The 55,002-nt window shown below is 71.5% G+C and carries 54 protein-coding genes and 4 tRNA genes (1 of these 58 only partly in view); 25 read left to right on the plus strand and 33 right to left on the minus strand.

The features are described from left to right. Positions 1-91: 91 nt before the first annotated feature. Both ACFYL4_RS22175 and nhaA read right to left on the minus strand, forming a co-directional pair. The gene (locus ACFYL4_RS22175) at positions 92-1,630 is read right to left on the minus strand and encodes a DEAD/DEAH box helicase (protein WP_387520559.1); all 1,539 of its coding nucleotides are present in this window, start codon (positions 1,628-1,630) and stop codon (positions 92-94) included. A 406-nt stretch (positions 1,631-2,036) separates the two neighbouring features. Further along, the gene (gene nhaA, locus ACFYL4_RS22180; protein WP_357763784.1) at positions 2,037-3,299 is read right to left on the minus strand and encodes a Na+/H+ antiporter NhaA; all 1,263 of its coding nucleotides are present in this window, start codon (positions 3,297-3,299) and stop codon (positions 2,037-2,039) included. Positions 3,300-3,671: 372 nt separating this feature from the next. Here nhaA and ACFYL4_RS22185 point away from each other — a divergent pair, with 372 nt between their 5' ends. Beyond that, entirely contained in the window at positions 3,672-4,547 is an 876-nt protein-coding gene (locus ACFYL4_RS22185) for an alpha/beta fold hydrolase (RefSeq protein ID WP_387520562.1), read from the plus strand. A gap of 25 nt (positions 4,548-4,572) precedes the next feature. On the opposite strand, the gene ACFYL4_RS22190 is transcribed toward ACFYL4_RS22185, so the two are convergent. Then, positions 4,573-4,995 carry a hypothetical protein gene (locus tag ACFYL4_RS22190; RefSeq protein ID WP_387520565.1) on the minus strand — a complete coding sequence of 141 codons (423 nt, stop codon included), beginning with the start codon at positions 4,993-4,995 and terminating at the stop codon, positions 4,573-4,575. Between the two features lie 39 nt (positions 4,996-5,034). After that, positions 5,035-6,177, minus strand: coding sequence for an alpha/beta hydrolase (locus ACFYL4_RS22195; RefSeq protein WP_387520567.1), 1,143 nt, complete (start codon positions 6,175-6,177; stop codon positions 5,035-5,037). Positions 6,178-6,501: 324 nt separating this feature from the next. Between ACFYL4_RS22195 and ACFYL4_RS22200 the strand changes: the two genes are divergently transcribed. Both ACFYL4_RS22200 and ACFYL4_RS22205 read left to right on the plus strand, forming a co-directional pair. Then, positions 6,502-9,060, plus strand: a complete 2,559-nt coding sequence (locus ACFYL4_RS22200) for a PEP/pyruvate-binding domain-containing protein (protein ID WP_387520570.1) — start codon at positions 6,502-6,504, stop codon at positions 9,058-9,060. Between the two features lie 131 nt (positions 9,061-9,191). Continuing rightward, the gene (locus ACFYL4_RS22205) at positions 9,192-11,000 is read left to right on the plus strand and encodes an alkyl/aryl-sulfatase (protein WP_387520572.1); all 1,809 of its coding nucleotides are present in this window, start codon (positions 9,192-9,194) and stop codon (positions 10,998-11,000) included. Between the two features lie 136 nt (positions 11,001-11,136). Here ACFYL4_RS22205 and ACFYL4_RS22210 read toward each other — a convergent pair whose 3' ends face one another. The 7 genes from ACFYL4_RS22210 to ACFYL4_RS22240 form a co-directional block, all read right to left on the minus strand. Next, positions 11,137-11,433, minus strand: coding sequence for a DUF4287 domain-containing protein (locus ACFYL4_RS22210; protein WP_387520574.1), 297 nt, complete (start codon positions 11,431-11,433; stop codon positions 11,137-11,139). A 167-nt stretch (positions 11,434-11,600) separates the two neighbouring features. Beyond that, positions 11,601-12,509 carry an aminoglycoside phosphotransferase family protein gene (locus ACFYL4_RS22215; protein ID WP_357763767.1) on the minus strand — a complete coding sequence of 303 codons (909 nt, stop codon included), beginning with the start codon at positions 12,507-12,509 and terminating at the stop codon, positions 11,601-11,603. 21 nt (positions 12,510-12,530) lie between these two features. Then, positions 12,531-13,286, minus strand: coding sequence for an ABC transporter ATP-binding protein (locus ACFYL4_RS22220; protein WP_387520576.1), 756 nt, complete (start codon positions 13,284-13,286; stop codon positions 12,531-12,533). Next, complete coding sequence (locus tag ACFYL4_RS22225) at positions 13,283-14,344, minus strand: iron chelate uptake ABC transporter family permease subunit (RefSeq protein WP_387520578.1); 1,062 nt, start codon at positions 14,342-14,344, stop codon at positions 13,283-13,285. Before ACFYL4_RS22225 ends, ACFYL4_RS22220 begins: the two co-directional genes overlap by 4 nt. 61 nt (positions 14,345-14,405) lie before the next feature. Further along, complete coding sequence (locus ACFYL4_RS22230; protein WP_387520580.1) at positions 14,406-15,392, minus strand: ABC transporter permease; 987 nt, start codon at positions 15,390-15,392, stop codon at positions 14,406-14,408. 91 nt (positions 15,393-15,483) lie between these two features. Further along, complete coding sequence (locus ACFYL4_RS22235) at positions 15,484-16,479, minus strand: siderophore ABC transporter substrate-binding protein (RefSeq protein WP_387520581.1); 996 nt, start codon at positions 16,477-16,479, stop codon at positions 15,484-15,486. A gap of 177 nt (positions 16,480-16,656) precedes the next feature. Further along, positions 16,657-16,908 carry a DUF2795 domain-containing protein gene (locus ACFYL4_RS22240; RefSeq protein ID WP_357763756.1) on the minus strand — a complete coding sequence of 84 codons (252 nt, stop codon included), beginning with the start codon at positions 16,906-16,908 and terminating at the stop codon, positions 16,657-16,659. 238 nt (positions 16,909-17,146) lie between these two features. Between ACFYL4_RS22240 and ACFYL4_RS22245 the strand changes: the two genes are divergently transcribed. Next, positions 17,147-18,718, plus strand: coding sequence for an MFS transporter (locus tag ACFYL4_RS22245; protein ID WP_387520787.1), 1,572 nt, complete (start codon positions 17,147-17,149; stop codon positions 18,716-18,718). A 27-nt stretch (positions 18,719-18,745) separates the two neighbouring features. On the opposite strand, the gene ACFYL4_RS22250 is transcribed toward ACFYL4_RS22245, so the two are convergent. Further along, a complete protein-coding gene (locus tag ACFYL4_RS22250; RefSeq protein ID WP_357763751.1) occupies positions 18,746-19,261 on the minus strand; it encodes a DinB family protein in 516 nt (171 codons plus the stop codon). Between the two features lie 176 nt (positions 19,262-19,437). On the opposite strand from ACFYL4_RS22250, the gene ACFYL4_RS22255 reads away from it, so the two are divergent. Continuing rightward, positions 19,438-20,862, plus strand: a complete 1,425-nt coding sequence (locus ACFYL4_RS22255; RefSeq protein WP_387520584.1) for a hypothetical protein — start codon at positions 19,438-19,440, stop codon at positions 20,860-20,862. Here ACFYL4_RS22255 and ACFYL4_RS22260 read toward each other — a convergent pair. Next, complete coding sequence (locus ACFYL4_RS22260; protein ID WP_387520586.1) at positions 20,855-21,031, minus strand: hypothetical protein; 177 nt, start codon at positions 21,029-21,031, stop codon at positions 20,855-20,857. The two genes, ACFYL4_RS22255 and ACFYL4_RS22260, sit on opposite strands and share 8 nt — an antisense overlap. Positions 21,032-21,151: 120 nt before the next feature. Here ACFYL4_RS22260 and ACFYL4_RS22265 point away from each other — a divergent pair, with 120 nt between their 5' ends. Further along, positions 21,152-21,451 carry an ArsR/SmtB family transcription factor gene (locus ACFYL4_RS22265; RefSeq protein WP_387520589.1) on the plus strand — a complete coding sequence of 100 codons (300 nt, stop codon included), beginning with the start codon at positions 21,152-21,154 and terminating at the stop codon, positions 21,449-21,451. After that, positions 21,448-21,993 carry an SRPBCC domain-containing protein gene (locus ACFYL4_RS22270; RefSeq protein WP_387520592.1) on the plus strand — a complete coding sequence of 182 codons (546 nt, stop codon included), beginning with the start codon at positions 21,448-21,450 and terminating at the stop codon, positions 21,991-21,993. The genes ACFYL4_RS22265 and ACFYL4_RS22270 overlap by 4 nt, the downstream gene beginning before the upstream one ends. A gap of 1,610 nt (positions 21,994-23,603) precedes the next feature. On the opposite strand, the gene ACFYL4_RS22275 is transcribed toward ACFYL4_RS22270, so the two are convergent. Both ACFYL4_RS22275 and ACFYL4_RS22280 read right to left on the minus strand, forming a co-directional pair. Next, positions 23,604-23,789, minus strand: a complete 186-nt coding sequence (locus ACFYL4_RS22275; RefSeq protein ID WP_387520595.1) for a DUF397 domain-containing protein — start codon at positions 23,787-23,789, stop codon at positions 23,604-23,606. A gap of 10 nt (positions 23,790-23,799) precedes the next feature. Further along, entirely contained in the window at positions 23,800-24,726 is a 927-nt protein-coding gene (locus ACFYL4_RS22280) for a helix-turn-helix domain-containing protein (protein WP_387520597.1), read from the minus strand. A gap of 393 nt (positions 24,727-25,119) precedes the next feature. On the opposite strand from ACFYL4_RS22280, the gene ACFYL4_RS22285 reads away from it, so the two are divergent. From ACFYL4_RS22285 to ACFYL4_RS22310, 6 genes are all read left to right on the plus strand, one after another. Further along, the gene (locus tag ACFYL4_RS22285) at positions 25,120-25,737 is read left to right on the plus strand and encodes an ATP-binding protein (protein WP_387520600.1); all 618 of its coding nucleotides are present in this window, start codon (positions 25,120-25,122) and stop codon (positions 25,735-25,737) included. Further along, positions 25,737-26,057, plus strand: a complete 321-nt coding sequence (locus ACFYL4_RS22290; protein WP_387520601.1) for a hypothetical protein — start codon at positions 25,737-25,739, stop codon at positions 26,055-26,057. Before ACFYL4_RS22285 ends, ACFYL4_RS22290 begins: the two co-directional genes overlap by 1 nt. 102 nt (positions 26,058-26,159) lie before the next feature. After that, positions 26,160-26,702 (plus strand): ATP-binding protein, encoded by a 543-nt coding sequence (locus tag ACFYL4_RS22295; RefSeq protein WP_387520604.1) that lies wholly within the window; start codon positions 26,160-26,162, stop codon positions 26,700-26,702. Between the two features lie 140 nt (positions 26,703-26,842). Next, positions 26,843-27,196, plus strand: a complete 354-nt coding sequence (locus tag ACFYL4_RS22300) for a hypothetical protein (RefSeq protein WP_387520606.1) — start codon at positions 26,843-26,845, stop codon at positions 27,194-27,196. Between the two features lie 185 nt (positions 27,197-27,381). Next, positions 27,382-27,726, plus strand: coding sequence for a PadR family transcriptional regulator (locus ACFYL4_RS22305; RefSeq protein ID WP_357760384.1), 345 nt, complete (start codon positions 27,382-27,384; stop codon positions 27,724-27,726). Then, positions 27,719-28,699, plus strand: a complete 981-nt coding sequence (locus ACFYL4_RS22310; protein ID WP_387520610.1) for a permease prefix domain 1-containing protein — start codon at positions 27,719-27,721, stop codon at positions 28,697-28,699. Before ACFYL4_RS22305 ends, ACFYL4_RS22310 begins: the two co-directional genes overlap by 8 nt. Before the next feature lie 119 nt (positions 28,700-28,818). Here ACFYL4_RS22310 and ACFYL4_RS22315 read toward each other — a convergent pair whose 3' ends face one another. The 5 genes from ACFYL4_RS22315 to ACFYL4_RS22335 all read right to left on the minus strand — a co-directional run bounded on the left by ACFYL4_RS22315 (position 28,819) and on the right by ACFYL4_RS22335 (position 34,680). After that, positions 28,819-30,180 (minus strand): GntP family permease, encoded by a 1,362-nt coding sequence (locus ACFYL4_RS22315; RefSeq protein WP_387520612.1) that lies wholly within the window; start codon positions 30,178-30,180, stop codon positions 28,819-28,821. Positions 30,181-30,213: 33 nt separating this feature from the next. Beyond that, complete coding sequence (locus ACFYL4_RS22320) at positions 30,214-31,425, minus strand: glycerate kinase (RefSeq protein WP_387520615.1); 1,212 nt, start codon at positions 31,423-31,425, stop codon at positions 30,214-30,216. A 52-nt stretch (positions 31,426-31,477) separates the two neighbouring features. Further along, positions 31,478-32,581, minus strand: coding sequence for a sugar diacid recognition domain-containing protein (locus ACFYL4_RS22325; RefSeq protein WP_357760371.1), 1,104 nt, complete (start codon positions 32,579-32,581; stop codon positions 31,478-31,480). A gap of 295 nt (positions 32,582-32,876) precedes the next feature. Beyond that, positions 32,877-33,350 carry a hypothetical protein gene (locus tag ACFYL4_RS22330; RefSeq protein WP_387520617.1) on the minus strand — a complete coding sequence of 158 codons (474 nt, stop codon included), beginning with the start codon at positions 33,348-33,350 and terminating at the stop codon, positions 32,877-32,879. After that, on the minus strand, positions 33,340-34,680 hold the full coding sequence (locus tag ACFYL4_RS22335; RefSeq protein ID WP_387520620.1) for an MFS transporter: 1,341 nt from the start codon (positions 34,678-34,680) through the stop codon (positions 33,340-33,342). Before ACFYL4_RS22335 ends, ACFYL4_RS22330 begins: the two co-directional genes overlap by 11 nt. A gap of 84 nt (positions 34,681-34,764) precedes the next feature. On the opposite strand from ACFYL4_RS22335, the gene ACFYL4_RS22340 reads away from it, so the two are divergent. Beyond that, positions 34,765-35,769 carry a helix-turn-helix domain-containing protein gene (locus ACFYL4_RS22340; RefSeq protein WP_357760367.1) on the plus strand — a complete coding sequence of 335 codons (1,005 nt, stop codon included), beginning with the start codon at positions 34,765-34,767 and terminating at the stop codon, positions 35,767-35,769. Between the two features lie 182 nt (positions 35,770-35,951). Next, entirely contained in the window at positions 35,952-37,154 is a 1,203-nt protein-coding gene (locus ACFYL4_RS22345) for an ATP-binding protein (RefSeq protein ID WP_357760364.1), read from the plus strand. Between the two features lie 40 nt (positions 37,155-37,194). On the opposite strand, the gene ACFYL4_RS22350 is transcribed toward ACFYL4_RS22345, so the two are convergent. The 8 genes from ACFYL4_RS22350 to ACFYL4_RS22385 form a co-directional block, all read right to left on the minus strand. Next, the gene (locus ACFYL4_RS22350; protein ID WP_357760361.1) at positions 37,195-37,941 is read right to left on the minus strand and encodes a GIDE domain-containing protein; all 747 of its coding nucleotides are present in this window, start codon (positions 37,939-37,941) and stop codon (positions 37,195-37,197) included. A gap of 54 nt (positions 37,942-37,995) precedes the next feature. After that, positions 37,996-38,346, minus strand: a complete 351-nt coding sequence (gene mnhG, locus ACFYL4_RS22355; protein ID WP_357760358.1) for a monovalent cation/H(+) antiporter subunit G — start codon at positions 38,344-38,346, stop codon at positions 37,996-37,998. Continuing rightward, a complete protein-coding gene (locus tag ACFYL4_RS22360; protein ID WP_387520624.1) occupies positions 38,343-38,600 on the minus strand; it encodes a monovalent cation/H+ antiporter complex subunit F in 258 nt (85 codons plus the stop codon). The genes mnhG and ACFYL4_RS22360 overlap by 4 nt, the downstream gene beginning before the upstream one ends. After that, positions 38,600-38,974 (minus strand): Na+/H+ antiporter subunit E, encoded by a 375-nt coding sequence (locus ACFYL4_RS22365; RefSeq protein WP_357760352.1) that lies wholly within the window; start codon positions 38,972-38,974, stop codon positions 38,600-38,602. The genes ACFYL4_RS22360 and ACFYL4_RS22365 overlap by 1 nt, the downstream gene beginning before the upstream one ends. Next, positions 38,971-40,524, minus strand: a complete 1,554-nt coding sequence (locus ACFYL4_RS22370) for a monovalent cation/H+ antiporter subunit D family protein (RefSeq protein WP_357760349.1) — start codon at positions 40,522-40,524, stop codon at positions 38,971-38,973. Before ACFYL4_RS22370 ends, ACFYL4_RS22365 begins: the two co-directional genes overlap by 4 nt. Further along, a complete protein-coding gene (locus tag ACFYL4_RS22375) occupies positions 40,521-40,829 on the minus strand; it encodes a cation:proton antiporter subunit C (RefSeq protein WP_357760346.1) in 309 nt (102 codons plus the stop codon). The genes ACFYL4_RS22370 and ACFYL4_RS22375 overlap by 4 nt, the downstream gene beginning before the upstream one ends. Further along, complete coding sequence (locus ACFYL4_RS22380; RefSeq protein WP_387520628.1) at positions 40,826-43,669, minus strand: DUF4040 family protein; 2,844 nt, start codon at positions 43,667-43,669, stop codon at positions 40,826-40,828. The genes ACFYL4_RS22375 and ACFYL4_RS22380 overlap by 4 nt, the downstream gene beginning before the upstream one ends. 281 nt (positions 43,670-43,950) lie before the next feature. After that, positions 43,951-44,184: a hypothetical protein gene (locus ACFYL4_RS22385; protein WP_387520631.1), complete on the minus strand. Its 234-nt coding sequence runs from the start codon at positions 44,182-44,184 to the stop codon at positions 43,951-43,953. 210 nt (positions 44,185-44,394) lie between these two features. Between ACFYL4_RS22385 and ACFYL4_RS22390 the strand changes: the two genes are divergently transcribed. Continuing rightward, complete coding sequence (locus ACFYL4_RS22390; RefSeq protein ID WP_357760337.1) at positions 44,395-44,787, plus strand: VOC family protein; 393 nt, start codon at positions 44,395-44,397, stop codon at positions 44,785-44,787. A 350-nt stretch (positions 44,788-45,137) separates the two neighbouring features. Beyond that, positions 45,138-45,210 (plus strand) — tRNA-Lys (locus ACFYL4_RS22395). 174 nt (positions 45,211-45,384) lie between these two features. On the opposite strand, the gene ACFYL4_RS22400 is transcribed toward ACFYL4_RS22395, so the two are convergent. Next, complete coding sequence (locus ACFYL4_RS22400; protein ID WP_357760334.1) at positions 45,385-45,822, minus strand: hypothetical protein; 438 nt, start codon at positions 45,820-45,822, stop codon at positions 45,385-45,387. Positions 45,823-46,713: 891 nt separating this feature from the next. Here ACFYL4_RS22400 and ACFYL4_RS22405 point away from each other — a divergent pair. Both ACFYL4_RS22405 and ACFYL4_RS22410 read left to right on the plus strand, forming a co-directional pair. After that, complete coding sequence (locus tag ACFYL4_RS22405; RefSeq protein WP_357760331.1) at positions 46,714-47,322, plus strand: helix-turn-helix domain-containing protein; 609 nt, start codon at positions 46,714-46,716, stop codon at positions 47,320-47,322. Positions 47,323-47,468: 146 nt separating this feature from the next. Continuing rightward, positions 47,469-47,729, plus strand: a complete 261-nt coding sequence (locus tag ACFYL4_RS22410; protein ID WP_357760328.1) for a PspC domain-containing protein — start codon at positions 47,469-47,471, stop codon at positions 47,727-47,729. Positions 47,730-47,856: 127 nt separating this feature from the next. On the opposite strand, the gene ACFYL4_RS22415 is transcribed toward ACFYL4_RS22410, so the two are convergent. Both ACFYL4_RS22415 and ACFYL4_RS22420 read right to left on the minus strand, forming a co-directional pair. Then, entirely contained in the window at positions 47,857-49,173 is a 1,317-nt protein-coding gene (locus ACFYL4_RS22415; protein ID WP_387520635.1) for an MFS transporter, read from the minus strand. A gap of 479 nt (positions 49,174-49,652) precedes the next feature. Next, positions 49,653-50,003, minus strand: a complete 351-nt coding sequence (locus ACFYL4_RS22420) for a metallopeptidase family protein (protein WP_357760325.1) — start codon at positions 50,001-50,003, stop codon at positions 49,653-49,655. 96 nt (positions 50,004-50,099) lie between these two features. On the opposite strand from ACFYL4_RS22420, the gene ACFYL4_RS22425 reads away from it, so the two are divergent. The 4 genes from ACFYL4_RS22425 to ACFYL4_RS22440 all read left to right on the plus strand — a co-directional run bounded on the left by ACFYL4_RS22425 (position 50,100) and on the right by ACFYL4_RS22440 (position 52,068). Next, positions 50,100-51,632 (plus strand): metallophosphoesterase, encoded by a 1,533-nt coding sequence (locus tag ACFYL4_RS22425; RefSeq protein ID WP_357760424.1) that lies wholly within the window; start codon positions 50,100-50,102, stop codon positions 51,630-51,632. 97 nt (positions 51,633-51,729) lie between these two features. Further along, a tRNA-Glu gene (locus ACFYL4_RS22430) sits at positions 51,730-51,802 on the plus strand. Between the two features lie 89 nt (positions 51,803-51,891). Then, positions 51,892-51,966: transfer RNA gene (locus ACFYL4_RS22435), tRNA-Asp, on the plus strand. Between the two features lie 28 nt (positions 51,967-51,994). Continuing rightward, positions 51,995-52,068: transfer RNA gene (locus ACFYL4_RS22440), tRNA-Phe, on the plus strand. 88 nt (positions 52,069-52,156) lie between these two features. Here the strand turns inward: ACFYL4_RS22440 and ACFYL4_RS22445 are convergent. Beyond that, positions 52,157-53,083: a PP2C family protein-serine/threonine phosphatase gene (locus tag ACFYL4_RS22445; RefSeq protein WP_387520638.1), complete on the minus strand. Its 927-nt coding sequence runs from the start codon at positions 53,081-53,083 to the stop codon at positions 52,157-52,159. Positions 53,084-53,275: 192 nt separating this feature from the next. Here ACFYL4_RS22445 and ACFYL4_RS22450 point away from each other — a divergent pair, with 192 nt between their 5' ends. Continuing rightward, the gene (locus tag ACFYL4_RS22450) at positions 53,276-53,848 is read left to right on the plus strand and encodes a hypothetical protein (protein ID WP_387520641.1); all 573 of its coding nucleotides are present in this window, start codon (positions 53,276-53,278) and stop codon (positions 53,846-53,848) included. A gap of 70 nt (positions 53,849-53,918) precedes the next feature. After that, on the plus strand, positions 53,919-54,719 hold the full coding sequence (locus ACFYL4_RS22455) for an alpha/beta fold hydrolase (RefSeq protein ID WP_357760243.1): 801 nt from the start codon (positions 53,919-53,921) through the stop codon (positions 54,717-54,719). 35 nt (positions 54,720-54,754) lie between these two features. Here ACFYL4_RS22455 and ACFYL4_RS22460 read toward each other — a convergent pair whose 3' ends face one another. Continuing rightward, positions 54,755-55,002, minus strand: partial view of a hypothetical protein gene (locus ACFYL4_RS22460; RefSeq protein WP_387520644.1) — the final stretch only. 478 nt of this gene lie beyond the right edge of the window; the window shows 248 of its 726 coding nt (coding positions 479-726); its start codon lies off the right edge, out of view; the stop codon is at positions 54,755-54,757.

A 55,002-nucleotide genomic window follows, 5' to 3' on the forward strand; every position in this document is an offset into this window, starting at 1 on the left:
CAGCCTGGCACCGTGAGAACACCGCGCCGCCAGGCGTCCCTTGAGGGTGGTGGAGGGCGACGGGCGGGCGGAATGATCCACAAAACAGGCCCTAGTCCTGCGCGGCGCGACGGGGGCGGCGCGGGCGGGACGAACCGCCCGAACGCGGGCCGCCGTAGCCGCCGCGCTGGCCGCCCTGGCCACCACGCGGGCCGCGCGGGCCGCGCTGGCGGTTCTCCCGGCGCGGCTCGGCGGGCAGGGTCACCGGCACGCCGGACGGGGTGCGGGCGCCGGTCACGCGGGCCAGCTCCGGGTCCTCGGAGTGCTCGACCTGCGCGATCTGCGGTTCGATCCGGGCCCGGTACATCAGACGGCTCATGTCACGCCGCTGGTTGGGCGTCACGAGCGTGACCACGTTGCCGGACTCGCCCGCGCGGGCCGTGCGGCCGCCCCGGTGCAGGTAGTCCTTGTGGTCGGTGGGCGGGTCGATGTTCACGACCAGGTCCAGCCCGTCCACGTGGATGCCGCGCGCGGCGACGTTCGTGGCGATCAGCGCGGTCACCGTGCCCTCCTTGAACTGCTTGAGGGTGCGGGTGCGCTGCGGCTGGGAGCGGCCGCCGTGCAGCGGGGCCGCCCGGACGCCGCTGGCCAGCAGGTGCTGGGCCATGCGGTCCACCGCGTGCTTGGTGTCCAGGAACATGATGACCTGGCCGTCACGGGCGGCGATCGCGGTGGCCGTGGCCTGCTTGTCCGCGTGCGACACGTGCAGGAGGTGGTGCTCCATGGTGGAGACCGCCCCTTCGGACGGGTCGACCGAGTGCACGACCGGGTCCTTGAGGAAGCGGCGCACCAGCTGGTCCACGTTCCGGTCCAGGGTGGCCGAGAACAGCAGGCGCTGTCCGTCGGCGGGGACCTGCTCCAGGATCGCGGTGACCTGCGGCATGAAGCCCATGTCGGTCATCTGGTCGGCCTCGTCGAGCACCACGGCCTCGACCTGGTCCAGGACGCAGTCACCGCGCTCCATGAGGTCGCGCAGGCGGCCGGGGGTGGCCACGACCAGTTCCACGCCCTGGCGCAGGGAGCGCGCCTGGCGGTGGATGGGCATGCCGCCCACCACGGTCGCCATGCGCACCCGAACCGAGCGGGCGTAGGGCGTGAGGGAGTCGGTGACCTGCTGGGCGAGTTCGCGGGTCGGCGCCAGCACCACGGCCAGCGGGTGCCGCTCCTCGGCGCTGCGGCCGTTGAGCCGGGCCAGCAGGGCCAGGCCGAAGGCGAGGGTCTTGCCGGAGCCGGTCTGGCTGCGGCCCAGGACGTCCCGACCGGCCAGCGAGTTGGGCAGGGTGGCCGCCTGGATCGTGGAGGGCGTGGTCAGACCCTGGCGGGTCAGCGTCTCCTTGAGGGCGTCGGGCATGTCCAGCGCCTGGAAGTCGTCGACCGGGTCGAGGCCCGGCACGACGGTCTTGGGGAGGGCGAACTCGCCGCCCGAGAAGCGCGAGCCGCCGCCGGGACGGCCCTGGTGGCCGCCGCCGCGTCGGGGGCCGTCGAAGGAGCGGCGCGGGCGGGGGCGACCGTAGGAGCCGGAGCCGCCACGGGAACCCTGGCCGGAGGTGGTGGAGCGGTCACGACGTGCGTTGGCACGGGGATGGTTCACAGATGACCTTTCGCCGACGACTGAGGCCGGGTCGGAAGTCCACGACAGCGCTTTGGTGAGTGACACCGAACGTGTGTGGGGGAAACTACTTCGATATCCACGGCTCACCCGAAGGAACGGGGGTCGTGGCGGGCGAACCGGTGCCTGTCGGAGAACGACTGCCAGAAGACCGGCTCTGGGAACGTCACCGTGGTGGTTACCCGGAGTACCCGGGCAGCACGACCGCAACCTCACGAACCTAGCACACGGCCTCCCGGCTGGCCGAGACCGCGCCCCTGTGGCACTGGGCACCGTACGGAGAGGGAGCTCGAACCGCGAGGGGCGTCGTATGACGAGGGGCCCCGGCGTCCGCTCGCGCGGATGGGGCCCCTCCGGGTCACGCTTCGGGGGGTGCCCCCCTGGCGGGTCAGTCCTGTTTCGCGGGCGCCTGGGCCGCGAGGGCGCGGTAGTGGCGCGAACGCAGGCCGAGGACGACGGTGGCCGTCAGGGCCGCGATCAGCGAGGCGATCAGCACGCCCGCCTTCGCGTGGGCGAGGTGCTCGGGGGACCCGGCGAAGCTGAGCTCGGTGATCAGCAGCGACACCGTGAAGCCGATCCCGGCCAGCTGCGACATCCCGAAGATGTCGATCCACTTCAGGTCCGGGTTGAGTTCGGCGCGGGTGAGCTTGGTGGTCAGCCACGAACCGCCGGTGATACCGACCATCTTGCCGACGAACAGGCCCGCGATGATGCCGAGCCCGGCGGGGTCGGTGAAGACCGCGTCCACGCCGTCGAAGACCACACCGGCGGAGAAGAACGCGAAGATCGGCAGGGCCAGTCCGGCCGACCACGGGCGCAGGACGTGCTCGGTGCCGTGGCTGGGGCTTTCGACCTCGCCCTCGTGCTTGGTGGTGCGCATCATCAGGCCCATGGCCACACCGGCGATGGTGGCGTGCACGCCGCTCTCGTGGGTGAGTACCCAGATGAGGGCGGCCAGCGGCACGTAGACGACCCAGTTGGGGACGACGGACGCGTTGAGCTTGGCGGCCAGGCCCTTGCCGCGCTGGAGGTAGCCGAAGAACGCGACGCCCAGGGCGGCGCCGAACAGCGGCAGGAAGCTGATGCTCGCGGTGTAGAAGACCGCGATGACGATGACCGCGCCGAGGTCGTCCACGATCGCGAGGGTCAGCAGGAAGGTGCGCAGGGCCGGGGGCAGGCCGCGCCCGACCACCGCGAGGATCGCCACGGCGAACGCGATGTCGGTAGCCATGGGGATACCCCAGCCCTGGAGGGTCTCCGGGGAGTTCAGGTTGACGATCGCGTAGATGCCGGCGGGGACAACCATGCCGCAGACGGCGGCGACGATCGGGAGCATGGCCCGGCGGGGGTCGCGCAGCTCGCCGTGGACGAACTCCTGTTTGAGCTCGTTGCCGACCACGAAGAAGAAGACCGCGAGCAGGGCGTCGGCGGCCCAGGTCTCCAGCGACAGGTTGAGGTGCAGGGCCTCGGGGCCGAAGGTGACGCCTCGGAGCCGTTCGTAGACCTCGCCGAGAGGAGAGTTGATCCAGACCAGCGCGGTGACGGCCGCGAGGATCAGCAGGAAACCGGCGACCGTGTCGCTGCGGAGGAGGTTGGCCAGGCGGCTCACCGGGTTGTACGAGGGTGAGGGCCGGACGGGGTCGATGCTCATCGGGGTGTGCTCCGGGCAGATGGGTTGCTTGTGGGACTCGCCGACCAGTCTTCCCGGCACACCTGTGGCGCGTGTGGCGCCGCGCCCATGTTCGCCTATGGTGGACCGTCTGTCCAGTTTCGGTCAGGTTCTCCAGAATTCGGAGACCGCCAGCGGCCCCTGGGCGCTGGGGTCACTCTATCCCCTGAACAGCGCTAACGTCGCTGGGGTGCGGGTTGGGGGCCCGGCCCACGCACCCGTCGCGTGCGGGCGTGCCGGGGTGTTCGGCCGGTCCGGTTGGCCGAACCGGTACACGGGCGTAGAGTGCGGGTCTGGTGTGCCGGGAAGACTGGTCGGCGAGGCGGCGATCCCTATCCGAAACCAGGTGTGACCATGCCGGAGACCACGCTCCACGGAGCTCGCGTCTACCGTTCCGAGTCAGCGGAGCGGACCGTTCGCGACTGGTGCCGGGAGCGGCTCGACGAGTACCCGGACCTGGTCTTCCTGCCGGAGATCCCCACGTCGATCGGCCCCACCCGCGCCTTCCGGATGCCCGGCGGCCCCGGCACTCCGGTGGTGGTGCTCAGCGGCACCAACTTCAACAGCGCTCTCATGGCCTCGCCGGTCTCGGACATGACGGAGGAGCGGGACGTCTACCTCGTGGACCTGCCCGGGCAGCCCGGTCTCAGCTGCGGGCTGCGGCCCCGGGGGCACCGCGCGCAGGCGTACGGCCGGTGGTTCGACGAGGTGCTCCCCGAGCTGGTGGACCGCCCGGTGGTGGTCCTCGGGCACTCCCTGGGCGCGGCGGTCGCCCTGGCGGCCAGACCCCGCGACCAGGTCAGAGGGATGGTGCTGGTCAACCCGGCCGGTCTGACCAGCGCCGCCACGCCGCCGGAGCTCATGCGCGTGACACTGCCGTGGATGATCGGCCCGCGCGACGACAAGAGCACCCGGCTGCTCAACTTCATGAGCGGACCGGACCTGCGCTACCCGTCCCACCCGTTCGCGTCGTGGATGACGATGGTCGGCAGGTACTGCCGGACGAGTCTCGCACCCGGTCCGCTGCCCACCGAGTCGCTGCTGGCCTGGCAGGGGCACGGCGTCATGGTGGTCACCGGGTCGGACGACGTGTTCTTCTCCCCGGCGCGCCTGCACGGCCCGGCCCGCCGGTTCCTCGACACCGAACCGCGCGTACTGGAGGGCGCGGGGCACCTGGCGCCGTACGAGTTCCCCGAGCGGGTGCGCGCCCTGGTGCGCGAGATCGCCTGACCTCTCGGGGCGGGGTGCGCGGGCCTCAGCCGGGCCTGAGCGGGGTGAAGAGGGTGTCCGGGGCCGGGTCCCGGTACAGGGGCGAGTCCACCATCACCGCCAGACTCCGGTGGTCGGCACGAACTGTCACGAAGTACGAGAACCCGTCGGGGGTGCGGACCGTGACTTCGCCGCCCCCGTCGAACGCGCGTATGGAGCTCTCCCACCCGCGCGCCCGCCAGTCGGAGTGCAGCTTCCTGAGCGAGTCGTTCACCCGGTTCGGACCCACCGCGCAGACATAGCGTGCCGTGGCGGTGTACACCTCCCCGGCTTCCGTGCCGGGGGGCGGGGAGTCGGACACGGCGGCGTCGGCTCCCCGGAAGACGAGGGGGGCGGGGAGAAGGTCAGTGAGCGAGGAAGCCCGCTCCATCGTCAGTTCCACGGCCTCCGGTTTGGCCTTGGTGTCCACGGTTTCCTCTTTCCTGTGCTTCCTGAGCGGTCTGGTCGTTCACAAGGACGGTTCCGCCCGATTCGATGGGAGGGGGAGGAGCGGCGCTCCCTCACCAGGTGTTCCCTTCCCCCGGATGGCCCTTTGGATCGCTGTCACCGCCTTTCCCACATTCGTCTCCTTCGAGAGCCGTGGCTTCGGTGCGCGGTCGGGCTTTCCGGGAGTCAGTTCGCGCCCGGGGGGTTCCAGCCTGGAGTGGAGGCCGCAGATCACGTTCACCTTGCCGGAACGGGACACCGCGTCGTCCCAGTACCCGTCGTGTCCGTGGCTTCCGGTCTCCAGGACTCGCGCGCCGAACTCCTCGGCCATCGGATTGGCTCCGTGGACCAGGGACGGGACTCCGACGACCCTGTCCCTGTTCGATGCCTGGACGTAGACCTCCGCGGGGTCGACGTTGAGCTCGCTCGCGTGCTTGACACCTCCCAGGCCGGTGCTGCCCTCGAAGACGATGGCGTCCGCCGGAAAACGGCCCTGTGTGGTGGCGGCGGCCCTGGCGACCACGATGGAGCCGTAGCTGTAGCCGATGACGGTCGTTCGTCCGGGGTCTCCCTTGCGGCGGGCTGCGCGCAGGCCGAAGAGGAAGTTCCTCAGCACCGGGTACCCCGCGTTGGCGAAGGACTTGTTGGCCGCCTGGGTGAGGAACTTGTCCGGCATCTTGCATCCGAGCCAGAAGACGCCCGCCGTGTTCCCGTCGTTCGTCAGCAGGTCCGCCTCCTCCCGCAGACGGCGGACCCTGCTGATCCCCCGGGCGATGTGGGGTCCGCTCGAGATGTTGGACCGCGTTCCCGGTACGAAGACCGCGGTCTGCCGGGCCGTGTCCGGGTCGCCCACCGAGACGACGGCCAGTCCCCTGGTGTCCCCCACCCGGGGCGGGGGCTGGTAGTTCAACAGCAGGGGCCGGTCGTTCGCGGGGGTGTTGACCTGGGAGTGCAGCACCATCGCGCTCGTGTCTTCCGGGTTGTCCCGGAGGTAGGCGTCGAGGATGGTGCGGTTGGCTCGGTCGCGCACCCGCGACGGAAGTCCGTCGCGGGTGCCGACCTCGGCCGGGTCCTGCCTGAGGTGGCGTTCGCGCTGTTCGTGCGTGAGGCGCTTCCACCACGCCGCGTTCTCGGCTGGCGCGTTCGACGACGGTGGTGCGACCATCGACGTCCTCTCAAGGTTCTGTTGCGGGCTGGGGGTCACGACATCCTGGCAGAGAAGGCTGACCTCGGATAGCCCTCCAGTTCCGTGAGGCCACCTTCGATGGGGCGTCGGAAGATCGACGGCTTGTGATGGGTGGACGTGCCCTGGGAGCGCAGCCCCGGGCCGTGGCAGGGGAAACCGGGTCCCGCGCGTTCCCCGAGCGGGCCCGCCGCCTCGTAGCGTGGGTGGGTGGCGCGGCCCTGACCGGGGAAGACTCTCCTGTGGCGGGCCCGCCCGGCACCGGTTCGGACCCGCGACCAGACGGCCTCACGGGAGGGCGCGGCCATGGACGTACGGAGCGTCGTGGGACTGGACGGGGTCCGCCGTGGCATGGGGGATCTCGTGGGGGGCAAGGCGGCCAACCTCGGGGAGATGGTCGCGGCTGGGGAGCGCGTGCCCCCCGGCTTCTGCGTCACCACCGCCGCGCACGCGTCCGGGACGGTGCCCGCCGAGCCGATCACCCGGGCCTACGAGGCTCTGGGCGCTGGCAGGGTCGCGGTGCGTTCCAGCGCGACCGCGGAGGACCTCCCCGAGGCCAGCTTCGCAGGACAGCAGGACACCTACCTCGACGTCGAGGGCGCGGACGCCGTCGTGGACGCCGTCCGCCGCTGCTGGGCCTCGCTCGACAACGAACGCGCCGTCGCCTACCGGCGGGCCAACGGCCTCGACCGGGCCGATGTGCGCATGGCGGTGGTGGTGCAGCGCATGGTGGACGCGGACACCGCCGGGGTCATGTTCACCGCCGACCCGCTCACCGGCTCCCGGTCGCGCACCGTGGTCGACGCGGTGCGCGGCCCGGGCGGCGCGGTCGTGGACGGGTCGGTCGAACCCGACCACTACGCGGTCGACGACGGTCGGCTCGTGGACGGAGCCGGGGGCTGTCTCGCACCGGGGCAGGTCGTCGAGCTGGCCGCCGCCGGACGGCGCCTCCAGGGGCTCTTCGGCTCCCCGCAGGACGTCGAGTGGGTCCACGACCGCGACGGCGTCCTGTGGCTGCTCCAGTCCCGGCCGGTCACCACCCTCTTCCCGCTCCCGCCGCAGGACCTGCCCGACCTGCCCCGCTTCTACATGGAGGTCGGGCACATGCAGGGCATGTTGCGCCCCTTCACCCCGCTCGGGCTGGCCATGCTCCAGAGGATGTGGACCCGCTGGTGGGGGTCGGTCGGGTTCGCCACCGGCGACGCCGACCCCGACCCCCTCATGGTGGGTGTGGGAGGCCGGTTGTTCGTCGACCTGTCCGCGTTCCTGCGCAGCTCCCCGCTCCGGGGGAGGCTGCCCCAGGCCATGGACGTGTACGGGCCCCGGGCGCGCGCGGCGGTGGAGCACCTGCTCGACGATCCGCGGTTCGCCCCCCGCCCCGGGCTGCCGTTCCCCGCGTCGACCGGGCTCCGCGTGGCCGCCGCGCTCCTGCCCTCGGCCGTGTTCGGGGTCGGCCACGCGCTGGCCCGCCCCCGGGCCGCGCGCGCCCGAGCACAGGCCGCCGTGGCCCGTCTGCGCGCCCTGCGCGGCCCGGGCGCCGGAGCCGGGTCGGCGTCACGGCTGGACTGGGTCACGGGGCGGGCCCTCGACGCGATGCTCGGCCGGGACCTGACCCGGGTGATCGGCCCGGTCTTCGCCGGGATCGTCACCGGCACGGCCCCGGCGGCACTGCTGCGCGGGGTCGCCACCAGGGAGGAGACCGACACCGTCCTGGGCGGCCTGCCCCACAACGTCACCACCGAGATGGACCTGGCCCTGTGGCGGATCGCCGAGCGCGCCCGCGCCCACGGGGACCTGTTCACCCGCACACCTCCGGAGGAACTCGCCGCCCGGTACCTGCGCGGGGAGCTGCCGGAGGTCGGGTTGGCCGCCTTCCTGGACGCCTACGGGCACAGGGCGGCCGCCGAGGTGGACATCGGTGTGCCCCGGTGGCGCGAGAACCCGGCGCCCGTGTTCGCGTCGGTCGCCAACTACCTGCGCCTGGACGACCCCGAACAGGCACCGGACCGCAGGTTCGAGCGGGCCGGGGCCGCCGCCGGGGCGGCGCTCGCCGAACTGGTCCCCCGCGCCCTGCGGCGCCGTCCGGTGCGCGGTGCCGTCGCCGCCTTCCTCATGAGCCGTTCCCGCGAACTCGCGGGACTGCGGGAGTACGGCAAGTTCGCGTGGCTGGTGCCGTTCGCGGAGATGCGCCGCCAGGTGCTCCTGGTTGGAGCCGACCTGGCGGGCCTCGGACTGCTGGAGACGGCCGACGACGTCTTCTTCCTGGACCTGGACGAGGTCCGGTCGACGGTGGACGGCTGCGTCGACCGGCGGTCCCTGGTCGCCGAGCGTCGCCACCTCCACCTGCGGGAGCGGCGTCGGCGCACGGTGCCGGGGACCCTACTGACCGATGGCACGGACGCGGCGGCCGCGTTGCCGTCCCCGGCCGTGGAACCGGGCGGGCTACCGGGGACACCGGCGGCTCCGGGGCGGGCCGAGGGACGCGCCCGGGTGGTCCTGGACCCGTCCGGAGCCAGGGTCGAGCCCGGGGAGATCCTCGTGGCGCCCACCACCGACCCGGGCTGGACGCCGCTGTTCATGACCGCCGCAGGGCTGGTCTCCGAGACGGGTTCGCCGATCGCGCACGGCCCCACGGTCGCCCGCGAGTACGGGATTCCGGCGGTGATCTGCGTGCGGGACGCCACCACCGCGATCCGGACCGGCGACCTGCTCCGGGTCGACGGCTCGGCGGGGACGGTCGTGGTGGTCGCCGACGCGGGCGACGGTCCCGCCGCCACCGACCCCACCGACCCCACCGACCTCACCGACCCCACCGACCTCACCGACCTCACCTTCACCGACGGAGAATCCCCCCGCGAGGGGTGAGGCCCTCCCTCCACCGGTACCGGAAGATGACGCGGAGTTAACGTGCGGCCGGGCCCCCGTTGGGCGGCCGGTGACGAGCATGGGGGTGGGCCTGCCCGGCCCGACCGGTGTGCTCCGACGGAGGGACGGCCATGGCAGAGCCCGGGTACGCGGACGGAACCGACTTCGAGGACGCCGACCGGGGGTTCGTCGGCGCGCTGGTCCCGGGGGTGGTGCGTGACGACCGGGGCCGTGTCGTGTGGGACGGTGACGCGTTCGGGTTCCTGGAGGGCGAGCGCCCCGACTCCGTCCACCCGAGCCTGTGGCGCCAGGCCCGGCTGTGCGCCAAGCAGGGACTGTACGAGGTCACCGCCGGGGTCTACCAGGTGCGCGGCCTGGACCTGTCGAACATGACGCTGATCGAGGGCGGGCGCGGCGTGGTGGTCGTCGACCCCCTCGTCTCGGCGGAGACCGCTACGGCCGCCCTGGCCCTGTACCGGGAGCACCGGGGCGAGCGCCCCGTGACGGGGCTGGTCTACACGCACTCGCACATCGACCACTTCGGCGGCGCCCTCGGGGTGCTCGACCCCGAACGGGACGGCGTGCCCATCCTCGCGCCGGAGGGCTTCCTGGAGCACTCCGTGGTGGAGAACGTGTACGCGGGCCCCGCCATGCTGCGGCGCGGTATGTACTACTCGGGCGCGAACCTGGGGGTGGGGCCGGACGGGGCGGTCGGCGTGGGTCTGGGGTCGGCGGTGTCCACGGGGACGCCCGGCCTGGTGCCGCCGACCGTCGACGTGGCCCGCACCGGGCAGGAGGAGACGGTGGACGGGGTCCGGTTCGTCTTCCAGATGACACCGGGTACCGAGGCGCCCTCGGAGATGAACTTCCTGCTGCCCGACCACCGCGCGCTGTGCATGGCCGAGAACGCCACCCACACCATGCACAACGTGCTCACCCTGCGCGGCGCGGTGGTGCGCGACGCGCGGATCTGGTCGCGCTACCTCAACGAGGCGGTCCAGCTGTACGCGGACCGCGCGGACGTGCTGTTCGCCTCGCACCACTGGCCGACCTGGGGGCGTGACCGGATCGTGGGGTTCCTCTCGGAGCAGCGCGACCTGTACGCGTACCTGCACGACCAGACGCTGCGCCTGCTCAACAAGGGCCTCACCGGCCCGGAGATCGCGGAGGAACTGCGGCTGTCCGAGGGCCTGGCGGCCGCCTGGAACACACGGGGCTACTACGGTTCGCTGTCCCACAACGTGAAGGCGGTCTACCAGCGCTACCTGGGCTGGTACGACGGCAACCCCGCCACCCTGTGGGAGCACCCGCCGGAGGAGAGCGCGCGCCGGTACGTGGACACCATCGGCGGGACCGACGCGGTGGTGGCCAGGGCGCGCGCGTACGCGGACGAGGGGGACACCCGGTTCGCCGCGCAGCTGTTGCGGCACGCGGTGTTCGCGGACCCGTCGCACGAGGGGGCCCGGGATCTGCTCGCGTCGGTGTTCCGGCGGCTGGGCGAGGGCGCGGAGAACGCGACCTGGCGCAACTGCTACCTGACCGGGGCCCGGGAGCTGCGTGAGGGCGTGGCGCACACCGGACTGGCGGCGTCGAGCATGGCGGCCATGCTCACCGTGACCCAGCTGTTCGACACGGTCTCCATCCGGGTGGACGGCCCGAGGGCGGCCGCCCTGTCGATGGTCATCGACTGGACCCTGACCGACCTGGGGGAGTCCTACCGGACCGAGATGTCCAACGGGGTGTTCGTGCACTGGCCGGTGAGGGGGGAGGTCGCGGGAGACGCCGATCTCACCCTGCGGTTGACCAAGCCCCGGTTTCTGGGCCTGCTGGCGCACGGGGACACGGACGGCCTCGACCACGACGGCGACCTGGAGGCCGTCCGGCGGGTCATGGGGGTGCTGGACGAGCCCGACCCGGACTTCGCGATCGTCACGCCCTGACGGGCCTGGCCCGGTGGGGGCGGGGCACTGATCGTCGATCGCGCGTACCGGGCCGCCCCGTGGGTCCCTCGCGACCGCCGAGCGGGGCCGCCGACGCGTGTCCGCGCGTACCCGGTGCGAGGGACCCACGGGCCGGTCACGCCCGGTTCGGGTCGGTCGCCTTCCCGTTGAGCCAGAGTTCGGTGGTGGCGTCCCGGTGGCTGCCGGTGGTGCCCACGTGCTTGGCGTCGATCGTGGGCCCCTTCTTGATCACGTGCACCAGGGCCATCGCGTGTCCCCGGCCCAGGCCGTAGTCGTCGGCCAGCCAGGTGACGATGGTGCCCGCCTTCACGGAGGGGGCGTCGTACCCCTTCTCCTTGGCGAGGTCCACCAGGGCACGGGGGACCAGACCGGTCTTCTCCTCGATGGTGTCCAGATAGGCCTGGAAGGACATGGGCTCTCCTCGGGTGGGTGGCCGGGAACCCATGTTCACACCCGACTACGACATTCCACCTGACGCGTCGCCGCCCCGGTGGCACCTGATGCGGAGCCGGTGGCGGAGTGACGCGCGGCTGGGGTGTCCATGGGGCCAGGGCCACCGTAGCCAAACGGAACCTGTACCTAGGCGTCCAGCAGCTGGGTGACCGTGTGCTCGCCGATGGCGCCGAGGACCGGGTGCTCCGGGGCGCTGGCGCACAGCAGGGTCGAGTAGAGCAGCGCCCAGGCGCGGGCGCGGTCCCAGGTGGGGACGTCGACCCCGCTCCGGCGGTCCAGTTCGGCGCGTAGGCGGGCGCGGTCGCGGGGGCCGAAGGCCAGCCAGGCGACGGCGAGGTCGCAGGCCGGGTCGCCGGAGGTGAGGTCGCCGAAGTCGAGGACGGCGACCAGGTCGAGGCGGCCCTCGGCGCGGGTGTGTTCGGCCGTGCCCACCAACAGGTTCGCGGGGTGCGGGTCGCCGTGCAGCCACACCGCAGGGCCGGTCCGTTCGGGGGTGGGGAGCAGCTCCTCCCACAGGGCGAGCAGTGCGTCGGCGCGGGGGTGGGTACCGGTGGCCAGGCGCTCGCGCACACGGGCGTCGCGCACACGCAGGGGAACCCCGCGCACCTCGTTGCGGGGGGCGTCGTCCGGGGCGGGCACGTGCAGCCGTGAGAAGAACGACGCGAGGGGTTCGACCAGGTCGGAGCGTTCGTCCACCGGTACCTCGGCGGCGGTGCGGCCCTCGAACCACGGGGTCACCGACCAGTGCCAGGGGTATCCGCGGTCGGGGCGGCCCACCCGTACCGGGACCGGGACGGGCACGCCGACGCGTTCGGCGATCTCCGGGAGCCAGCGCTGCTCGTTCACGACGAGCCGGGCGGCCGCCTCCCGGCGGGGCATGCGCACGCACAGGTCCGCGCCCAGGGTGAACAGGGAGTTGTCCCAGCCGTGGGAGACCGGGGTGACGGCCAGGTCCGCCAGGTCCGGGTGCTGTCGGCGCAGGAGCTGGCGGACGAGGTCGGGGGTGAGGTTCACTTCGGCCGGAGGGGTGCGCATCGACCCAGTATCGGCCACCGGTCAGTAGTAGACGGCGAGCGGTCCGTTGGGGCCGTCGACGACGGTCACCGGGGTGTCGAAGACCCGGGTCAGGACCTCGTCGGTCATGATCCGCTCCGGCGGGCCGAACTCCACCACCGAGCCGTCCTTCACGGCGCAGATGTGGTCCGCGTAGTGGCCCGCGAAGTTGATGTCGTGCAGCACGATCACGATGGTGCGGTCGAGTTCGGCCGCCGCCCGGCGCAGGTGCTTCATCATCTGCACCGAGTGGCGCATGTCGAGGTTGTTCAGCGGTTCGTCGAGCAGCACGTACTCGGTCTCCTGGCACAGCACCATGGCGACGTAGGCGCGCTGGCGCTGGCCGCCGGAGAGCTGGTCGAGGTAGCGGTTCTCCAGGTCGGTGAGGTCGAGGAAGTCGATCGCGCGGCTCACCACCTCCTCGTCGGCCACCGTCAGCCGCCCCCTGGAGTGGGGGAAGCGGCCGAACGCCACGAGCTGGCGCACCGTCAGCCGGGTGACGAAGTGGTTCTCCTGGCGCAGGACCGAGACGATCTTGGCCAGTTCCTTGGAAGGGGTCCGGGTGACGTCGTGCCCGGCGATCTCGACCGTGCCCGCGTCGAGCCCCAGGAGCCGCCCCACCATGGTGAGCAGGGTCGACTTGCCGGCGCCGTTGGGGCCCACGAGCGCGGTCACGCCGCCCCGGGGGATCTCCAGGTCCACGGGGCCGATCGTGACCTCGCTCCCGTACTCCTTGCGGACGCCCTTGAGGGTGATCACAGCCGGCCCTTTCTGAGGATGACGAAGAGGAACACGAGGCCGCCGACGAACTCGATGATGATCGAGACCACCCCGTTGGCGTAGAAGAGGTTCCGCATGACGAAGTAGGCGCCGCTGAGGACCACGAAGCAGGTCAGCACGGCGACGGGGAAGACGTGGCGGTGGTCGTGGGTGTCGGCGAACTGGTAGGCCAGGGTCGCCACGAGGAAGCCGAGGAAGGTCATCGGTCCCACGAGAGAGGTGGAGACCGCCATGAGCACGGACACCAGGAACAGCACCCGCATGGTCTCGCGGCGGTGGTTCAGCCCGAGCCCGGTGCTGGCGTCGCGGCCCAGCGCGACGATGTTCAGCCGCCGCGAGCCCACTACCAGCAGGGCCGCGGCGCCCAGGCACAGCGGGACCGCCACCGGCAGGTACGAGGCGTCGGCGTTGGACACGTTGCCGAACAGGCGGGCGGCCAGCACGTCGAACTCGCTCGGGGTGAGCAGGCGCTGCATGAACGTGGAGACCGACGCCAGGCCGCCGCCGATGATGATGCCGATCAGCAGCATCACCTGGAGGTTGCCGTACCGGCCGGACAGCAGCCAGCCGTACAGCAGCATCGCGAAGCCGACCATCAAAGCGATCTGGAGGACGAACTGGGAGAGCCCCGTGACGGCGAGGACGCCCGCGACGCCCAGGACGTACACGGCGGTGGTCTGGATCGCGACGTAGAGCGCCTCGAACCCCATGATCGACGGGGTGATGATGCGGTTGTTGGTCACGGTCTGGAAGCTCACCGTGGCGACGGCCTGGCAGACCGCCACCACGGCCATGACCAGCACGTTGGTGGCACGCAGCTCGGCGATGCGCCAGAACCCGTCCGAGCCCACGGGCATGGGGTTGTCCCAGGCCAGCAGGCCGAAGGCGAAACCGACCGCGAGGAGCGAGAGCACCGTGACGATGATCAGGTAGCGGCGGCGGGCACGCGGGGTGGGCAGGGTGCGGGAGGTGCGTTCGCGGCCCTCCCGGGACGGTTCACCCGCGCGGGCGGGCGGCCCGGGGAGGGGAGGGGTCACGCGGGGCGCGGACGCCGGGGTCGGGGGTTCGGGGGAGGGGCTCACTTGGGGAGCGGACGACTCAGCCACGGCGGCGCTGCCTCAACAGGAGAAGGACGAAGACGACGGCGCCGACGACCCCGAGGATGAGGGACACGGGCACCTCGAAGGGCATGATGATGGTCCGGCCGACCAGGTCGCACACCGTGACGATGCCGATGCCCAACAGGCACACCCACGGCAGGTTCCCGCGCAGGTCGTCGCCGCGGAACATCGACACGACGTTGGGCACGATGAGCCCGAGGAAGGGCAGGTTGCCCACCACCACGGTCACCACGCCGGTGGCCACCGCGATGAGGGTGGTGCCCAGCAGGACGACCCGGTTGTGGTTCAGGCCGACGTTGGTGGAGATCTCCTCGCCCAGCCCGGCGACGGTGAACCGGTCGGCGACGACGAACACGGCGACGGCCACCACGGCCACGATCCACAGGGGTTCGTACTGGCCGCGAAGCACCGAGGTGAAGCTGCCCGCGAACCACACACCGAGGTTCTGAAGCATGTCGGTCTGGAGCGCGACGAAGGTCGACACCGAGCTGACGACGGCGCCGAGCATGATGCCCACGATCGGGACGATCAGCGAGGAGCGCAGGGTGACGCGGCGCAGGAAGAGGAAGAACACCATCGTGCCGATGAAGGCGGCGACGATCGCTCCGCCCATGCGGGTGCCGATGCTCGCCCCGGGCATCAGGATCATGACGGTGAGCAGGCCCAGGCCCGCCCACTCGGTGGTGCCGGTGGTGGTCGGCTCGACGAAGCGGTTCTGCGTCAGCAGCTGCATGACCAGCCCGGACATGGCCATGGCGGCGCCCGCCAGGACCAGTGCGAGGGTGCGCGGCACACGGGTGATCGCGAACATCTCGCGGCCGTCCTCGGCGCCGCGGACGTCGTACACGCCGGTGGCGAGGGACAGTGCGAGCAGGGCCGCCACGACGGCGACGCCGATGAGCAGCTTCCAGTCGAACAGCCGTCCCTTGCGCGTGCGCGACGGGGACGGGGTCGCGGGCGTCACGTCCGGTCACCTCCGGCGCGACGGCGGTCTGCGCGCGGGCACGCGCCGACGGGCCCGGAGGCGTCGGCGCGTGCCGCGGGGGAGAGCGGGATCAAGCCCGGGCCTCCAGCGCGTCCGCGAACGCGTTGAGGAACTCGGTGTAGGTCTGGATGCCCTCGTTGGTGTAGGTGTCGGCGGGCATGAAGACGATCTGCTCGTCCTTGACGGCGGACACGCCGGAGAGCGCCTCGGAGCTCGACAGGATGTTCTCGGCGGTCTCGTATCCGGCCTCGTCGGCGGCGACGGCGGCGTCGCGGTCCATCACGAGAATCCAGTCGGGGTCGGAGTCGGCGATGGCCTCGACGGAGATGTCGTCGCCCTGGTGGTCGTCGCTGGCGCCGTCCACCTCCAGCGCCGGGGTGAGTTCGAGGAGGTCGAAGACGGGGCCGAGGGTGCGGCCGACGCCGGGGGCGAGGTAGCCGATCTCGCCGCCGGAGGTGGTGACGGCCATGACGGTGTCGCCGTCGTCGTAGGCCTCCTTGACCCGCTCGACGGCGGAGTCGAGGTCGTCGACGAGCTGTGCGGCCTCGTCCTGCTTGTCGAAGACCTCGCCGAGCACGGTGGTCTGGCGCTTGAGTTCGGTGTCGAAGGGCTCGCCCTCGCGCGGGTCGAGGTCGAGGATGGTGGCGTCGGGCACCAGGGAGGCGATGGACTCGGCGTGCTGGGTGAACCGCTGGCCGTTGACGACGAGGTCGGGTTCGGCGGCGACGATCGCCTCGAGGTCGGGCTCGTTGTGCGTGCCGATGTCGATGATCGAGTCGTCCTGGGTGTAGCCGATGGTGTCGGGCATGAGCGACACGGCGGCGGCGGAGAGTTCGACGTCCCAGTCGGAGAGGGTCTCGAAGGTGCGGTTGTCGAGGGCGACCACCGAGGCGGGAGGAGAGTTCACCGTCTGGGTACCGTTGTTGTCCTCGACGTCGATCGTGGCGCCCCCGGCGGCGGCCGCGGAGTCGTCGGACTCCTTCGGGTCGGCGGAGCAACCCGCGATGACCAGGGAGGACGCGAGGACGAGCGAGAGCGCCGTGACGGGGCGGACGGGGGACTTCATGGTGGTTCTCCTCCAGCTTCCAGGGATGAAGGAGAGCCTAACCTAACCTCTGTCCGGAATGCACTGGGGAGTCCCCTTTGAGGGGTTGGCCTCAGTGTGGGGAGCCCGTGACCTGCGGTTCTGTGCCGGTCCGTGTGTGCCCGTCCGGTGTTCGCGGTGCTTCCGGGGGGCGCACGTTCAGTTCCCGTCGCGCTCCCGGGCCCGCGCCGACTCGGTGTGCGAACGCGGCTCGCGCTCGGGGAGCGGGACGGCGCCCAGAATCTCCTTGGGCTCGTTGTACTCCGCGTCCGGCATGGCCCGCAGGGCGCTCACGATCTCCTCGTCGGCGCGCGCCTCCAGCGCCGCGTCGACCGCCGCGTCCCGGGTCACGGGGAACCGGAGTCCGTCCAGGATGTTGCGGAGCCCGGTGAGCCCGCGTTCGACGCCCATGGTTCGTCCCTTCGAGAACGCCGCGCACCCTCGGGGCGCGGCCGCCCTGACCTGCTCGGACACAGGTGGGACTACCCGGCGGGCGGGGGCCTCAACCCCGGTCCGGGCGCCACGGACTTGATGTCAACAAAGGTTGAGGTCCTAGGGTCGGCGGCACTGCCGCCCCACCTCGGAGGAGACCGTGAACACCACAACCCCCGGACGCGCCACCTGGCGTGAGTGGCTGGCGCTCGCCGTCATGACGCTCCCGCTGCTCATGGTCGCCACCGACATGTCCGTCCTGTTCATGGCACTGCCCGCGATCGCCGCCGATCTCGCGCCGGGCAGCACCCAGATGCTGTGGGTCCTGCACGCCGGGGAGTTCATGGGGGTCAGTCTCGTCCTCACCATGGGCTGGCTGGGCAGCCGGGTCGGGCGCCGACGCCTGCTCATGGCGGGCGTGACCGTCTACGGACTGGCCTCCCTGGTCGCGGCGTTCGCCCCCACCCCGGAGGTCCTCATCGCGATGCGCGCCCTCATGGGCGCGGCGGCCGCCACGATGTCGCCCAGCGTCTTCGGGCTGCTCCGCGTCATCTTCGCCGACTCCCGCCAGTTCTCGGTGGCGGTCGCGGTGGTCATGAGCTCCTTCTCCGGCGGGATGGCGCTGGGGCCGCCCCTGGGCGGGGTCCTCCTCGAACACTTCTCCTGGGGCGCCGTCTTCCTGATCAACGTCCCGGTCGCCGCGCTGCTGCTGGTGGCGGCCGCGCTCCTGCTGCCCGGACACCGCGAGGAGACCGAGGGGAGCGTGGACCTGCCCAGCGTCCTGCTGTCCATGGCGGCGATCATCAGCGTGGTCTTCGGCCTCCAGGAGATCGCCGACCGCGCCTCCGCCGGTTCCACCGTGTGGCCCTACCTCCTCCCGGTCGCGGCCGGGCTGGCCCTGGGCACGCTGTTCGTGCGCAGGCAGCTGCGCCTGCCCGACCCCCTCCTGGACATGCGGCTCTTCGCGACCCCCGCCTTCACGGTCTCCCTCGGCGCGCTGATGCTCATGCTCCTGGCCTACGGCGGCGCCGACATACTGCTGGTGCAGTACCTCCAGACCGACCTCGGGCTCTCTCCCGCCGAGACGGGGGTTCTGATGGTGGTGCCCGCGCTCGTCTCCATCGCCAGCGGGCTGGCCGCGCCCCTGCTCACCCGCTGGATGCGGCCCTCCGTCGCCATGGGCGGGGGTCTGCTCCTGGCCGCGGTCGGCGGCGGGGCGCTCGCGCTCATGGCGGGTCGCACCGGCGCTCTCGCGCTGATCGCGGCGGCCACCGTCATGGCGTTGGCCCTCGGCCCGCTCTTCACCCTCGGCATGAACCTCATCATGGTGAGCGCTCCGGTGAGCCGGGCCGGGTCCGCGGCGGCGATGTCCGACGTCGCGGGCGGCCTGGGCGGAGCGGTCAGCGTGGCTCTCCTGGGCAGTATGGCGGCGGTGGTCTACCGGCGCGGACTTGACGGCGCCGGGCTGGAGGAGGTCCCCGCGTCCGCGCTGGAACGCGCCGGGGAGAGCGTGGGCGGGGCCTTGGGCGTCGCCGACGGACTCCCGGCGGACCAGGCGGGGCCGCTCCTGGACGCTGCCTTCGACGCCTTCACCACGGCCGTGCGGACCGGGTACGCCTTCGGCGCGGTGCTGCTCGTCGCCACCGGGCTGGCCGTGCTCTGGCTGCTGCGCCGCACCCGGATCGACGCTTCGGAGGAGGGCGCCGAGGGAGCGTCCGACACGGGTGCGGAGGGGGCCTCCAGTGAGGACGAGGTAGACAGGGTTCCGGCCGCTCCCGGCCAGAGCTAGGTGTACTGACCCTGAAGGTCGGTGGGTCTAGCGCTTGCGGGCGGCGCGGATCATGCGCAGCTGTCCCACCTCGGCCGCGTTCTTCATCAGCTCGCTGTTGACCCACGCGGCGGTGTGCGCGTTCGTCTTGCCCTCCGCGCCCTGCCACGGGAAGGAGGCGCGCTGGTCCAGGTCCATCTCGGACAGCGCCTCCACCCAGTCCAGGCCCATGCCGCGCAGCCAGTCCGCGGCCCCCTCCTCGCCCGGCCACCGGATCTCCGCACGGTCCTGCGGGGTGCGCCCCAGCGTGTGGTCGAGGGTGACCGTCCACCACCAGCCGATGTGCCAGGTCAGCCAGGCGATGGTGGGGACCGGGACGGGGTCCGGCTCGCTGTCGGCCCAGTCGGGGGTCCACACGCCTCCGGCGCCCCGGCGCAGGGTCCAGCAGAGTTCGGCGGGCTCCCAGAGGAAGTCCTCGGGTTCCAGGCGCTCCAGGTGGTACTCGAAGAGCGCCCAGGTCAGGTCGTACTGGTCGCGCAGAAGGTCGCGGCGGTAGTCAGGCATGCGCCCAACCTGTCACACCGCGCACCTGCGGCACAGCTCCTTTTCCCGGCGGCCTGGTGCCGGGCTCCGTCCGCAGAGAACCGGTCGCGACGGTGACGCGTCCACACCTGTGACCGGTCGTACCGGTGGTCGGTGCGCCGGACGCGCCCCGGCGGAGCGTGGGGGAGGTTCGGGCGATGCCCAGGGAAGAGACGACCGGAGAGGGAACGGACCGCGCGGGGGCCGGTGGGGAGACGGCCCCGGAGGGCGGAACCGGGCGGACGCCCTCGGGCGGGGCCCGTGCGCGGCGCGTCGCGCGGTTCCGCAGGACCGGCACCGTGCTCGGGGCCGGGGCCCTGGCGTCGGTCCTGGCTGTCGTGGTGTACCTGACGGCGGACGGCTCCGAGGAGCCCGACGCGACCCCGGGCGGGCCGGTCGCCCGCGCCGAGGTGCTCGACCGGCGGACCCTGGGCCCCGTCGTCACCGACCTGCCCTCCGACTGCGGTGTGTCCGAGGAGACGGCGGCCCTCTTGATACCGGACGTTCGGCCGCGGATCGGGGACCGCTCCGACTCCGGCGGTGTCGCACGCACGTGTCGGTGGTCCACGGACGTCCTCGACACGGGAGGCGGGGAACGGAGCCGTGAGCTGGACGTCACGGTGCGGGCCACGGAGGACCTGGGCGAGGGCGCGCGGTCCGACGCCCGGGCGGTCCGCGACCTCGGCACCGAACTGGCCGCGTCGGTCGAGGGGACCCGGGGGCTGTTCGCGACCGTGGAGGCGCTGCCGTTCGCGGGGCTCGGTGACGAGGCGGTGCTGGTCAACGCGGTGGACACCGAGGGGCCGGTCCTGGGGAACGAGGGGGGCGTCGAGTACCGCGCGGGCCGCACCACCGTCCTGTTCCGCACCGTCAACGCCGTGGTGGAGGTCTCCTCCGCGGGTGCCGACCCGGAGTGGGAGTCGCACGTCGACCTGCTGCACGCGCCCGAGGCGGAACCCCTCGACACCGGCACGACCTGGGGAGGCGCGCTCACGGCGGCGGAGGAGATCGCGCGCGGCCTGGGCCAGCCGCCCCAGCGCCCCTTCGCGGCGGTCCCGGAGGGTGCGGACCCGCACGGCGAACTGCCCGACCCCTGTGTGGACCTGCCGGAGGATCTGCTCAGGCAGACCGGGGTCCCCGCGGGCTCGGAGGCGGGGGAGGGGGCCCTCTTCACCGGGGAGGGCGCGTCCGGCGCGGCGACGGGAGCCTGCGCGTGGCGGGGCGGACGGAACCTGACCGTGGAGGTCGGGCTGGCGGACGAGGGCCCCGACGGGGCGGCGGCCGCCGCCGCGCGGGAGTTCGCCTTCCACTACCTCAACGCCCGCGTCGCCCCCGAGGCGGAAACGGGGGAGGAGCCCGACCAGCACGTCTTCACCGCGCTGTCGGGCCCCGCAGAGGAGGCCTTCGCCCGCCACGTGCGCGGGGAGAACGGGTGGTCGGCCGAGGTGGTTCTGCTCGACGGCGACCTGGTGGCGCGGGTACGGCTGTACGACGGGTCAGCCTCGGGACCGATGCCCTCGGCGAACGACGCGCTCGACGACGCGTTCCGGCTCGCGGAGGAGGTCGCCGCCCAGGTCACCTAGGACCACCTGGCCGTCCGAAGGCCCGCCGCACCCCGGAAGGGGAGGTCACGCCCCCGTGGGCCGGTTCCAGGGTGGCGGTCTGGAGGGCGCGCAGGGGCGAGAGCCTCGCCCGCACCATCAGCTCCAGCTCCTCGTGCAGGGAGAACCCCCGGGAGAACCCCGGGAGCACGCCGGGGGCCTGGGGCCGCTCGTCGGTGCGGAGGGTGTGGGGTTCGGCGCGGTTTCTGGGGCGGAGGGGACTCCTTGACCCAACGCGTAAGTCTCTGCTTACATGTTTTCCGTGGATGTCATGGAAGCGATCGGTGAACCGAACCGCAGGCGCGTGGTCGAGGTCCTGTCGGCGGGCGAACGCTCGGCCGGTGAGATCGCGGCCGGTTTCGACATCAGTCGCCCGGCCGTCTCGCAGCACCTGGGGGTGCTCGTCGAGGCCGGTGTGCTGAGCGTGCGTACCCAGGGGCGGCGGCGGATGTACTCGGTCAACGCCGCCGCGCTGGACGAGGTGGGCGACTGGCTCGAAGCCCAGCGCGCCCGGTGGGACACCGCGCTCGACGCCCTGGAACAGGCCATGGACGAAGGAGAGTCACGATGACCCAGACACAGAATCCCCTGCGCGGCACGCTCGGTGTCGGCCCGGCGGGAGACTTCCGTATCCGCTTCGAGCGGGTTCTCGCGCACGCTCCGGACCGTGTGTGGGCGTGGATCGCCGAGCCGGAGCGCCTGGAGCGGTGGCTGCCGGGTTGTGCGGTCGACGCCCGGTTCGGCGGTGCGGTCCGCTTCGACTTCGGTGACGAAGGAGCCGCGACCGGGGTGGTCAGCGAGGCGGAGCCGCCCGGTGAGCGCGGCCTGCTCGTGCACGGGTGGTCATGGGAGGGGGTGCCGGACTCGGTGGTGCGCTGGACTTTGGAGCCCGTCCCGGAGGGGACGCTGCTCACGCTCGTGCACGGCGAGCTGGAGCCGGAGCCCGCCACCGACTTCGCCACCGGCTGGCACGTGATGCTCGACGCCCTGGCGCTGGACCTCGAAGGAGGGTCGGCCGACGCGGCCTGGGCGCGGATCGGCGAGGTCGCCGCGCTCTACGCGGGGTCATCGGAGGTGGCGGGGGCTTCCGAGGCGCCCGATCCGGAGTCCTGAGGGTCGGCGCACCAGCTCGATGGTCTCGTTCGCGTCGAGAAGTGGGTGGCCGAGTGCGTGGGTGACCGAGTCCCCTGAGCGTCAGGTGGCTGTGGTTGGTGTGTGTGGGTGTGTGGCGGGATCTACGGTCTGTGGTTGATGTGGGCTGTGGGCTGTGGGCTGTGGGCTGTGGGCTGTGGGCTGTGGGCTGTGGGTACGGGGGTTGTGGGCTGTGAGCTGTGGGAACGAGGGCTGTGGTTGTTGTTTGTAGCTGGCTCTACGGCCTGTGGTTGCTGTGAGTTGTAGGTTCTACGGTTGTGGTTGTTGTAGCGCGAGGGTTCTACGGCCAACCCGTTTATCCCTTTGGGCTGGTAGGTTCTGTGCGGGTTACTGCGTACCCCTTGTGTGCTGAGCGTTCTGGTCAGGGCGGGGTGTGCGCATGGTGCTCTGCCCGGACCGCACTTGGCGGTTGTGTTTTCGTGTGACACGACTGGCGGTTCAGGGCCAAGCACGGCACCGGGCCACCCCCCAGGACGACTGATGTGTTCGAGAGATGCGTGTCCCCCGGACTGGTAAAAACCCCCGCCGTCCGAGCGCCGCTTGCCGCTCTACGGCCAACCCGCTCACCACAGGAAAGCGCGTACCCACACGTTTGTACCCCGCTGTGTCCGGGGTGCGTTGCGCCGTGCGGCTTACTACCGCGCGTGATGGGGGCGACCAACCCCCCGGGGGTTAAGGGGGCACCGAAGCGCTCGGGTCACCACCACGGGGTGCAGGGGAAGCCTCCCCCTGAGGGAGTCACAACACGTGGCGGGGGTTCACACCCCCCGTGGCGCTGGTGGGCGCGCTGTCACAGGCGTGAAGCAAACACCAACGCAGACCCCTCAACCCCCAGGGGTTTGGAACCCCAGCCATGCGCGGTAGTCAGCGGCACGGCACAGCCCCCCTCAGCCATAGCGGGGTGCGGCTGAAGGCGAGGTTCCCCCTTCACCCCAGGGGGTTGGAACCTCAGTCATGTGCGGTAGTAAGCGGCACGGCGCAAACCCCCTGAGCCACAGCGGGGTACAGACGTGCACGTGAGTGCTGGGTTCAGTGGAGCGGGTTGGCCGTAGAGCGGTAGACGGTGCTCGGACGGCGGGGGTTTTTACCAGGGCTGGGGACACGCATCTCTGGAACACATCAGTCGTCCTGGGGGGTGGCCCGGTGCCGTGCTTGGCCCTTTCCTGCCAGTCGTGTCACACGAGAGCACGTCCGCCAAGTGCGGTCCGGGCAGAGCACCATGCGCACACCCCGCCCTGACCAGAGTGCTCAGCGCACAAGGGGTACGCAGTAAGCCGCACAGGACCTACTGGCCCAAAGGGATAAGCGGGTTGGCCGTAGAACCCTCGCGCTACGGCAACCACAACCGTAGATCGTTCAGTCGCGCTTAGCCCCAGCGGGTTTTGACGCTGGAGACCGGTGGTCCGTCCTACCACTGACACCGCTACGGGGAGGTGGAACGGGGTGGCGGTAAGCCCAGGCTCCGGCTGCGGTCAGCCGCACCCACTGTTCACCTGTAGGTCCCCCGCGTGCGGTGATGCTGGTGGGGCATGGGGGAGGCCCCGACCACATATGGGCGGGGCCTCTGTGTCTTACTGCGTGACGCGAAGGAGTGCTGTCCACTCGGCAGAGGGAAAGGCCAACGCGCCGAGTTCCCTGTTCTGAGTGTCACGCACGGCAGACATGCCGGGGGCGTCAGCGACCTCCACACAGTTTTCGGTACGTGCGCCGCTATAACTCGACTTCCGGAACGTCAGGTCAGATTGCTGGGATTGCATGGTCGTCCTCTTAGGTGATCAGGCGCTCCAGGAAGGCGGTCGACTCCTGGACGCCCAGAGCGGATGCACTCACGTACTGATACACGTGGTCGAAGGCCTCGGTGTCTTCTCCATCATCGTGTACCCGCTCACTGGCTGCTGTCTCGGTGTACACCAGGCCGGAGTCCTGGTCGAAATCGAGGATGGTGAAGCCGCCACCCACTGCTGCGTGCAGACCAGCGGAGTCTGGGAGGATCTGGATTCGCAGGTCGGGCCGCTGCACATCGCTGAGGTGGCGAATCTGCTCTTCACGGACTGCCAGTGGAATCTTACGCAGTGCGGCTTCGTCGATGATCGCCCAGTACTTCGGCCCGTCCGCTTTGGGGTCGAGGATGCGTTGCCTCAGCATCCTCGCTTCCACTCGGCGGTCAATCTCTTCGGCGTCGATAATGCCCCCGCCAACGATCACCGCACGGGCGTATGCCTGCGTCTGGAGTAGCCCGGGGATGACCGCGAGGGCGACGTCACGGATGCGTGAGGCACCTGGTTCCAAGCCGGTTAGCTTGCCCTCGATGACGTCGTCGTAACTCCGCCACCACGACTTTTGACGGGCCTCCTTAGCGAGGCGGACGTACTCCTCGCGATCCGCAAGGCCTGTGATCCGATAGATGTCAAGGAGCAGTTCGACATCTTCAAGCTTGGGGCGCACCCACTCGTCTCGCTCCAGTCGGGTGATCTTTGATGCCGACCACTTCGTAGCTCCCAGCTCCCGTGCGCGCTCCGTGACCTGGTCAGCGGTGAGCCCGGCCGATTCTCTGCTCTCGCGAAGCATCCGCGACAGACGCCGCTTGCTCAGGGGAGGTGATGCGGTCACGACTGGGGGCTCCTCCGGGCTGGGCTTCTTGGTGCGTGCTGTTGATCCTACGGACTGATCTGGGTTTCCGGACATTTCGCTCATCGCCAGCTTTCAAGTTGGGTATCTAATAGCGATCATCTCACTAATAAGAAAGTTGGTCTTGCATTTTTTGCTCGGGCGGGTAACCATGGTGTCTCACCAGAAGCCCAGCCGGTTTCCCGCCCGGCACTGTCCGTACCGGAGGTGTGCGCTGATGGCGCCCCGTTACCTGAAACTCTGCGAGCTGGCGTGTACCCGCTACCTCGCGTCCGAGGCGATACGTCGCCGTCGCCCTAGGCAGGCGGCCCGTGTGCGGGCTTTTGCCGCGAACCCCCGCCGCCACCCGTCCGGCTCTTGGGTCCCTGTGGTCCCTTCTCCCCGGCGGCCGATCGACGCGGTGCCGGTGGAGGTCCTGCGGGCCGTCCTGGCTGGGTTGCGGCGTTTGGTGGTGGTCCCGTGAGGCCCGCTCCGCCGTTCTCGCCCGAACTGGCCCGCCGTGAGGTGGTGGCTCCGGTGGCGAGTTTCATCAAGCCGTTCCACTCGCACTACTTCTCCCGCACCGTGGGACCCCCCTACCGCAAACGGCAGTACTCCTTCGCCGGACTCCCCGGGCTGATGCCGCTGGTCCGCGCGTTCTTGGACACCAGCGCGGCGGAGCGGTGTGAGGAGTACCAGTTCCTGTTCACCCTCCTCGGGTCAGAGTTGGCGAACAACGCGATCGTCCACTCACGCTCGAGTGAACGCGGCAGTACGTACAGGCTCACTGTGGATCGGGGTGCGAAGGGGATGACGTTGATCTGCCGCGACCAGGGCAGCCGCCTGCCCCAGGAGAAGGGCACCTTCACCGCCGCGACCTTCGCCGACATCGAAGCCGGAACCGCCACCGGCCGAGGTCTGGCGCTGATCGACGCGCTCGCGGACCGGTGGGGCGACAACGGCGACCCCAAGTTCCGCCAGGTGTGGTTCTTCCTGGCCTACGACCTCACCGACAACCCATGGATGCAGATCGACACCGAAGACACCAAAACCGCCGACGACGCCGAGGACATCGGCAAGAACGAGGTGGAGTGCTGATGTTGGACATCGACACCAGGGACCTGCTCGCGTGCGCCGGAGACGCCCTCACCGCCCCCGGGCACTTGACTCCCGCGCAGGTGGACGTGTGGCACAACCACACCCTGCGCAACCGCATCCCCATGATCCAGGAGGCGCTGCGTATCGCCCGCGAAGAAGGCGACGCCGAACGGGCCATGCAGTTGATCGACCAGGCGGTACACGACTACCCCGCCCCCACCCGGATTCCTGGGAACAGGCCGGTACCGGGGTCCCGGCTGCTCTCCCGCCGTCACCGCGCTGATCACCTGGACGACCCGGAGCCCCCGACCGCCGCCTGAAGCCTGGCGAAGGCGTTCATGAAAAAGGCTCTGGCGGGTGCTGTCACACCCCCAGAGCAGGCCGACAACCCACACTCCGATGAAGAGAAAGCGATTGCCGACATGGCCATTGTGCCGCACACCCGCGCCCTCAACCACACGGTCGCCCCGCCCGAGCCCGCGTTGCGGTGGGAGTGCCGGGTCTATCCCGGGAAGCTCTCCCACACCAGCCGGGTCCGCACCGACCTGGACACTGACCTCAACCGCCTGCTCACCCTCCCGTCCGAGGTGCGGGAGGAGATGGTGTTGTGCGTGAGCGAGATGTTCGCCAACGCCTGCGAGCACTCCCGCTCGGGACAGGACCCGGACGGCAGGGTGGTCCGCACCCTGGAGATGCCGGTCCCGGGGCTGGTGAGGGTGTCGATCATCGATGACGGCACCCGGACGGACACCATGGTGGACTCCCTCTCGAGGGTTCCGCGCAGGCGGACCAAGCGCGAATGGGAGCAGGCCGAACGCGGCCGTGGCCTGCTCATGGTCGGCCACCTCGCGTCCCGGTGGGGGTTCCGGCCGGTGCTGGACTTCCCCTTCTGCCAGGGGCTGGGCACGGTCATCTGGGCCGAGTTCACCCTCCCGGCCTCGGCCACCGCAGGGGGCACCCGATGACCAGCGCGCAGGTCAGTACTCAGGTGCGGTCGGTTCTGACCGCTCCCCGAGGCCACCGCTTCACCCGACCGGCCGGGCGTCCCCTGCGGGCCCTCCCGGTTCCGCCGAAGGCACCCCAGGCGGAGGCAACACGTTCGGAGATGCCCTGGGAGGAGACCCATCAAGCCCGACAGGAACGCCTGCCCCGTCAGATGCACGGCAACCCCCGGGTCGCGTACATGCTGCAACACGGACCGGTCCCGCACTGGGTCAAGGTCGCCCGCCACCACCGCGAACAAGCCGCTCGCGAAGCCCGACAGGCCGCCGCCGACGCCCGAGCCGAGCTGACCGAGACGGAACCGCAGCCCACCGTCCGCACCCGGGGCCGCCACCGGGCACCCCGCCGCTGGTGGGGATGGCCCGCCACCGCCATCGCAGTCGCCCTCCTCCACGGACAGACCGCCATGGAAACCCTGGGAGCGAGCCTGGCACCCGACATCGGCATCCCGATCTGACTCAAGAGGAGGGTCGCGCCCGGTGAGGTCACCGGGCTCCACGCCGGCCCGTGGCTCCGGAGGCCGGGCTTGGCTGCCTGGGGAGGTTCCGACCGTGGTCGGGGCCTCCCCTTCGTTCGTCCGTGTCGCACTCCGATGTGGTGTGCGATTGACGATGGTGTGTGTCGCACACTATCGTGTGAGTCATGAAGGACGACGAGCTGCTGTCCGGACACCTCCAGGAACTCCGGAGGGGCACGGTCGTGTTGGCCTGCCTCGCCACCCTGGGGCGGCCCCACTACGGCTACGCCCTGCTGGAAACCCTGGAGAAGGCAGGGTTCCCGGTGGACGGCAACACCCTGTACCCGCTGCTGCGGCGGCTGGAGAAACAGGGGCTGCTGACCAGCGAGTGGAACACCGAGGAGGCGCGGCCGCGCAAGTTCTACCAGGTCAGCCCGCAGGGGCGGACGGTGTTGGAACGGATGTCGCACGAATGGCGGGTGCTGGACGACGCGATCAGCGCCCTAGGACAGGGAGAACCCCGTGAGTGACCAGACCAGATCCACCCTCACCGACCGCTACGTGTGGTCCGTGACCCGCCACCTGGGCCCCGACACCGGCCCGGACGTGGCCCGCGAACTGCGCGGCTCCATCCAGGACGCGGTCGAGGCCGCCGTCGAGGCCGGGGTCGACCCGGAGCGCGCCGAACGGGAGGCCCTCACCGAGCTGGGCGACCCGGACCAGCTCGCCCGCGAGTACGGCGAACGCCCCCGGTACCTCATCGGCCCCGGTGTGTACCCGGAGTACGTCCGTTTGCTCCGGGCACTTCTCGCGGTCCTGCTGCCCCTCACCCTCGCCCTGGTGCTGATCGAAGGGTTCGTCTCCGCCTCCTCCGACCCCGGCGACGTCGTCCTGGGCCCCCTCGTGGCGCTCCTGGCCGTCACCGTGCACGTCAGCTTCTGGGTCACCCTGGCCTACGCGGTCATCGAGTGGGCGCGTCCGGCCGACGCCCGGGACCGGCCCCTCCTCGCCTGGGACACCGCCCAACTGCCCGAGGAACCGGCACGCGGGGTCGGCGCGGGGGAGAGCCTTCTCCACGCGGCCGTCACCGTCCTGATGATCGCGCTCCTGGCCTGGCAGCTCACCGGCGTCTCCAACCCGGACACACAGCTACAGGTTCTCAACCCCGACCTCTCCCTGCTTTGGGTCGCGCTGCTGGTCGGACCGTTCCTGGTCGAGGCCGTGGTGCTGCTCGCCGCCTGGCGGGTCGGCCGCTGGACCCCGGCGCTGGCCGTGGGCAACGTGCTCGCCAGCGCCACCTGGGCGGTGGTCGCCGTGTGGCTGCTCCTGCGCGGCGACCTGATCGTCCCCGACCTCCCCGAGCGGATCGGCGCGGTCTTCGGCGTCGCCGCCGACTGGTCGGTGGCGCCCCTCCCGCTCGCGGTCGCGGTGATCGCCCTCAGCGCCTGGGAGATCGTCTCCTGCCTGCGCAGGTCCCTCCGGTCCGGGGCCGCACCGGCCTGACCCGCGCCCCGCGCACGCGAAAGGGGCCCGAACGGACGACTCCCCTCGGGAGCGCCCGCTCGGGCCCCTCGTCGTCTGACCGCCTGCACCCGGTCAGCCCCGCCCGTGGGCGGTGTTCGTTACAGCAGGAACAGGCCGAGCACCCACACCGCGACGAAGGCGGCGACACCCTCGATGAGGGTGGCCAGGGTGAGGGTCCGGTACGCGGTCGCGACCGGGATACGGCTCAGCTGCGAGACGACCCAGAAGTAGGAGTCGTTGGCGTGCGAGACCACCATCGCGCCCGCGCCGATCGCCAGCACGGACAGGACCATGCCCTCCGTTGAGGCCAGACCCAGCGAACCGAGCATGGGGGCGAGCATCGCGGACGTGCTCACGATCGACACCGTCGAGGAGCCCTGCGCGGTCTTGAGCGCGGCGGCGATCAGGAACGGCACCGCGAGGCCCAGACCCAGGTTGCTCAGGCTCACCGAGAGGAAGTCGGTGAGCGGCGAGGCGGCGAGCACGCCACCGAAGGCCGCACCGGCACCGGTGATGAGCAGGATCGGACCGGCCAGGCGGACGGCGTCGTACATCTGCTCGTTGAAGCGGGCGAGCTTGCCGTGGCCGCGCAGCAGCGTGACGGAGGCGAGCAGGCCGATCGCCAGGGCGATCACCGGGGTACCGACGAAGGCCAGGATCTCGAACGCGAAACCGTTGCCGATGGGCCGCGACGGCAGCTGCACGATCGAGCCGACGCAGATGAGGATCAGCGGCAGCAGGATCGGGAAGAACGCCAGGAACCCGTTGGGCAGGCGGCCGTAGCTCGCCCGCAGCTCGTCGTAGGACTGGTCGGAGATGTCGGTCTCGGTCTCGGCGGGCAGCGGCGTGAACTCCTTGCGGGAGTGCAGGCTCGCGAAGATCAGACCGGCGATCGCGGCGACGAGGGCGACCGGCAGACCGAGCATGATGATCATGCCGAGGTCGCTGGTGACACCGAGGTTCTCGGCGGCGGCCAGCGGACCCGGAGTCGGCGGGACCAGGGTGTGCGTGGCGTACAGGCCGGTCATCAGCGCGATCGAGGTGGCCAGGGCGGACACCCCGGTGCGCACCGTGATGGCCTTGCGCAGCGAGTTCAGGATGACGTACCCGGAGTCACAGAACACCGGGATGGAGACGATGTAGCCGATGAGGGACATCGTCAGGTTCGGGAACCGGGTGCCGAGGACCTTGATCAGGCCCTCCGCCATCGCGATCGCGGCGCCGGAGCGCTCCAGGACCACACCGATCATCGTTCCGAAGAGGATGACCAGACCGATGTTGCCGAGCGTGCCGCCGAACGAGGCGGTGATGGTCGGGACGATCTCGGCCAGCGGCAGCCGGTACATGAAGGCGCCGAGGATGGCGGCGCCCATCAGGGCGAGGAAGGGACTGATCTTCCACCTGGCGGTGGCGAGCACGATGCCCACCACGAGCAGGAGGAGGATGGCGAGGTTTATCACGGAAGTTGTTCCTTAGCGAAGGCCGGGACGAGATCAGACCGGCCGGGTGGGGAGGATGACGCGACAGCAGTTGAACGCCGTCCAGGTGATGGCGGAGACGGCCCCGTCCCGCATCTCGTCCAGGGTCCGGGGGCCCTGGGCGATCGAGAACGCCGCCGTGATCCCGGAGCGGCGGAGCTCGTCGGGACCGACGGACACACTTCCGGCGATCACCACGACGGGCACGTTTTCGGGGGTGAGGCGGCGGACCGCGTCGACGACCTTCCCACCCAGGGACTGGCTGTCGAAGCGGCCCTCGCCGGTGAGGACGAGGTCGGCGCGGGAGAGCAGCTCCTGCGCCCCCAGGACCTCGGCGACCATGCGGGAGCCGGGCAGGACCTCGGCTCCGAGCAGGGCGGTGAGGGTCACGGGCATGCCGCCGGCGGCGCCCATGCCGGGCACGTCCCGCAGGTCGTCGCCGGTGCTCTTGGCGAGGACCTCGGCCAGCCGGTCCAGGCCCGCGTCGAGCACGCGCACGTCCTCGGGGTCGGCGCCCTTCTGCGGACCGAAGACGGCGGCGGCGCCGCGCGGGCCGACCAGCGGGTTGGTGACGTCGCACGCCACCCGCCAGCGGACGGAGCGGGCGCGCGGGTCCAGCCGGTCCAGGTCGAGGGAGGCGAGATCGCCGAGGCGGCCGCCCCCGTCGGGCAGCTCCGCGCCGTCCGCGTCGAGGAAGCGCACACCGAGCGCGCTGAGCATGCCGGTGCCGCCGTCGGTGGAGGCCGAACCGCCGATGCACAGGAGGATCTCCACGACACCCCGGTCGAGCAGCTCGGTGACGATACGGCCGACCCCTCGACTGCTCGCGGCGCGCGGCCGGAGGGGGACGTCGGCGACGCCGGGCAGGCCGTTGGCCTCGGCGGCCTCGATGACACCGGTGGTGCCGTCGGGCGAGACGCCGAAGCGGGCCCGGGTGGGGCGGCCGAGGGCGTCGGTGGTCTCCACCGAGAGCGGTTCCGTGCCCCAGGCGCCCAGCAGGGCGTCGAGGGTGCCCTCACCGCCGTCGGCGAAGGGCAGGGTGGTGACGGAGACGCGCAGTCCGCGATCGGCGTAGGCGTCGCGGACCCCGCGCGCCATCGCCTCGGCGACCTGGACGGCGGAGGCGCTCCCCTTGAACGAGTCGGGAATCACCACGACCCGGGTGGCCGGGGGCGCGTCGGCGGCCTCGTCATGCTCATGCAACTCGGTGGACATGAGCGAGATCATAGAATTCGGTTCGGTGCATTTCGACGGTGGAGCGCCCTGTCTTCCTGGGGCTTTATGTCGGAATTATATGCGAAATGCCCAGTGCTGCCTCCGCGTACAGGCACATGTGCACTGTGGTGAGGTGATCCGGGCGCCGGATGTCCAGGCCAGTGGCCTCACGAACCCGGTCCACGCGCTGGAGCAGTGTGTTGCGGTGCACGAAGACGGCGTCGGAGGCCTCGCGCATGGAGACGGCCGACGCCATCGCGAGGACGGTCCCGCGCTGCGCCGGGCTCAGGGCCGAGGTGCGCGCGGACATGCGGGCCAGGGTCCGCCGGGGCAGGTGGGCCACGGACACCGCGATCTCCCGCGACCACGGGCCGGGGCGCTCGATGCTCGGGATCAGCCCCGCGTACCGGCACAGCGCCCGCGACTCCTCGGCGTAGGACATGAGCGCGTCCACGTCGTCCGTGGCCGGGGTGCGCGTGTGGCGGCTGTCCGGGGGCAGCTCCAGTGCGTCGGCGGCCGGAAGACGGCCGGTACCGATGACCCACAGCGCTCCGTGCAGGACGGCCGCCCGCCGCCCGCTGCGCGAGTTCACCCTGGCCGCGGCGGCCTCCGCCAGCTGAGGGGGAGCGACCCCGCCGCCCGGCCTCGGGGCGGCGGCCGCCCACAGGGCCAGCGACCACGGCGGGGCGAGCCCGGCCGCCGCCAGCCGCGCACGGGCGTCGTCCGAACGCGTCGTCCCCGAGCTCAGCGCCGCCACCAGATCGCGGCCTTCAGTGTGCCGCCTGCTCACGGCGTCCTGCTCGTACTCCTGGGAGATGAGCAACTGCACGGTGAGCGCCACCACCCGGGCCAGGTCCTCCACCTCGCGGGGGTTGCCGGTGACCCCGACGACCCCGCGCAGCTCGCCGTCGATCACCAGCGGCTCGTTGGCGCCCGGGCGGTCGGAGGTGCCCGGTTCGGGCACCGTCACCAGCACGCTGCGCCGTTCGGCGATCACCCGCTGCGCCCCGTGGTGCAGGCTCCCGACCCGCGACGGGTCCATGCACGCGATGATCGTGCCGTGCTCGTCCATCACGTTGATGTTGTGGCTGATGGTCGGCGCGATGACGTCGACCACCCGTTGGGCGAGTTCGCTGCTCAGCGGCGCCCGCCGACGGTCTCCGGTCATGTCCGCAAGCCTAACGGCGCCGGTGCCGGAAAGGGGTGTTCCGTGTCCCTTCCCGGTGATGGGTCCGCCCTCGCCACGACCGCGCGCGAAGCCCCGTTCCCATGGGCTTCGCGACGACGCTCGGTGTCCCGGACCGGCTCGGGACACCGCGCGGAGCCGCTCCCCCGGCAGGGAGGGATCGGGCTTCCCGTGTCCGAGACCCCGTCCCGACGGTGCCCGAGGAGGGCCGTGTGCGTCACCTGGAGGACTTCATGCCGCGCGCGCAACGAGCCCGACGCGGGTTGACCGCACGCCCTCACCGGATCGGGCCGCGACGGCGGCCCCGGGCCCAGCGGGCCCACAGCAGAGCCTGGGTCGCGGGGACGGCCAGGGAGACCGCCACCAAGGCCGCGCCGAAGAGCCACTCCCGGGAGCCGTCCGGGCCGTAGACGCGGCTGGAGGCACCCGCGTCCGTCGCGGGGACGGGTTCGCCCACCCGGCAGGTCGCGGGCCCGGCGGCGTGCAGGTCGACGTTCCTGGCAGGCCCGCCGTCGTTCGCGGCGAAGGTCCCGGCGCAGACGCACGACGTGTGTCCGGGATGCCGTACGCAGGAGAGGTCGTCGGCGGTGAACGTTCCCTGGACACCCTCGCCCCGGGCGGCCCTCATCCCCTGGGCGACCCCGGCCAGGCCCACGTACGCCAGGGTCGCGGCCAGCACCATCAGGACCAGTGTGAACGCCACGGAGGGGCGTCGGGCGGCCTCGGCGCCCCTCGCGGCATCACGCGGCACGGTCACCCTCCTCGGGGCGGTCACCCTTCTGGGCACGGTCACCTTCCTCGGGGCGGGCGATCCGCAGGGCGAGCGGCGCCGCCAGCGCGCACAGCGCCGCCGCGACCAGCCACACCGCGCCGTACCCTCCGGTCAGGTCCCGGACGAGACCGCCGAAGACGGCCATGGCCCCCGCGCCCGCCTGGTGCGCGGCGCCCACCCAGCCGAAGACGACGGCCCCGTCCGCGCCGAAGACTCGGCGGCACAGCAGGATGGTCGGAGGCACGGTCGCCACGTCCAGGAGCCCGAACACCACCACGAACGCGACGATCGCCACCCCCGCCTCCGGTCCGAGCAGCGCGGGCAGCGACACCAGCAGTAGCCCGCGCCCCCCGTAGTAGAGGGCCAGCAGGAGGCGCGGGTCGACCCGGTCGGTCAGCCACCCGGACAGCACCGTGCCCGCCAGGGAGAACACACCGACCGCCGACACCAGCGCGGCGGCCGTCGTCACCGCCATGCCCTGGTCGCGCGCGGCCGGGACGAAGTGGGTCCACAAGAGACCGTTGGTGCTGGCGCCGCAGACCGCGAACGTCGCGGCGACCACCCAGAACCGCCGGTCCCGCGCCGACGCGTACAGGACCCGCAACGCCCGTGTGGCGGCCCCCCGCTCCGGTGCGGGCCGGGGCACGTCTTCCGTGGCCCCGTACGGACGCAACCCCAGATCGGCGGGGTGGTCGCGCAGGACCAGGGCCACGAGGAGCGCCGTCACCGTGGCGGTCAGGGCCAGTGTGACCACGGCCGGGCGCCACCCCTGCTGGTCCACGATCCACGCCAGGGCGGGCAGGAAGACCAGCTGGCCGAAGGCGCTCGCCCCGGTCAGCGCACCGACCACCAGGCCCCGCCGCCGCGTGAACCAGTGGTGCGCGACCGTCGCGGCGAAGGTCATCGACAGGGAACCGGTGCCCGCGCCGACCAGGAACCCCCAGTAGAGGGTCAGCTGCCAGGACGCGGTCATCAGGGTGGTCAGCCCGGCTCCCGCCACGACCACCGCCAGCGCGGCCACGGCCACGCGGCGGAGGCCGAACCGGTCGGTCAGGGCGGCCGCGAACGGCGCGACCAGGCCGTAGAGGAGCATGTTGACGGACGCGGCCAGGCCGATCGATCCGCGCGACCACCCGTACTCGTCGTGCAGGGGTTCCATGAGCAGACCGGGCACGGCGGCGAAGGCCGCCGCGGCCACGATGGTCAGCCCCGCGACGAGGGCCGTCACCCAGGCGCGGTGGACGGTCACGCGACGGCGCCGGGCACCGGCGGGGCGCGGAGGACTCGGTGTGTCGGTGGTGTGCGGCATGGTTCCAGCCTCGTGTCCGGAGCCGGAAGCGGACAGTGGCCGAAATGACAACAAACGAAAGAATCAGGCCATAGGATCGGGCGCATGAGCGTCTTCGTCCACCCCGGCCGCCACCGCGTGGCCGTGTTCGTCCGCCACGGGGTGCTGCCCATGGAGGCCGGGATCGTCCACCGTCTCTTCGGCCGCGCCCGCACACCGGACGGGCGGCCGCCCTACGAGGTGGTCACCTGCGCCCTGGAACCCGGGGTGGTCACCACCGACACGGACCTCACCCTCAACGTCCGCCACGGCCCCGAAGCCCTCGACGAGGCCGACACCGTGGTCCTTCCCGCCGCGGAGGAGGACTACGGGGAACGCCCGCACGACCCGGTCCGCCCCGCGCTCGCCGCCGCCCTCGCCCGGGTCGGGGCGCGGACGCGGGTGGCCTCCGTCTGCTCGGCGGCGTTCGTGCTCGCCGCCGTCGGCCTCCTCGACGGCTGCCGGGTCACCACCCACTGGATGTCCGCCGGGTACTTCCGCGCGATGTACCCGGGCGTCGAACTCGACCCGGACGTGCTCTACACCGACAACGGGCGCGTGCTCACCTCGGCGGGCGTGGCCTCCGGCACCGACCTGTGCCTGCACATGATCCGTACCGACCACGGCGCCGCCGTGGCCAACGAGGTGGCCCGCAACACCGTGGTGCCCCCGCACCGCGACGGCGGGCAGGCCCAGTACGTGCGCCTGCCGGTGCCCGCCCCGGAGCGGTCCTCCACCGGCCGCGCCCGGGAGTGGGCCCAGAACCACCTGCACCTCCAGCCGAGCCTGGCCGACCTCGCCGAGCGGGAGGCGATGAGCGTGCGCACGTTCACCCGCCGCTTCCGGGAGGAGACCGGACTGTCACCGGGACGCTGGCTCGCGCTGCGCAGGCTGGACCTGGCCCGCGAGCTCCTGGAGGGGACGGACCTCCCGGTGGAGCGGGTCGCGGAACGGGCCGGGTTCGGCAGCGCCGTCTCCCTGCGCCAGCACGTGCACGCCGAGCTCGGGGTCTCGCCCAGCGCCTACCGCCGCACCTTCCGGGGGCCGGGAGGCGTACCGGTGCGCCCCTGAACCCCCGGTCCTCGCGGGCGCGGGTCGTCGCGGGCGCGGGTCGTCGTGGACGTGGGCACTCGTGGACGTGGGCACTCGCGGGTGCGGTCCGTCGTGGGAACGGACCAGTGCGGGCGCGGGTCGCGGCGCGCCGGTTCGCGAACGCGTGCGGGATCGGCGGCGAGAGTGGGCATGATGCCGACATGGATCGAGTCCTGCCCCCGACGTGGCGTCCGGCCAGCGAGGCCGACCTGGAGGCGGCCCTCAACGAGGGCGCGTTCACCGAGACCCCCAAACGCGAGGCCAAACAACAGCTCAGAGGCTCCAAGGACCAGGCCAAGGACATGGCGTCCTTCGCGATCGACGGCGGGCTGATCGTGGTCGGCGTGCGCGAGGTCAAGGCGGAGGGGCGGTTCGCGCTGGCGCCGGTCGCCTGGGTCGACCAGATCCTGGAGACCCCGGCCCGGATCGCCGCCTCCGCCTGCGACCCCCCGCTCCAGGTGTCGGTGGAGTGGCTGGAGAGCGAGCGCCCCGGGCACGGCTACCTGCTCATCGAGGTGCCCGCCTCCCCGCTCGCCCCGCACATGGCGGGGGGCGCCTACTACGGTCGCGGCGACCGGGAGAAGCGGCGCCTGTCCGACGCCGAGGTGGAGCGGCTCATCCGGGCCAGGGACACCTCGCTGGACGTGGTGCGCGCCGCCCTGCGCGAGCGGGTGGACAAGGACCCCTTCCCCGAGGGGACGCTGGCGCACCTGCACCTGGTGGCGCTGCCCTCACGGCGCGTCCCCGGGATGTTCAAGGCCTGGACGGCCGCGGAGGACGCCCGCCCGCTGCTGTTCGACCTGGTCCGCGACGGGGTGACGCGGCGGACCAGGGACCGGGCCGGACCGGCGTCCCGGGTGTCGCCGGTCCTCGGGGAACTCGCCTCGGGGTTCCGCACCGCCGGAGGGGTGGGGATCGCCAGCCAGCTCGCCACGTCGTCGATGGTGGTCCGGGAGGAACGCGACCTGCGCTTCGTCGTCCGCGAACGGGGAGAGGTGTCGCTGTACTGCGGACGCGCGGCGGCCCGGACCGACGGCCGGTACCTGTTCTTCGACGGAGCCCTGGCCTACCGGGTGCGGGCCTTCCTCGACCTGCTCGGCAGCCTCTCCGAGGACGCCGGGTACGGCGGCGGGTGGGACGTGGGGGTGGCGGTCACCAACACCCACGGGATGTCCGCCTGGGGCGGGGAGAACGGTTCCGCGCCGGGGACGGAGTACGACGCCGACCGCTACGAACAGGTCACCCGGGTTCCCCGGCTGGAGCTGGAGAAGCCCGGCAGCGCCACCGACCGCCTGGTGGGAGAGCTGCTGCGGTCGCTGGGCAACGCCTCGGCCCACACGGACCTGCTCACCGACCCGGAGTGAGCCGGGCCGGTGAGAGGACGCGGGCGCGCGTCGCACCGGGTCACAGGAGCCACACCGTGGCCGCGAGAGAGCCGAGGAAGGCCGCCCCGGCGAGCACCTGCCGGGTCCGGTGCGCGTCGCGGAGCTGCGGCGCGGTGCGCGTCGACAACAGCAGGTACCCGTCGGGGGAACTCGCGACCACGGCCTCCCCGTTCCAGCCGTACGAGACGCCGCTGACCAGCAGACGGGTCCCCGGCGGTACCGACCACTCCCGGTAGGAGCGGCCGGCGGCGGAGTGCTCGTACCCGGCCGCCCCCGGCTCGCCTCCGGCCACCCGGCACCCGGGCGCGCCCTCCTCCAGGGAGTCGGCCACGAAGGAGTCGTGGGTACGGGCGACCCCGTCCGCCACGGCCCCGCGCGGATAGCACCACGCCCTCCCCGTCCTGTCCTGGAGACGGAAGGGCGCATCGCTCTGTTCCGCCGCGACCAGGGTCGTGCGCAGCCGCGCGTAGCGGGAACGCTCGTCCGGTCGGTGCTCCCACACCTCGGTCCGGTACCAGACGCACCCGGCCCCGGAGTAGGGCGCGGTCAGCGGCCCCGAAACCCCGGGGACGGCGTTGCCGTCGACCACGATCGCCGTACCGGAGCGGGGGAGGTCCCGCAGCGGGGGGTCCTGGGCGCCGTGCGGCCTCAGGACCCCCGCGCGGGCGCGCGTCACCCGGGCGAAGAGCAGACCGGTGAGCACGCTGGCCAGCAGGGACAGGAGCTGGAACGCGGTGCGCGCCCCGCCGACGAACAGGTCATCCATGGTCGCGACCTCCCGCACCGGTGACCGGCACCCGGCCACCGGCACGGAATGCGGTCAGCCCCCCTCCCCGTCGCTCGGGCCGGTCTCGGCGAGGTCGTCGCGCCTGGTCGCGGGAGACAGGGGAGTTCCCGCCAGGTATCCGGCGCGCGCCAGGGCGTTGCCCCCCACCGCGGCGGTGGCCAGCTGCACCAGCAGCGCCAGCCCGATCTTGAGCGCGTTCTCCACCGAGGGGAACCACAGCAGCAGACCGAGCATGAGCAGGGGGACGCCCAGCCCGGCGGCGATCGACACCCCGTGCAGCCGCGAGTAGAAGTCGCGCAGGCGCACGAGGCCCAGGGCCCCCACCGCGAAGACGGCCGCCCCCGCGACCACACAGGCCACGGCCAGCGTCTGGAGCGTGGTCATCGTTTGCCTCCGGAGATCAGTCGGGCCAGGGACAGGGCGGACAGGAACCCCACGAGCGCGCACACCAGCACGATGTCGACCACTAGCGCGGAGTCGATACGAAGGCCGAGGGCGATGACGAGTCCGACGAAGCCGAGGAAGACCACGTCGGCCCCGGCCGCCCGGTCGGCCCCCCGGGGGCCCGTGAGGATGCGGTGGGCGGCCACCGCCATGGACACCCCAAGCAGCAGCAGGGCGATGTCGACGGGATGCATCAGGAGTCCTCCCCCTGGTCGGTGCCCCTGGGCCCGTCGGCGCGCGTCAGGCTCAGGAGGTAGTCCTCCATCTGGCGGATGTCGTCGAAGAAGGCCGGTTCGTCGGCGGTGAACATGCCGTGCACCCACAGGGTGGGCGGGTCCGTACGGGTGGCCACGGTCACCGTTCCGGGGGTCAGGGAGACCATGTTGGCGACGGCCGTGATCTCCAGGTCGGTGCGGCAGCGCAGCGGCACCTCCAGCACCGCCGGAACCGACGCGCTGCCGGGGGTGAGGACGTCCCGGGCGACCTGCCACGTGGCGGTCACCACCCGGGCGCCGTAGAAGAACGGGAACCACACGAGCCGCAGGGCCCTGCGCGGGTAGGAGGTCATCGGTTCGTCACCGCCTCGACGTAGGTGGAGGTGTCCAACAGGTGGGCGGCGGCCTGCGCGCTCAGGTCGAGCAGGACCTGGGCGCCCAGACCGACGACGAGGGTGACGCCGGTCAGAGCCACGGCGGGCAGCACCAGGCCGGTGCGCATCCTCGTGGGGGCCGGAGCCGTCGGGGCCGTCACGCCCCCTTCACCGGACAGGGCGATCCCGGTGGCGGGGACGGACCCTGGTCCGGGCCCCGCTCCGGAGCCGGTCCCGGACCCCGGATCGGGACCCCAGAACACCGAACCCCAGATCTTGAGCATCGACATCAGGGTGATGAGGCTGACGGCGACGGCGATCGCGGCGACCGCCCACTGACCGTCGTCGAGCGCGGCCGCCACCAGGGTGAGCTTGGCGACGAACCCGGAGAAGGGCGGCAGCCCGGCCAGGGACAGCGCCGCGCCCAGGAACGCGAACGCCAGCAGCGGCTCCCGACGCGCCAGCCCGCCCAGCCGGTCGAGGGCGCCCGTGCCGTGCGTGTGCTCGACGGCACCGGTGGACAGGAACAGGGACGCCTTCACCACCATGTGGTGGACGAGGTAGAAGATGCCCGCCACCAGCCCCAGTTCGGTGAACAGGGCCACGCCGAGCAGGATGTAGCCGATCTGGCTCACCATGTGGAAGACCAGGATCGAGCGGGTGGTGTTCTCGCCCACCGCCCCCAGGACGCCGATGAGCATGGTCGCCGAGAACAGCACCAGGCCCACCCACAGCAGCGAGGCCTCACCGTCGAACACCACGGCGTAGAGGCGGTAGATCGCGTAGATGGCGACCTTGGTGTGCAGCCCCGAGAACAGGGCGGTCACCGCGGGGGAGGGCGCCGTGTACGTGCGCACCAGCCAACCGTGCACCGGCACGACGGCCGCCTTGACCGCCATCGCCAACAGCACCACACCCATGGCGACCGCGACCACCGGCGACTCCTTCGCCGCCCCGGCGAGCTCGCCCAGCTGCACGGTCCCGGCGGTGCCGTAGACCAGGGCCACGCCCGCGAGGAACACGGTCGAGGTCAGCAGGTTGAGGGCGACGTAGGTCCGCCCCCCGCGCAGGCCGCGCAGTGTCCCGGCGATCGCCATCAGCCCGTAGGAGGGCAGCAGCATCACCTCGACGAACACGAAGAGGTTGAACAGGTCGCCGGTGAGCAGGGCGCCGTACACCCCCGCCGACAGAACCAGCACCAAAGTCGGGAGGAAGCGGCGTTCGGTCTCGCCGGTGGCCACGGCGAAGGCCGAGCACACCAGCACCAGCAACGCGGTGGTGGTCACCATCAGCGCGGCGAAGGTGTCGGCGACGAAGGGGATGGACACCCCGGCGGGCCACAGGCCCACCTGGTGGGCGTACACCTGTCCCTCGCGGGTGGCCCAGAGCAGCGCGGCGCCCGCCGCGAACGCGAACCCGCTGGTCCCCAGGAACAGCGCGCGGGCCAACGGCCGCGCGAGGGGCAGGACCAGCAGCGCGGCGCTCAGGAGCGGCACCGCGACCAGTACGGGCAGGAGAACGGGGATCATGAGGCGTCCTCGGTATCGTCGCCCTCACCCGTCGCGGCGAGAGTGAGCATGTAGATGGTGATGGAGAAGGCGATGACGATCGCCGTGAGCACGAACGCCTGCGGTAGGGGGTCGGCCATGTCGGCGACGGAGCCCTGCCCCAGCAGCGGCGCGCCCCGCTGGAAGACCCCGCCCGCCGACATCAGCAGGAGGTTCGCTCCATGGCTGAGCAGGACGAAGCCCAGGACGACGCGGACCATGCCGCGTTGCAGGATGAGGTAGACGGCTCCGGCGATCAGGACGCCGATCGTGAGGGCCAGGGTCATCGGGTTCCTCCGGTGGCCGGATCGTGCCGGACGGTGTCGGGTGCGCGGTGTGCCTCGGCCTGGAGGGGTCCGACCCGGCCGCGCCGGGGCATCCCCAGCTGGTTGAGCGCGGTCAGCAGCACGCCGACCACGGCCAGGTAGACACCCACGTCGAAGACGAGCGCGCTCGTGAAGTGGTAGTAGCCGCCCCACGGCAGCGGGATCTCCGCGTGCAGGGGCCGCAGGAAGGAGCCGTCGGCGTACCCGAGCAACCCGGTGACGGCGGCGGTGAGCACGCCCGCGGCGATGAGGACCGGGTAGGCCAGGCGGATACGGGCGGCCGACGCGCTGGGCGCCGCCAGGTAGGCCAGGGCGAGGGCGGAGCCGCCGACCAGGCCGGAGATGAACCCTCCGCCCGGCGCGTTGTGCCCGCGCATCAGCAGGTAGACCGACCACAGCACCAGCAGCGGGACCAGCCAGCGCGCCACGGTGCGCATGATCACCGTGTTGTCGACGGAGTTCCAGACCGGGCTGGAACCCGGTGCCGCCGACGCGGCCCCGCCGTTCGAGAGGAGGCCGGACGACCGCAGGACCGCGATGATGATCAGACCGGCCACCCCCAGGACCGTGAGCTCGCCCAGGGTGTCCAGGGCCCGGTAGTCGACCAGGATCGTGTTGACCACGTTGGTCCCGCCGGTGTCCTCGGGCGCGTTGGCGAGCAGGTGCTCACTGACGGCCGAGGGCTCCCTACGGCCCGTCAGCAGGTAGGCGCCCAACGCCGCCACGGTCCCGGCGGTCAGCGCGATCACGGCGGTGACGGCCGTGCGCGAGCGGCTGACCCGGTGGAACTCCCGGGGGAGCCGACGCAGGACGAGGACCGCCACGACCACCGTCAGGACCTCCACCAGCAACTGGGTCAGGGCCACGTCGACGGCGCCGAGGAACACGAACCACAGGGCGGTGGCGAACCCGGCCACGCCGACCAGCGCCAGGGCGGCCATCCGCGAGCGGGTCACCACCGAGGTGAGCACCGCGACCGCCGTCAGCGCCACCAGGAGCCAGTCCAGGGCCCGGGAGGTGGGGGCGGGCGAGACCCCGTAGTCCAGGCCAAGCCCGGACACCACGGCGGCGAGCACCGCCAGCAGCACGAACGGCACGACCAGGTGACGGGTGGGCGCGTCGGTACGGGTCAGGTCGCCCACGCGTCTGCCGAGGGCGATGACCCCCGCGTGCGCGTGCTCGAAGACGGCCGTTCCCCGGACGGGGAGCAGCCGGTACCCGGAGATCCGCTCCCCGCACCGCGAGGCCCAGGTCACGAGCGCGCCGAGGAGCACGGCGGCCGCCGACATCCCCAGCGCCGGGTTGAGCCCGTGCCACAGGGCCAGGCCCGCGTCGGCGGGGGCCAGGGCGGCGTCCCCGGCGGCCCGGCCGATGGCCGGGTTCAGCGCGGTGACCGCCAGCCCCAGGACCAGGCCCGCCCCGGCGGCGACCACGGGTGCCGCCAACAGCGCCACACCGCCCTCACGGGGCGGCTCCACCCCCGGACGGCGCCGGTCACCGCCCCCGAAGGCCATGTACACGAACCGGAAGGCGTAGGCGAAGGTCAACGACGCGGCGACGACCGAGACCGCTCCGGCCACCGGCCCGGCCCAGACGGGCCCCGGCGCGTGGAGCAGCGCCTCGAACAGGTTCTCCTTGCTGACGAACCCCAGCAGGGGCGGCACCCCCGCCATGGACAGCGCGGCCAGCGCGCTCACCGTCGCGGTCACGGGCATCGTCCGGCGCAGACCGCCCAGCTCCCGCAGGTCGCGGGTCCCCGTCTGGTGGTCGATCACGCCCACCGACATGAACAGGGCGGACTTGAACAGCGCGTGCGCCACGGTGTGCACGGCGGCGGCGACCAGCGCCTGCGGGGTGCCCACACCGATGACCGCGACGAGGAACCCGAGCTGGCTCACCGTGGAGTAGGCGGTGAGTTCCTTCAGGTCGTCGCGTTGCAGCGCCAGGACCGCGCCGATTACGGCGGTGGTCAGACCCACGACGACCAGGGTCGTGCCCCAGACGGCGTTGTCGGTGAAGGCGGGGGAGAAGCGCATCGCCAGGTAGACACCGGCCTTGACCATCGCCGCCGCGTGCAGGTAGGCGCTCACCGGGGTGCTCGCGGCCATGGCGTCGGGAAGCCAGTAGTGGAAGGGGAACTGGGCCGACTTGGTGAACACCGCGACGATGACCAGCACGGCCAGGACGGTGGTGAAGACGGTGTCCTGGGTCCAGGACGGGTCGGCCAGGATCTCGCTCAGGCGGGTCGTGCCGGTGCGCACCCACAGGAGCACCACCGCGGTCAGCAGCGCCAGACCGCCCATGGCGGTCAGCAGGAACGTGCGGATCGCCGGGCGGACCGCCCCCGGCCCGGACAGGCCGATCAGGTAGAAGGAGCAGATCGTGGTGAGCTCCCAGAACACGAAGAGCAGGACCACGTCGTCGGCCAGGACCAGACCGGTCATCGCCAGCGCGAAGGCGCTCATCAGGACGTAGAAGCCGGTCCGGCGCCCGGGCGGGAAGTAGCGCGTGGAGTAGGCCATGACCAGCGCGCCCACGCCGAGTACGAGCACGCAGAACAACCAGGCCAGGCCGTCCATGCGCAGGTGCAGCCCCACGCCGAGCGCGGGCATCCAGGGCAGCGACGCCTCCAGCACGCGGTCGTGGTTCCACAGGGGCGGGCCCTGGGCGAGGACCCACAACGCGGCCAGGGCCAGCACCAGGGCGACCGGCCACCCCGTGGCACGGCCCAGCAGGCGGTCCAGCAACGGGACGAACAGGGTGATGGCGGTGAGTACGACAAGGAGGAGGATCAGCAGCACGCCGCTGTCCTTTCAACGGTTGCGCCCCGGTCCCCGGGCGTGTGCGGGCACACGTCGGAAACGGCCGTACCCGCGCAGGGGCGGAGCACGGTCGGCGTTGGTGAACAGGGGTGAAGGAGGGCACGCCACACGTGCCCCGGGGCACGACGGTGAGCGCGAGGTCGCGACGCCTACGTCAGGGACCGGGCACGGGTGTGGAGCGGCGCGGTGCCTGACCGGCGCGCGGACACGCGACGATCGTCATGCGGAGAAGAGAAGACGCCTCGACGGAGGCGGAGGGGTCAGCTGCGTCCGGGCGGGCAGGAGCTGAGCTCACCGTGGGCGTTGGTGCCCCACGAGGTGGAGTAGCCGTTGGTTCCCAGGGGGTAGGGGTTGCGCACGAGCACCTTGAGGCGCTCGGCGAAGCGCGAACGCCCCACACGGGAATAGGCGGGCAGAGCACGGTAGGACGCGTGCTCCGCGAGAGAGGACGAACGAGGATGCGTCGAGGGGATCGCGGTCACCGACGGGGACATCACGACACCTCCTCAGACAACTCGGAACATCACAGCGCGCCCGACTCTACCAGCAGCCGGTTCGCGCGCACCAGAGGAGGCCGCGGCGCGCGCGTGGGACGGCGCGTCGGGGGCCGGTCGCGGAGCGCGCGGCCCCTACCGGGCCGGGGTGTGGGATGCCAGGACGACTGAGGGCGGGCCGACGCCCCACACCGACCGAAGGGGCCCGACATGGTCAGCAGGTTCACGGAGCTCGCGATCGACTGCGCCGATCCGCAAGCGCTCGCCCGGTTCTGGTGCGCGGTCCTCGACTACCAGGTGCGTGACGACCGGCCGGAGGAGGGGTTCGTGACCATCGGTGGCGCCGCCGGTGTGGAGGGCACGGAGGGGCCCGGGCCTGTGGCCCCGGTGCTCACGTTCGCACGCGTGCCGGAGGGCAGGGTGGTCAAGAACCGGCTGCACATCGACGTGAACCCCGCCGACCGCGACCAGGACGCGGAGGTCCGGAGGCTGGTCGGGCTGGGCGCCCGCCACGTCGACGTGGGTCAGGGCGACGCGAGCTGGGTGGTGCTCGCCGACCCGGAGGGCAACGAGTTCTGCGTCCTCGCGACCCGCCGCCCCTGAGGGGGTGTCCGGAGCGGTCCGGTCCGCCCTCGAACCGCCGTCCCGGGCCGGAGGGCCGGGGGCGAACCGGGGTCGATGTCTGAGCGCGCGAGGGAGTCGTCAGAATCCGCCGGGCGCCCGAGTGGGGACACGGTGCGAAACGGAATCCGGACCGGATGGACAGGGCGGCGGGCTCCCCGGCGGTTCGGGTGGTTCACCAGACCTTGCACCGCCTTCGCCTCCCCGACCTCGCCACTCAATGGAACCGGGTGGCGGTCGCGGCGGGTGGCCGTGACCGGACGCCGCGACCGCCCACCGCTGCGGTAGAGTTGACCCGGCGACGGCCGGGAGCGGGCTCCGGGTCGAAGCGCGGGCCTCTAGCTCAATTGGCAGAGCAACGGACTTTTAATCCGTGGGTTCAGGGTTCGAGCCCCTGGGGGCCTACTCGATCCATTTCACTGTGGCGAACCTGCTCCTCGGCTTTCGTTGCGCGCTCTCGTGGCGGCCACAGGGGCCTCGTGGTGAGTACACGCTCTGGTGCGGGAAGAAGTGAGGCCCAGGGGGCCTCACCCCTTCCCTTCCTTGTCCTGGCGCGATCACCGCGCGGCTACACGGAACTCAGTACTGGTGGAGTCGGCGCAGCTTCGGACGCGTGCGCAAGACGACGTACACAGCGGTCCACACCACGGCCACGATCAACCCGATCAGGACGCCCCGCCCGAATTCCTGGAGGATCGACGCCTGCTCACCCCCATAAGCCATGACGAAGCAGAACGCCACGAAGAACGCCATGGGAAAGTGGAGGACCGCCTGCGTGATGTAGCGGAACCGCCGATCGCGCACCATTCTCACACCGACACCGACACCACCGGCAGCGATACCTCCGGTCGTGCGTACGGCGCCGACGAAGGCGTCGGCCGGGGCGTCGACCACACGTCCGGCGATACGGCTCATGTCCTGCTCGAACTGGGCGTTCGCTCTGGCTCTGGCAATGTCGTCCTCCAGGCCGGTCACCCGGTACCCGCCGTGGAAGTTGTCCCTGCTGATACGTGCCATGATCGGTTTTCCTACTCCTTCGAGTAGCTCTCGCCATTCCAGCGGTGCTGGTCGGGGATGGAGACGCTTCCGTCGTCGCGGACGGACGCTGTGAGGGAGCCGTGGCGGCTGAACCGATGAGGGTCAGATCGGTACTGGACGGTGACCACGTGCCGTTTTCGTCGCGTCGCACACCCTCGACCTCGTCATAGGCCCCGGTGTGAACGCGTTCGCCGCCGGGCTCGAAGACGGGCACGGTATGTCCGGCGGTGCCGAAGTAGGTGCCCTCGATGGAGTCGTCGCCAGAGCACCCGGCCGGCGCAAGGGCGATGCTGGCAGTGGCAACCGCGGCTGCGGATCAGTTCTCTCGCGTACGCCGACGGCAGCGCGTTCTTCTCCGCGCCGCGGTTATCGTGGTACACGAGGCGAATCTACAGGAAATCACCAGTTCTGGTAGAAGCGATCGAACCCGATACTCCCCGCCTCCATTCCCCGGCCTCGGAAGGCCCGCGTTTCGCGTCATTCCTCTGCCTGGAGTGCGGAATCCAGGCCTGCTCCGACTGGGCGATACCGGCTACGTCGGGCCGCCCGACGTGGTGTTCCGCCGAGCCACACTCCGCCCGTGCCACACTCCGCTCACCCGGCAATCCTGTGATCGCCCAGTTCGAGAACTGGGGAGTCCCGCGCCGTACCGCAGGCCCCAAAGCGGCGGCCTGTACCGGGACGCGGGCGGTTTCGGGGCAGAGCCTGTTCGGCGAGCGGCGGCCTGTACCGGGATGCCGGTCGGCGGTGGTCCGCCGGATGGTCGTGGGCGGGTGAGATGATCACCGGGCGTCCGCTGGGCGCGTGCAAAAATACACATGGAGAAATATTGCGCGCACTGCAATCGTTGTTCGTGCAAGGGGAGGACCTATGGGGCTGCGAGAACGCAAGAAGCTGGCCACGCGCCGGGCTCTGCGGGAGGCCGCCGTGCGGCTCACCCTGGAGCGCGGGCTGGAGAACGTGACCGTCGAGGCCATCTCGGCCGAGGCCGACGTCTCGCCCCGCACCTTCTTCAACTACTTCGCGACCAAGGAGGACGCGCTCCTCGACGACGTCCCCGTCTCCCTCGACGAGGAGGCCCGCGAGGAGTTCGTGGCCGGCGGCCCCACCGGCGTGTTCACCGAGGACCTCGGCGCCCTCCTGATGGCCTCCCTGCTCGTCTCCGGCGACCTCGGCAGACAGCGCGCCGACATCGCCCTGCGACGGCAGCTGATGGACCGTGAACCCCACCTCCTGCCCGGTCTGCTCAGCCGCTTCCACGACGTGGAGCGGAGCGTGGCCTCGGCGATGGCCGAACGCGCCGGGGTCCCCCTCGACGACGCCCGATCCCAGGTGGCCGCGGCGGCCGCCATGGCCGCGACGCGCCAGTCCATGAAGGGCGTCCCCGAACACGAGGAGGGCGTCGACGAGCTCCGCGCCCGTCTCGGCGAGGCCTTCAGGACACTCGGCGACGTCTTCGCCCCCGGCCGACGGGGCTGACCGGCCCCGAGTGTGCCCCAGGTCTCGGGAACGCGCCCGGGGCCAGCGCCGTCGAAGCCACGCGGGACCCTTCGGGGGCGGAAGTCAGGGACCGCCCAGGGCTGTCCCCGATGGGAATCGTCGTCGTCGGAGGGCATGGTGGAGACATGAACGAGAACTTCTCCACCAAGCGCCTCCAGCGCAGCGAGACCGACCGTTTCCTCACCGGCGTCTGCGGCGGCATCGCCGCCTACACCGGTGTGGACTCCACGATCATCCGGATCGTCTTCGTCGTCCTGGCCCTGCTGGGCATGGCCGGCATCCCGATCTACATCCTGGCCTGGCTGCTCATGCCGGCCGAGAGCGAGCAGCGCTCGCTGCTGGAGCAGATCATCCGCAACTTCCAGGGAAAGTCGAGTGACAACTGATGTGGACCCTGCGCGCACACCCGGGGTGGCGGCGGCGCGAGCTGTGCGCCCCACGGGAGGAAAGTCAGAACGACCAGTCCCGTGAGACCTGCTCGCGGAGCACCGCCCCGAACACCGAACCCGCCTCCTAGGAGGCGGCCTCCGACTCGGTCGCCTCCATCCGCTCGATGACCTCCCGGGACATCCGGGACCACGGGATGGCCAGAGCGATCGCGGAGAGCAGGGCGAGCAGCCCGGCGCCGACGATCACCGTGCTGGTGCTGGTGAGCTCCACGAAGTAGCTGGACAGCAGGATTCCCACACCCTGCGCGGCCTGGAGCCCCGAGGCGACCAGGCCGAACGCCAGTCCGCGGCCCTCCTTGGGCACGCACAGGACGAAGGCCGCGTTGGCCACGAACTGGTAGGAGCCTGCCGCACCGCAGAGCGTCAGGGCGGTGATCATCATCCACAGCGGCATGGGGAACACCCACAGCAGCAGGGGGACACAGGTGAGGACCGCCAGCGGGCCGAGCAGACGGGTCCGGGTGGGCGGGGCGATCAGTCGGGTGAGCACGAAGCCGCCGACGAGCGCCCCGATCGACTGGCCCGCCATGATGAACCCGGCGGCGGCCGGACCGGCTCCGGCCTCGTCGGCCATGGGGTTGGCCAGCCCGTAGGGGATCGAGTACAGACCCGCGAGCCAGGCGAGCAGCGCCAGGACGCGCAGCTTGGGGTCGCGGAAGACCAGCTTGGCGCCGTCCCTGGTCATGGCCAGCAGGCCGGGACCCTTCTCACCGGTCTTCTCGCGCGCGGGGGCGGGGCGGGCCCGCACGCCGAACCGCACGATCAGCGCGGACAGGACGAAGAGCACGCCCGTCGACATCAGGGTGATGTTGGGGCTGACGAACGTGACGATCACGCCGCCCGCGATCAGGCCGAGGAGCATCCCGATCTGCGCGGTCAGCTGGATGATCGCTGTGCTGGCCACGTAGCGCTCGCCCTGGACGATCTGGCTGAGCAGCGCCGCCCTGGCGGCGGCGAACGGGATCGACGGCAGGATCGAGACGAACAGCAGCGCCCAGACAGCCCAGATCGGGATGCCGGGGATGCCGACGAGGACGATGACCGCCGCCCGGATCAGGTCGCAGGCCACCATCATCTGACGCCGCGGCAGGATGTCGGCGAGCCCGGAGAACAGCGGTCCGGCGAGGATCGGGGGCAGGAACATGACGGCCAGCGTGATTCCCGCGGCGAACGCGGAGTCGGTCAGCTGGTACACCAGCACGCTGGACGTGATGTTCAGCAGGTTGACGCCGATCACCGACAGGGCGTGGGCCAACCACATGGAGCGGAACTCGGCTATCGCCATGACGTCGCGGTAGCTGCTGCGCCACGCGTTGTCCTGCTTCTTCGGGGACTCGTGGTCTCCGTCACCGGCGGCCTTGTCGAGGCTCGGATTGCCCACCAGGCACTCCCTCACTGTCACAGGGGTGAATCACGCTGTGTCGTGTTCCCCTAACCAACGGTTCCGGAAGTAGGGCGGGCTGGCAAGCGGGTTGGGTGAATTCGTGTCTGATTCGTTGCTCCGAGTAATGTCTCCTGATCTGATTCGGTATCTTCCGTGCGGCCTGCCATCCGGATTGTTTTCCCAGGTGGGTACTGATGCAGGAGAGGTGCGCGCGGCCTCGGGGCATGCCGCGCGGGGGGAGGTGTTCGTTACTCGCCGGAATGGTGTCACTAAAGGGAATCGCGTCCCAGATGGGGCAATTTATGGGACCTTCGGATGATTATTCGCCGATGTGGTCGCTCTGTGTGAGCGTCGACGGATGCCCGGCGCGCCGGCGCGCCGGTGCCGGAGCGCCCGGGGTCACCGGCGCCCTGTGTCAGGTGTGTCCCGTCCACCCGGCGCCCGGTGTGCCGGTTGTCCCGTGCGCGGTTCCCGCCTCAGCCCCAACCGAGCTCCGTCAGACGTGAGTCGTCGATACCGAAGTGGTGCGCGATCTCGTGGACCACGGTGACCAGCACCTCCTCCACGACCTGCTCGGAGGTCGCGCACATGGCGCAGATGTTGCGCCGGTAGATGAAGATCTGGTCCGGGAGCACACCGAAGTACGCGTCGCCCCGCTCGGTCAGCGGAATCCCCTCGTACAGGCCGAGCAGGCCCTCCGGCGACTCCTCCTGGACCGAGATCACGACGTTGTCCATGAGTCGGGCCAGTTCCGGCGGGATCTGGTCCAGGGCGTCGGCCACCAGTTCCTCGAAGTCCCTGCGCGTCAGTTCAACCACGCCTGCCATTGTGCTGCCTCCGCGGGGTTTGGAGGAAGAGACATAACACTCTGGACGGGAGGAAACATTGGGAACGGCTCCAGTCAACGGCATGATGGGGGTGTGTTGTCTTGGGGAGAGATCCGCGCTTACGACTACAAGAGTGCCTTCGAACGGTTCCGCGTGACCCTTCGCCGGTGGCGCTCCGGACGTCTGTGGCGGTGGAGCTGCGTCGTCGCCGCCGGTCTGGTCGGCGGCTGGCTGGGGCTGGCCCTCGGCGGGCAGGTGGTCACGCCGATCGGCCCCGCCGACGTCACCTTCTCCCTGGCGCCCCAGTGGCACGGTGAGACCGTCGTCAACGTCGCACCGCTCGGCCAGCTGGCCTTCGACACCCACGCCGCGCCCCTGCGGCTCGAGGCGACCATCACCGACATCCGGCTGTCCGCCGCCGAGGAGATGTTCGCCGACCCCGACGCCATCAACCGCATGGCGGCCGGGATCGGCGCGGACCTCACGAGCGGTGTGACCGCCCTGCTGCTGCGCTCCCTCCTCGTGGCGGCCCTGGGCGCGACCCTGATGGGCCTGCTGCTGTTCCGGAACGCGTGGCGGGCCCTGGCCAGCGGGGCCACGTCCCTGGTCGTCCTGGTGGGCTGTGGCGGCCTCGCCGGGCTCACCTTCAACCCGAGCGCCATCGCGGAGCCGCGCTACACCGGACTCATCGCGGGCGCCCCACAGGTGGTGGGCAGCGCCGACGACGTCGTCAGCCGGTTCAGCGAGTACCAGGAGCAGCTCGCCGGGCTGGTCGGCAACGTGTCGATGATCTACGAGGCGACGTCGTCCCTGCCCGTGTACGACGACGACGAGTCGGTCATCCGGGTGCTGCACGTGTCGGACATCCAGCTCAACCCGGCGTCGTGGAGCATCATCAACACGCTCCGCGAGCAGTACGGCGTGGACGTGATCGTGGACTCCGGTGACCTGACCGACCGCGGCAGCGCGGCGGAGGACGTCTTCGCCGACGAGATCGGGAAGCTGGACGTTCCCTACGTGTGGGTGCGCGGCCAGCACGACTCCATGGGCACCCAACGCGCGGTGGAGGCCCAACCCAACGCGGTGGTGCTGGACGGGGACGTCGAGGAGGTCGGCGGCCTCACCTTCTACGGAGCGGGCGACCCCCGCTTCACCCCGGACGCCACCCGGCTCAACCCCGACGCCGCCGGAGTGGCCGCGCTGGGCGAGGAGCAGGCGGCCTCCGTCCGGGGCGGCCGGGACGACGTGGACGTCGCGATCCTGCACACACGCACCCAGGCGCTGCCGTTCGACGGCGTGGTCCCGCTGGTCCTGGCCGGGAACGAGCACCTGCGCTCCACGGAGCTCACCGACCTGGGGACCAGGTTCCTCGTCCAGGGGTCCACCGGCGGAGCCGGGCTGCGTGGGCTGGATCACGGGTCCGGTCGGCCGACGCCGTACCAGGCGTCGGTGCTGTACTTCGACGCCGAGACCGGCCGGCTCCAGGCCCGGGACGACATCGACCTCGGCGGGATCGGGCTCACGTCGGCACAGGTCGAGCGGCACATCGAGACCGACCCCGACCGCCGGATCGGTGTGCCGGAGGACGACGGGGACGAGAGCCCGTCGCCGTCGAGGGGCGCGTCGTAGGCTCCGCGTCGTCGCAGGTCCCGCAGGGTTTGTGTGGACTCGGGTATTCGCTTTGGCGTTGGTGGGAATCTCCCCTATGCTTAGGCTGTCTACACGGGCCCCCATCGTCTAGCGGCCTAGGACGCCGCCCTTTCAAGGCGGTAGCGCGGGTTCGAATCCCGTTGGGGGTACGAAGCGGTCAGAGCACTGCCGGGCGTCTGGCAGAATGAGAACCGCAGCGACACACGGGGCCGCGAGGCCCGGTGTGACAACAGAACAAGGTCCTGTGGAGCAGTTAGGAGTGCTCGCCACCCTGTCAAGGTGGAGGCCGCGGGTTCAAATCCCGTCAGGACCGCGTGCGTCGCCGAGGGAATCGGCGCCGCGGCTAGGTAGCTCAGTTGGTACGAGCGTCCGCCTGAAAAGCGGAAGGTCGGCGGTTCGACCCCGCCCCTAGCCACATCCAGAAACGCCCGGAAGCCCCAAGGCTCCGGGCGTTCGTCGTGCACGGGACCCCCGGGCCCGGCGGGGCTGGGGGAGCCGCCTCGTCACCAGGTGACGCCGTGCCAGCTCACGTGGTGGTCCGTGTGGTCGGAGTCCTTCGTGCACCAGTACGTGGTGCCGTCGCGCAGCAGGAAGTCGTCGCAGGCGATCCCCGCCGCGCGGTCCTCGGCCAGCGCGTGCAGGAGCCGTTCCGGGCTCTCCGGGGAGGGGTCGCCGAACCCCGGCTCCCCGAAGCTCTCCAGACCGTCCAGGAGGCGTCCCTGGCGGGTCCGGGCGGCGGGCGTGGCCCGGGGTTGCGACCGGATCACCAGGGCCGTCGCGTTGTCGGTGCTCTCCGCCTCGCGCGCCGCGTCCACCAGCACCCGCACCAGGGTCCCGGGGTCGTGCGCGTGGTCGGCCACGAGCTCCGCCAGGAGCCGCTCGTCCACGTAGTCGTGGATGCCGTCGCACGTGAACAGGGTGAGGTCGGCTGCGGGCACGGTGGCGGTGCCCACGTCCTCGCGGCCCGCCGTCGCCACGGACGTGGTGACGGTGTGGTCGCAGGTGCGGGCGAGGTCGTCCGACGCCCACCGGTCGCGCAGCTCCTGTCCGTGGGTGTGGTCCCGTGTGTGTTGGCGCAGACCCTCGCAGGGGCTCCAGGTCCACACCCGGCAGTCGCCCACCCAGGCGATGTCGACGGGGTCGTCGGGCGCGTCCTGGCGGGCGTGGGCCATCACACAGTCCGTTCCGGGGTACACGCGGATGATCGCGCGGGCGGCGGCCAGGACGGCGTCGGCGGCCTCCCCCGGGGCGGCGGTGGCGGTGTCGGCGGCTAGCTGCGCGGCCCTGGCGGTGTCGGGATGGTCGCCGAACCCGTCGGCCACGGCGGCCCGCCAACCTTCGGACGCGGATTCGATCCGGTGGGCGCAGGCGTCCTGCTGGGTCGGTCGGGGCCCCTGGTCGGTGTCGGTGGCGATGACGGGGGCACTCATGCGCGCTCCTTCAACCGGTTCGGGTGGACCTCACCCAAGGACGATGGGACCTGGGGAGATGCTCACCGACCGGGGTTTGGTTCGCGGAGGAAGGTCACGAACGGGTGAGGGCGGTCCCGAACGGGGTGAACCAGCGCGCCAGGGGCGGGGTCCCATGTGCTGTTCCCCGTCCCCCATCCCGGGAGATCCACGATGACGCATCGCCCCGCCGAACAGCCCAGCGAGACGGCGGCGCTCCGCAAGCGCCTGAACCGTCTGGAGGCCGAGTTCGACAAACACACCCTGCAGGAGGCGCGGGCCCGAGCCGTGACCGCGGGACTGTCGAGCGGCGCCGTCGCCCTGTTCCTCTCGATGTCCCTGCCGTGGGTGCGGAGCGGGACCGAAGCCAGGTACAGCGCGAGAACCGACGCTCCGACAGGGGACTGGTGGAAGTCGGACTCGTCTCTCTGGCTCGGCGGGGACCAGTCCGTCGCCACGGGGTGGGAGCTCTTCGGAGCCGGAGTGATGCCGCTGTTCTTCTTCTCCGTGGCCGTGCTGGGGGTGCTGGCGGTGCTCGGACTGTTCGTCGAGGCACGGGGTCTCTCGTTGTCCACGGCCTGGTTCTCCGTGGTACCCGTGCTGCTGGCGCCGGTTACCTGGCCCGTCTACGCCCGGACCACCTCTATGGAGGCCGGGCCGGGGGTGACGGTGGCCCTTGTCGCCTGCCTGGTGGTGGCGGTGGCCGCCTATCGGGCCAGCCACGACGGCCAGACCCGGTCCGTTTAGGTCCCCCGTCCGTGGCACGCTCCGTGAACCGGCCCGACCGCGCCGGGAATGTCGGGTAGTGTCCGTTGACGTGAACCACGCGACCGCCGCAGACGCAACCCTGATCTGGTACGACGTCCACGGTGCGGGGGACCCCCTGGTACTGATCCACGGGCAGTCCCTCGACCACGAGATGTGGGACGGGGTGTACGAGGACCTCGCCGAGCGCCACCGTGTGGTGCGGGTGGACCTCCGGGGTACCGGGGGCAGCGACGCACCGGTGGACCGGGCGTACACCATGGAGCTCCTGGCCGGAGACGTGCTCGCCGTCCTGGACGACCTCGGGGTCGGGCGCGCGCACGTCTACGGGTTCTCGATGGGCGGCAAGGTCGCCCAGACCCTCGCCGCGACCGCCCCGGAGCGGGTCGGCGCCCTGGTGCTCGGCGCCACCGCCCCCGGCGGGGCGCACGAGGTGGAGCGCCCCGAGCACGCCTCGCTCGCGTTGCGCAGGGCCAGCGGGGAGGAGGGGCGGGCGTTGATCGGACCGCTGTTCTACTCGCCGGAGTGGGCGGGGGAGCACCCCGAGTCGGTGACCCGTATCCTGCCGCGCAACCCGTTGCGCGCGCAGCGCCGCCACTACGAGGCGAGCCTGAAGCACGACGGCTGGGACCTGCTGCCCCGGGTGCAGGCGCCGACCCTGGTGGTGCACGGTGAGGACGACGAGCTCACTCCGGTGGGCAACGCCGAGCTGATCGCCGCGCGTGTTCCCGGGGCGGAGCTGCTGGTGCTGCCCGGCGCCCGCCACGGCTACCTGCACGAGGCCGCGCCCAAGGCCACCGAGGCCGTCCTGGAGTTCCTGGCCGCTCACCCTCTGGAGGACGGCGGCCTCTGACCCGCTCCGCCGAGTGAGGGTCAGGGCCACGAGGGTCACGGTTCAGGGGCCGGGGGTGGTTCGGACCCGTGGGGTCCCCCGCTTCGCCGCGCCCTCAGGATGACGCCGACGGACTCCTGCGTCGGCTCCAGCCCGAGAATGCGCAGTGCCGCCATCACACGCAGGTTGTCGCCCTGCCCCGGGTCGTTGAGGGACTCCGTGATGTCCATGACGCGGTCGATCGCCTCCTCCAGCCTCAGTTCGTCGTGGACCTTCCGGGCCTGCTCGGCGAGGTGTTTGCGGG

Source organism: Nocardiopsis sp. NPDC006938 (assembly GCF_042869555.1).
In the GTDB taxonomy this organism is placed as follows: domain Bacteria; phylum Actinomycetota; class Actinomycetes; order Streptosporangiales; family Streptosporangiaceae; genus Nocardiopsis.

What these genes read in the sequence shown, in the direction of transcription:
- nhaA (WP_357763784.1), bottom strand. Translation starts at nt 3,299, where the DNA reads ATGAGCATCGACCCCGTCCGGCCCTCACCCTCGTACAACCCGGTGAGC.
- ACFYL4_RS22185 (WP_387520562.1), top strand. Translation starts at nt 3,672, where the DNA reads ATGCCGGAGACCACGCTCCACGGAGCTCGCGTCTACCGTTCCGAGTCA.
- ACFYL4_RS22195 (WP_387520567.1), bottom strand. Translation starts at nt 6,177, where the DNA reads ATGGTCGCACCACCGTCGTCGAACGCGCCAGCCGAGAACGCGGCGTGG.
- ACFYL4_RS22200 (WP_387520570.1), top strand. Translation starts at nt 6,502, where the DNA reads ATGGACGTACGGAGCGTCGTGGGACTGGACGGGGTCCGCCGTGGCATG.
- ACFYL4_RS22205 (WP_387520572.1), top strand. Translation starts at nt 9,192, where the DNA reads ATGGCAGAGCCCGGGTACGCGGACGGAACCGACTTCGAGGACGCCGAC.
- ACFYL4_RS22210 (WP_387520574.1), bottom strand. Translation starts at nt 11,433, where the DNA reads ATGTCCTTCCAGGCCTATCTGGACACCATCGAGGAGAAGACCGGTCTG.
- ACFYL4_RS22215 (WP_357763767.1), bottom strand. Translation starts at nt 12,509, where the DNA reads ATGCGCACCCCTCCGGCCGAAGTGAACCTCACCCCCGACCTCGTCCGC.
- ACFYL4_RS22235 (WP_387520581.1), bottom strand. Translation starts at nt 16,479, where the DNA reads ATGAAGTCCCCCGTCCGCCCCGTCACGGCGCTCTCGCTCGTCCTCGCG.
- ACFYL4_RS22240 (WP_357763756.1), bottom strand. Translation starts at nt 16,908, where the DNA reads ATGGGCGTCGAACGCGGGCTCACCGGGCTCCGCAACATCCTGGACGGA.
- ACFYL4_RS22245 (WP_387520787.1), top strand. Translation starts at nt 17,147, where the DNA reads ATGACGCTCCCGCTGCTCATGGTCGCCACCGACATGTCCGTCCTGTTC.
- ACFYL4_RS22250 (WP_357763751.1), bottom strand. Translation starts at nt 19,261, where the DNA reads ATGCCTGACTACCGCCGCGACCTTCTGCGCGACCAGTACGACCTGACC.
- ACFYL4_RS22255 (WP_387520584.1), top strand. Translation starts at nt 19,438, where the DNA reads ATGCCCAGGGAAGAGACGACCGGAGAGGGAACGGACCGCGCGGGGGCC.
- ACFYL4_RS22265 (WP_387520589.1), top strand. Translation starts at nt 21,152, where the DNA reads ATGGAAGCGATCGGTGAACCGAACCGCAGGCGCGTGGTCGAGGTCCTG.
- ACFYL4_RS22270 (WP_387520592.1), top strand. Translation starts at nt 21,448, where the DNA reads ATGACCCAGACACAGAATCCCCTGCGCGGCACGCTCGGTGTCGGCCCG.
- ACFYL4_RS22275 (WP_387520595.1), bottom strand. Translation starts at nt 23,789, where the DNA reads ATGCAATCCCAGCAATCTGACCTGACGTTCCGGAAGTCGAGTTATAGC.
- ACFYL4_RS22280 (WP_387520597.1), bottom strand. Translation starts at nt 24,726, where the DNA reads ATGAGCGAAATGTCCGGAAACCCAGATCAGTCCGTAGGATCAACAGCA.
- ACFYL4_RS22290 (WP_387520601.1), top strand. Translation starts at nt 25,737, where the DNA reads ATGTTGGACATCGACACCAGGGACCTGCTCGCGTGCGCCGGAGACGCC.
- ACFYL4_RS22295 (WP_387520604.1), top strand. Translation starts at nt 26,160, where the DNA reads ATGGCCATTGTGCCGCACACCCGCGCCCTCAACCACACGGTCGCCCCG.
- ACFYL4_RS22300 (WP_387520606.1), top strand. Translation starts at nt 26,843, where the DNA reads ATGCCCTGGGAGGAGACCCATCAAGCCCGACAGGAACGCCTGCCCCGT.
- ACFYL4_RS22305 (WP_357760384.1), top strand. Translation starts at nt 27,382, where the DNA reads ATGAAGGACGACGAGCTGCTGTCCGGACACCTCCAGGAACTCCGGAGG.
- ACFYL4_RS22320 (WP_387520615.1), bottom strand. Translation starts at nt 31,425, where the DNA reads ATGATCTCGCTCATGTCCACCGAGTTGCATGAGCATGACGAGGCCGCC.
- ACFYL4_RS22325 (WP_357760371.1), bottom strand. Translation starts at nt 32,581, where the DNA reads ATGACCGGAGACCGTCGGCGGGCGCCGCTGAGCAGCGAACTCGCCCAA.
- ACFYL4_RS22335 (WP_387520620.1), bottom strand. Translation starts at nt 34,680, where the DNA reads ATGCCGCACACCACCGACACACCGAGTCCTCCGCGCCCCGCCGGTGCC.
- ACFYL4_RS22340 (WP_357760367.1), top strand. Translation starts at nt 34,765, where the DNA reads ATGAGCGTCTTCGTCCACCCCGGCCGCCACCGCGTGGCCGTGTTCGTC.
- ACFYL4_RS22345 (WP_357760364.1), top strand. Translation starts at nt 35,952, where the DNA reads ATGGATCGAGTCCTGCCCCCGACGTGGCGTCCGGCCAGCGAGGCCGAC.
- ACFYL4_RS22350 (WP_357760361.1), bottom strand. Translation starts at nt 37,941, where the DNA reads ATGGATGACCTGTTCGTCGGCGGGGCGCGCACCGCGTTCCAGCTCCTG.
- mnhG (WP_357760358.1), bottom strand. Translation starts at nt 38,346, where the DNA reads ATGACCACGCTCCAGACGCTGGCCGTGGCCTGTGTGGTCGCGGGGGCG.
- ACFYL4_RS22360 (WP_387520624.1), bottom strand. Translation starts at nt 38,600, where the DNA reads ATGCATCCCGTCGACATCGCCCTGCTGCTGCTTGGGGTGTCCATGGCG.
- ACFYL4_RS22365 (WP_357760352.1), bottom strand. Translation starts at nt 38,974, where the DNA reads ATGACCTCCTACCCGCGCAGGGCCCTGCGGCTCGTGTGGTTCCCGTTC.
- ACFYL4_RS22370 (WP_357760349.1), bottom strand. Translation starts at nt 40,524, where the DNA reads ATGATCCCCGTTCTCCTGCCCGTACTGGTCGCGGTGCCGCTCCTGAGC.
- ACFYL4_RS22375 (WP_357760346.1), bottom strand. Translation starts at nt 40,829, where the DNA reads ATGACCCTGGCCCTCACGATCGGCGTCCTGATCGCCGGAGCCGTCTAC.
- ACFYL4_RS22385 (WP_387520631.1), bottom strand. Translation starts at nt 44,184, where the DNA reads ATGTCCCCGTCGGTGACCGCGATCCCCTCGACGCATCCTCGTTCGTCC.
- ACFYL4_RS22390 (WP_357760337.1), top strand. Translation starts at nt 44,395, where the DNA reads ATGGTCAGCAGGTTCACGGAGCTCGCGATCGACTGCGCCGATCCGCAA.
- ACFYL4_RS22400 (WP_357760334.1), bottom strand. Translation starts at nt 45,822, where the DNA reads ATGGCACGTATCAGCAGGGACAACTTCCACGGCGGGTACCGGGTGACC.
- ACFYL4_RS22405 (WP_357760331.1), top strand. Translation starts at nt 46,714, where the DNA reads ATGGGGCTGCGAGAACGCAAGAAGCTGGCCACGCGCCGGGCTCTGCGG.
- ACFYL4_RS22410 (WP_357760328.1), top strand. Translation starts at nt 47,469, where the DNA reads ATGAACGAGAACTTCTCCACCAAGCGCCTCCAGCGCAGCGAGACCGAC.
- ACFYL4_RS22420 (WP_357760325.1), bottom strand. Translation starts at nt 50,003, where the DNA reads ATGGCAGGCGTGGTTGAACTGACGCGCAGGGACTTCGAGGAACTGGTG.
- ACFYL4_RS22445 (WP_387520638.1), bottom strand. Translation starts at nt 53,083, where the DNA reads ATGAGTGCCCCCGTCATCGCCACCGACACCGACCAGGGGCCCCGACCG.
- ACFYL4_RS22450 (WP_387520641.1), top strand. Translation starts at nt 53,276, where the DNA reads ATGACGCATCGCCCCGCCGAACAGCCCAGCGAGACGGCGGCGCTCCGC.